This is a genomic window from Pedobacter frigidisoli, from assembly GCF_032678525.1.
GTDB classification, from domain to species: domain Bacteria; phylum Bacteroidota; class Bacteroidia; order Sphingobacteriales; family Sphingobacteriaceae; genus Pedobacter; species Pedobacter frigidisoli_A.
In genome coordinates, this window is the sequence record NZ_JAVTSE010000011.1 from 1 (window position 1) to 57,671 (window position 57,671).

50 protein-coding genes (1 of these 50 running past the window's edge) are annotated in these 57,671 nt (G+C 39.6%); 11 read left to right on the top strand and 39 right to left on the bottom strand.

What is annotated here, in order from left to right:
• Positions 1-90 precede the first annotated feature (90 nt).
• Positions 91-1,389: a protein kinase gene (locus R2Q80_RS21265; RefSeq protein ID WP_316801549.1), complete on the top strand. Its 1,299-nt coding sequence runs from the start codon at positions 91-93 to the stop codon at positions 1,387-1,389.
• Between the two features lie 2 nt (positions 1,390-1,391).
• Here R2Q80_RS21265 and rlmN read toward each other — a convergent pair whose 3' ends face one another.
• The 4 genes from rlmN to R2Q80_RS21285 all read right to left on the bottom strand — a co-directional run bounded on the left by rlmN (position 1,392) and on the right by R2Q80_RS21285 (position 4,926).
• Entirely contained in the window at positions 1,392-2,447 is a 1,056-nt protein-coding gene (gene rlmN, locus R2Q80_RS21270; protein ID WP_316801550.1) for a 23S rRNA (adenine(2503)-C(2))-methyltransferase RlmN, read from the bottom strand.
• Between the two features lie 88 nt (positions 2,448-2,535).
• Positions 2,536-3,513: a 23S rRNA pseudouridine(2604) synthase RluF gene (gene rluF / locus R2Q80_RS21275; protein WP_316801551.1), complete on the bottom strand. Its 978-nt coding sequence runs from the start codon at positions 3,511-3,513 to the stop codon at positions 2,536-2,538.
• Positions 3,514-3,605: 92 nt separating this feature from the next.
• Entirely contained in the window at positions 3,606-4,166 is a 561-nt protein-coding gene (locus R2Q80_RS21280; protein WP_082120630.1) for a DinB family protein, read from the bottom strand.
• A gap of 70 nt (positions 4,167-4,236) precedes the next feature.
• Positions 4,237-4,926, bottom strand: coding sequence for a YafY family protein (locus tag R2Q80_RS21285; RefSeq protein WP_316801552.1), 690 nt, complete (start codon positions 4,924-4,926; stop codon positions 4,237-4,239).
• A 194-nt stretch (positions 4,927-5,120) separates the two neighbouring features.
• Between R2Q80_RS21285 and R2Q80_RS21290 the strand changes: the two genes are divergently transcribed.
• Both R2Q80_RS21290 and R2Q80_RS21295 read left to right on the top strand, forming a co-directional pair.
• Positions 5,121-7,592 (top strand): ATP-binding protein, encoded by a 2,472-nt coding sequence (locus tag R2Q80_RS21290; RefSeq protein ID WP_316801553.1) that lies wholly within the window; start codon positions 5,121-5,123, stop codon positions 7,590-7,592.
• Positions 7,593-7,680: 88 nt separating this feature from the next.
• Positions 7,681-8,211 carry an OmpA family protein gene (locus tag R2Q80_RS21295; protein ID WP_316801554.1) on the top strand — a complete coding sequence of 177 codons (531 nt, stop codon included), beginning with the start codon at positions 7,681-7,683 and terminating at the stop codon, positions 8,209-8,211.
• A 67-nt stretch (positions 8,212-8,278) separates the two neighbouring features.
• Here R2Q80_RS21295 and frr read toward each other — a convergent pair whose 3' ends face one another.
• From frr to pnuC, 8 genes are all read right to left on the bottom strand, one after another.
• Positions 8,279-8,842 (bottom strand): ribosome recycling factor, encoded by a 564-nt coding sequence (frr, locus tag R2Q80_RS21300; RefSeq protein WP_047799015.1) that lies wholly within the window; start codon positions 8,840-8,842, stop codon positions 8,279-8,281.
• A gap of 33 nt (positions 8,843-8,875) precedes the next feature.
• On the bottom strand, positions 8,876-9,580 hold the full coding sequence (pyrH, locus tag R2Q80_RS21305) for a UMP kinase (protein WP_047799014.1): 705 nt from the start codon (positions 9,578-9,580) through the stop codon (positions 8,876-8,878).
• A gap of 60 nt (positions 9,581-9,640) precedes the next feature.
• Positions 9,641-10,735: an N-acetylglucosamine-6-phosphate deacetylase gene (gene nagA / locus R2Q80_RS21310; RefSeq protein WP_316801555.1), complete on the bottom strand. Its 1,095-nt coding sequence runs from the start codon at positions 10,733-10,735 to the stop codon at positions 9,641-9,643.
• Between the two features lie 136 nt (positions 10,736-10,871).
• Positions 10,872-11,717, bottom strand: coding sequence for a translation elongation factor Ts (gene tsf, locus R2Q80_RS21315; RefSeq protein WP_316801556.1), 846 nt, complete (start codon positions 11,715-11,717; stop codon positions 10,872-10,874).
• 130 nt (positions 11,718-11,847) lie between these two features.
• A complete protein-coding gene (gene rpsB / locus R2Q80_RS21320; RefSeq protein ID WP_047799011.1) occupies positions 11,848-12,681 on the bottom strand; it encodes a 30S ribosomal protein S2 in 834 nt (277 codons plus the stop codon).
• Positions 12,682-12,699: 18 nt separating this feature from the next.
• Positions 12,700-13,086, bottom strand: coding sequence for a 30S ribosomal protein S9 (gene rpsI, locus R2Q80_RS21325; protein ID WP_047799010.1), 387 nt, complete (start codon positions 13,084-13,086; stop codon positions 12,700-12,702).
• Between the two features lie 3 nt (positions 13,087-13,089).
• Positions 13,090-13,533, bottom strand: a complete 444-nt coding sequence (gene rplM, locus R2Q80_RS21330; protein WP_047799009.1) for a 50S ribosomal protein L13 — start codon at positions 13,531-13,533, stop codon at positions 13,090-13,092.
• A gap of 128 nt (positions 13,534-13,661) precedes the next feature.
• Positions 13,662-14,348, bottom strand: coding sequence for a nicotinamide riboside transporter PnuC (gene pnuC, locus R2Q80_RS21335; RefSeq protein ID WP_316801557.1), 687 nt, complete (start codon positions 14,346-14,348; stop codon positions 13,662-13,664).
• A 131-nt stretch (positions 14,349-14,479) separates the two neighbouring features.
• Between pnuC and R2Q80_RS21340 the strand changes: the two genes are divergently transcribed.
• Entirely contained in the window at positions 14,480-15,559 is a 1,080-nt protein-coding gene (locus R2Q80_RS21340) for a mechanosensitive ion channel family protein (RefSeq protein ID WP_047799007.1), read from the top strand.
• A 57-nt stretch (positions 15,560-15,616) separates the two neighbouring features.
• Here R2Q80_RS21340 and R2Q80_RS21345 read toward each other — a convergent pair whose 3' ends face one another.
• The 5 genes from R2Q80_RS21345 to R2Q80_RS21365 all read right to left on the bottom strand — a co-directional run bounded on the left by R2Q80_RS21345 (position 15,617) and on the right by R2Q80_RS21365 (position 21,762).
• Positions 15,617-17,908 carry a Tex family protein gene (locus R2Q80_RS21345; protein ID WP_316801558.1) on the bottom strand — a complete coding sequence of 764 codons (2,292 nt, stop codon included), beginning with the start codon at positions 17,906-17,908 and terminating at the stop codon, positions 15,617-15,619.
• Between the two features lie 90 nt (positions 17,909-17,998).
• Complete coding sequence (locus tag R2Q80_RS21350; protein WP_316801559.1) at positions 17,999-18,355, bottom strand: iron chaperone; 357 nt, start codon at positions 18,353-18,355, stop codon at positions 17,999-18,001.
• Between the two features lie 41 nt (positions 18,356-18,396).
• Positions 18,397-18,972 (bottom strand): pentapeptide repeat-containing protein, encoded by a 576-nt coding sequence (locus R2Q80_RS21355; protein WP_316801560.1) that lies wholly within the window; start codon positions 18,970-18,972, stop codon positions 18,397-18,399.
• Positions 18,973-19,082: 110 nt separating this feature from the next.
• Positions 19,083-20,282: a DUF1501 domain-containing protein gene (locus R2Q80_RS21360; protein WP_316801561.1), complete on the bottom strand. Its 1,200-nt coding sequence runs from the start codon at positions 20,280-20,282 to the stop codon at positions 19,083-19,085.
• Between the two features lie 37 nt (positions 20,283-20,319).
• Positions 20,320-21,762 (bottom strand): DUF1800 family protein, encoded by a 1,443-nt coding sequence (locus R2Q80_RS21365; RefSeq protein WP_047799002.1) that lies wholly within the window; start codon positions 21,760-21,762, stop codon positions 20,320-20,322.
• Positions 21,763-21,836: 74 nt separating this feature from the next.
• On the opposite strand from R2Q80_RS21365, the gene aat reads away from it, so the two are divergent.
• Positions 21,837-22,481: a leucyl/phenylalanyl-tRNA--protein transferase gene (gene aat, locus R2Q80_RS21370; protein WP_316801562.1), complete on the top strand. Its 645-nt coding sequence runs from the start codon at positions 21,837-21,839 to the stop codon at positions 22,479-22,481.
• A gap of 51 nt (positions 22,482-22,532) precedes the next feature.
• Here aat and R2Q80_RS21375 read toward each other — a convergent pair whose 3' ends face one another.
• The 13 genes from R2Q80_RS21375 to R2Q80_RS21435 all read right to left on the bottom strand — a co-directional run bounded on the left by R2Q80_RS21375 (position 22,533) and on the right by R2Q80_RS21435 (position 45,650).
• Complete coding sequence (locus tag R2Q80_RS21375; protein ID WP_316801563.1) at positions 22,533-23,315, bottom strand: DUF1080 domain-containing protein; 783 nt, start codon at positions 23,313-23,315, stop codon at positions 22,533-22,535.
• A gap of 65 nt (positions 23,316-23,380) precedes the next feature.
• The gene (locus tag R2Q80_RS21380; protein WP_316801564.1) at positions 23,381-23,698 is read right to left on the bottom strand and encodes a DUF2892 domain-containing protein; all 318 of its coding nucleotides are present in this window, start codon (positions 23,696-23,698) and stop codon (positions 23,381-23,383) included.
• Between the two features lie 97 nt (positions 23,699-23,795).
• Positions 23,796-26,687, bottom strand: a complete 2,892-nt coding sequence (locus R2Q80_RS21385; protein WP_047798999.1) for a DEAD/DEAH box helicase — start codon at positions 26,685-26,687, stop codon at positions 23,796-23,798.
• Between the two features lie 318 nt (positions 26,688-27,005).
• On the bottom strand, positions 27,006-28,406 hold the full coding sequence (locus R2Q80_RS21390; protein WP_316801565.1) for an efflux transporter outer membrane subunit: 1,401 nt from the start codon (positions 28,404-28,406) through the stop codon (positions 27,006-27,008).
• Between the two features lie 10 nt (positions 28,407-28,416).
• The gene (locus R2Q80_RS21395; protein WP_316801566.1) at positions 28,417-31,599 is read right to left on the bottom strand and encodes an efflux RND transporter permease subunit; all 3,183 of its coding nucleotides are present in this window, start codon (positions 31,597-31,599) and stop codon (positions 28,417-28,419) included.
• Positions 31,600-31,647: 48 nt separating this feature from the next.
• Complete coding sequence (locus R2Q80_RS21400; RefSeq protein WP_316801567.1) at positions 31,648-32,808, bottom strand: efflux RND transporter periplasmic adaptor subunit; 1,161 nt, start codon at positions 32,806-32,808, stop codon at positions 31,648-31,650.
• Between the two features lie 463 nt (positions 32,809-33,271).
• Positions 33,272-34,258, bottom strand: coding sequence for a pyruvate dehydrogenase complex E1 component subunit beta (locus R2Q80_RS21405; RefSeq protein ID WP_316801568.1), 987 nt, complete (start codon positions 34,256-34,258; stop codon positions 33,272-33,274).
• A 250-nt stretch (positions 34,259-34,508) separates the two neighbouring features.
• Complete coding sequence (locus R2Q80_RS21410; protein WP_316801569.1) at positions 34,509-35,066, bottom strand: GNAT family N-acetyltransferase; 558 nt, start codon at positions 35,064-35,066, stop codon at positions 34,509-34,511.
• A 23-nt stretch (positions 35,067-35,089) separates the two neighbouring features.
• A complete protein-coding gene (locus R2Q80_RS21415) occupies positions 35,090-37,954 on the bottom strand; it encodes a PD-(D/E)XK nuclease family protein (protein WP_316801570.1) in 2,865 nt (954 codons plus the stop codon).
• Between the two features lie 12 nt (positions 37,955-37,966).
• Positions 37,967-40,801, bottom strand: coding sequence for an outer membrane beta-barrel protein (locus R2Q80_RS21420; RefSeq protein WP_316801571.1), 2,835 nt, complete (start codon positions 40,799-40,801; stop codon positions 37,967-37,969).
• Positions 40,802-40,882: 81 nt separating this feature from the next.
• Positions 40,883-44,122, bottom strand: coding sequence for a UvrD-helicase domain-containing protein (locus tag R2Q80_RS21425; protein WP_316801572.1), 3,240 nt, complete (start codon positions 44,120-44,122; stop codon positions 40,883-40,885).
• Positions 44,123-44,135: 13 nt separating this feature from the next.
• Entirely contained in the window at positions 44,136-44,912 is a 777-nt protein-coding gene (locus R2Q80_RS21430; protein ID WP_316801573.1) for a tRNA threonylcarbamoyladenosine dehydratase, read from the bottom strand.
• An 81-nt stretch (positions 44,913-44,993) separates the two neighbouring features.
• The gene (locus R2Q80_RS21435) at positions 44,994-45,650 is read right to left on the bottom strand and encodes a TatD family hydrolase (RefSeq protein ID WP_316801574.1); all 657 of its coding nucleotides are present in this window, start codon (positions 45,648-45,650) and stop codon (positions 44,994-44,996) included.
• Positions 45,651-45,779: 129 nt separating this feature from the next.
• On the opposite strand from R2Q80_RS21435, the gene R2Q80_RS21440 reads away from it, so the two are divergent.
• Complete coding sequence (locus R2Q80_RS21440) at positions 45,780-46,313, top strand: thioredoxin family protein (RefSeq protein ID WP_316801575.1); 534 nt, start codon at positions 45,780-45,782, stop codon at positions 46,311-46,313.
• Between the two features lie 46 nt (positions 46,314-46,359).
• Here R2Q80_RS21440 and R2Q80_RS21445 read toward each other — a convergent pair whose 3' ends face one another.
• The gene (locus R2Q80_RS21445; protein WP_047798987.1) at positions 46,360-46,563 is read right to left on the bottom strand and encodes a hypothetical protein; all 204 of its coding nucleotides are present in this window, start codon (positions 46,561-46,563) and stop codon (positions 46,360-46,362) included.
• A gap of 75 nt (positions 46,564-46,638) precedes the next feature.
• Positions 46,639-48,315, bottom strand: coding sequence for a glycoside hydrolase family 3 protein (locus R2Q80_RS21450; protein ID WP_316801591.1), 1,677 nt, complete (start codon positions 48,313-48,315; stop codon positions 46,639-46,641).
• A gap of 236 nt (positions 48,316-48,551) precedes the next feature.
• On the opposite strand from R2Q80_RS21450, the gene R2Q80_RS21455 reads away from it, so the two are divergent.
• Entirely contained in the window at positions 48,552-49,028 is a 477-nt protein-coding gene (locus R2Q80_RS21455) for an OsmC family protein (RefSeq protein WP_316801576.1), read from the top strand.
• A 49-nt stretch (positions 49,029-49,077) separates the two neighbouring features.
• Here the strand turns inward: R2Q80_RS21455 and R2Q80_RS21460 are convergent, their stop codons facing one another.
• Positions 49,078-50,961: a M1 family metallopeptidase gene (locus R2Q80_RS21460; protein ID WP_316801577.1), complete on the bottom strand. Its 1,884-nt coding sequence runs from the start codon at positions 50,959-50,961 to the stop codon at positions 49,078-49,080.
• A gap of 230 nt (positions 50,962-51,191) precedes the next feature.
• Between R2Q80_RS21460 and greA the strand changes: the two genes are divergently transcribed.
• Both greA and R2Q80_RS21470 read left to right on the top strand, forming a co-directional pair.
• Entirely contained in the window at positions 51,192-51,665 is a 474-nt protein-coding gene (gene greA, locus R2Q80_RS21465; RefSeq protein WP_047798983.1) for a transcription elongation factor GreA, read from the top strand.
• 36 nt (positions 51,666-51,701) lie between these two features.
• Complete coding sequence (locus R2Q80_RS21470) at positions 51,702-52,100, top strand: HIT family protein (RefSeq protein WP_316801578.1); 399 nt, start codon at positions 51,702-51,704, stop codon at positions 52,098-52,100.
• A gap of 23 nt (positions 52,101-52,123) precedes the next feature.
• On the opposite strand, the gene R2Q80_RS21475 is transcribed toward R2Q80_RS21470, so the two are convergent.
• From R2Q80_RS21475 to R2Q80_RS21500, 6 genes are all read right to left on the bottom strand, one after another.
• Positions 52,124-53,014: a pirin family protein gene (locus tag R2Q80_RS21475; RefSeq protein ID WP_316801579.1), complete on the bottom strand. Its 891-nt coding sequence runs from the start codon at positions 53,012-53,014 to the stop codon at positions 52,124-52,126.
• A 107-nt stretch (positions 53,015-53,121) separates the two neighbouring features.
• Positions 53,122-54,222: an NADH:flavin oxidoreductase gene (locus R2Q80_RS21480; protein ID WP_316801580.1), complete on the bottom strand. Its 1,101-nt coding sequence runs from the start codon at positions 54,220-54,222 to the stop codon at positions 53,122-53,124.
• Between the two features lie 12 nt (positions 54,223-54,234).
• The gene (locus R2Q80_RS21485; protein WP_316801581.1) at positions 54,235-54,537 is read right to left on the bottom strand and encodes a metalloregulator ArsR/SmtB family transcription factor; all 303 of its coding nucleotides are present in this window, start codon (positions 54,535-54,537) and stop codon (positions 54,235-54,237) included.
• A 363-nt stretch (positions 54,538-54,900) separates the two neighbouring features.
• Complete coding sequence (locus R2Q80_RS21490; RefSeq protein WP_316801582.1) at positions 54,901-55,293, bottom strand: hypothetical protein; 393 nt, start codon at positions 55,291-55,293, stop codon at positions 54,901-54,903.
• Positions 55,294-55,348: 55 nt separating this feature from the next.
• On the bottom strand, positions 55,349-55,741 hold the full coding sequence (locus R2Q80_RS21495; RefSeq protein WP_316801583.1) for a helix-turn-helix domain-containing protein: 393 nt from the start codon (positions 55,739-55,741) through the stop codon (positions 55,349-55,351).
• Positions 55,742-55,845: 104 nt separating this feature from the next.
• Positions 55,846-56,058, bottom strand: a complete 213-nt coding sequence (locus tag R2Q80_RS21500; RefSeq protein ID WP_047798977.1) for a hypothetical protein — start codon at positions 56,056-56,058, stop codon at positions 55,846-55,848.
• A 141-nt stretch (positions 56,059-56,199) separates the two neighbouring features.
• Between R2Q80_RS21500 and R2Q80_RS21505 the strand changes: the two genes are divergently transcribed.
• Entirely contained in the window at positions 56,200-57,075 is an 876-nt protein-coding gene (locus R2Q80_RS21505) for an SDR family NAD(P)-dependent oxidoreductase (RefSeq protein ID WP_316801584.1), read from the top strand.
• 79 nt (positions 57,076-57,154) lie between these two features.
• Positions 57,155-57,671, top strand: partial view of an AraC family transcriptional regulator gene (locus R2Q80_RS21510; protein WP_316801585.1) — the 5' portion only. The gene runs 281 nt beyond the window's last position; 517 of the gene's 798 nt are visible here — the first part of the coding sequence; its start codon is at positions 57,155-57,157; its stop codon lies off the right edge, out of view.

Here is a 57,671-nt window from a genome sequence, read left to right on the forward strand (position 1 = left end):
TAGCACTCTGGGGATTTTAATACACATATTCTGTGCTGACTTCCGGATAAATATTTTTTATCTTCGCAGCTTAACTCAAACCATTATATTTTGCAAACGCTAGTACAGTTATCATCAGGGGAACTTCAGGGTGCCACTACTTTAAAATTATCTGAAGGCCTCACTGAATTTCCATTGGAGATTTTTTCGTTGGCAGAAACGCTGGAATATCTGGATCTTTCTGGTAATCAGTTGTGCCGTTTACCTGATGATTTCGGAAGACTCAGCAAGTTGAGGGTTTTCTTTGCTTCGGATAATCTGTTCACAAGTTTACCAGACGTTTTAAGTGATTGCCCAGTGCTCAGTATTGCTGGTTTCAAATCTAATCAGATTGAACACATCGGCCCTGCGGCGATTAATGCAAACTTGAAATGGCTGATTCTTACCAATAACAGGATTACTGATTTGCCATCGTCTATTGGTGATTGCGTGCATCTGCAAAAGCTGATGCTTGCCGGTAATCAGCTTACTGCATTACCTGAGTCGCTGGTAAACTGCCGGAACTTAGCGTTGCTGAGGATTTCAGCTAATCGCCTGGATCATTTACCTCAGTGGTTGATTTCAATGCCAGGGTTAGCCTGGCTGGCATTTTCAGGAAATGAAATACAACAGAACGCAACAGACTTTCCTGATTTAGCAACTATTGATGTTGAACAGATCACCCTGATGAATATGCTGGGAGAGGGTGCCTCGGGTACCATTTACCGCGCTTCTTTACTGGTGGCAGATTTACTGCAGGATGCTGCAGTAAAGATTTTTAAGGGTAATGTAACTAGTGATGGTTACCCACAGGATGAGATGAGGGCATATATCGCTGCTGGTGCTCACCCGGCTATTGTAAAGTTGTTGGGTAAGATTCATTTCAGCCACGAGGACAGAAACGGGGTGGTGATGGAATTGATTCCTCAGGAGTTCTTTAACTTGGGAAGGCCTCCGAGTCTGGACAGCTGTACGAGGGACATTTTTGAAGATGAAGTAACTCTTTCAGCTCAGCAGCTGCTGGAAATTGCAAAGCGAATTGCCGATGTTGGCTTGCATTTGCACAGTAAGGGTATTATTCACGGAGATTTGTATGCGCATAATATCCTGGTTGATCCGTCCGGTAAAACGCTTTTTGGTGATTTTGGCGCCGCCTCCTTTTACAACAGGAGCAATGACGAAACAGCCTTTTCTCTTGAACGAATTGAAGTAAAAGCATATGGCTATTTGCTGGATGATTTACTTTCCATAACCAGAGATGAGTTTGAAGCCTATCAGGCTGTTTGTTTAATCAGAGACAGGTGTTTAGCTATCAATCAAAATGATCGACCAGGCTTTAAGCAAATAGTGAAAGAACTGGGTGTGTTGTGATATTAACTGCTGGCTTCTTCTTTTACCGCTAACTGCCCGCAAGCTGCATCGATGTCTTTTCCACGGCTGCGACGGATATTGGTGGTGATGCCCTGACTCTTCAGGTAGTTTGCAAATGCATCAATTTTATCACCTTCGGCATTCGTGAAATCGGCAAAAGAGATCGGATTGTATTCGATCAGATTGACCTTACAAGGGATATGTTTACAGAACTTTGCCAGATCCATCGCATCAGAAATTTCATCATTAAAATGGTTGAATACAATGTACTCGTAAGTAACCGGGTTCTTGGTTTTTGCAAAATAATATTTTAATGCTTCAGCCAATGATTTTAATGAGTTGGCCTCATTAATCGGCATAATCTCATTTCGCTTTTTATCATCTGCCGCATGAAGTGATAATGCCAGATTGAATTTAACACCATCGTCGCCAAGTTTCTTGATCATCTTAGCAATGCCAGCTGTAGAAACTGTTATGCGCTTATAGCTCATGTTCAGTCCGTCTGGAGCGGTAATCCGGTCGATAGACTTTAAAACATTTGCATAATTTAAAAGTGGCTCGCCCATACCCATATAAACAATATTGGTTAGGGGGTTATTATAGTTCTGTTTTGCCTGCTTATCGATTAAAACGACCTGATCATAAATTTCATCGGCATTTAGGTTACGTTTACGATCCATATATCCCGTTGCACAGAATTTACAGGTTAAGCTACAACCAACCTGCGAACTCACACAGGCGGTCATACGGTCTTCAAGTGGGATTAAAACGCCTTCAACAATGTTTCCATCGGCCAGGCGAAAAGTATTCTTGATGGTATGGTCGTTACTGAACTGGGAGTTGTTGACCTGAACAGCATTGATGGTAAAACCTTCATCCAAAGCTTTGCGCAAGTCTTTTGAAAGGTTGCTCATCTCCTCGAAGTTGGTTGCGGATTTTTCCCATAACCACTGATAGATTTGCTTAGCCCTGAACGCAGGTTGTTGCATTGCAACAAGGTGCTGTTGTAATTGAGGCAAATCCAGTGAGCGGATATCGATTTTCTTAGCTGTTACCATTTGCTGCAAAGGTACTCAAAAAGCTTTTAAGCTGAAAGGCGAAAACAGAAAGCAAAGTGTTGCCGCTCAGAATTTTACATTTTAAAGGCTATCTTCCTCTGCCTCTGCTATTTTGTTTTGGTCCGCTTTTGCCTTTCGAGGGACGTGCATTTCTGTTGGTTGAGCTGTTTTTACCTGCAGATTTTGAAGTTGAATGACTTGTACTTTTTTTAACGCCTGGTTTCTGACCGGTGTTTTGTGTGCTCTTGATTGTTTTTTTCGGTTTAGATTCCCGAAGTTCGGGGATATCGTCCTGCAGCCCCGGTTTTTTAACCGATGGTTTTTTGCTTTTTGAAGATACTTCTGAAGATGATTTCTCCACGCTTTTCATAATGCCGCTCAGTTCATCTTCTGAGAGCTCACGAAATTCGCCCGTAGGGATACCTTTTAAACTGATGTTCATGATCCTGGTACGTTCAAGTTTGGTTACCTCATAACCAAAATGCTCGCACATTCTGCGGATTTGACGGTTAAGTCCCTGGATCAGGATAATGTTAAATACATAGTTACTGACCTGGCGAACTTTACATTTACGGGTATTCACACCCAGGATGGGTACACCGTTACTCATTTCGAAAATAAAGTCTTCGGTAAGCGGCTTGTTTACCGTTACCAGATATTCCTTTTCGTGCTTATTTCCCGCACGAAGTATTTTGTTAACGATATCACCGTTGTTGGTCAGGAAAATAAGTCCCTGGGAATCTTTATCCAGCCGCCCGATCGGGAAAATCCGTTCACTGTAATTGACGTAATCTACGATATTGTCTCTTACGTTTGATTCTGTAGTGCTGGTAATGCCAACAGGTTTGTTGAACGCCAGCAACACGAAGCTTGATTCTTCTTTAGGCTCTATATTGTGCCCGTTAACCATCACTTTGTCGCCAGCATAAACCTGGTCGCCAATTTTGGCCCGTTTACCGTTTATAAAAACATTTCCTTTTTCAATAAACCTATCGGCCTCACGGCGCGAACACAGCCCACTCTCGCTGATGAATTTGTTTAAACGGGTAGCCGCATTGTTGTTCATAATGCAATTTTACGGAAATAAATTCTGTATCACTACAAATACACAAAGAACACCAGGTTTTCGCTGATGTTCTTTATATTAATAAGGCTGATCTAAAATTTCTGTTCGTCGGCACTTGGGCCATAACTGCCCGGAATTGGAATATTGAGTAGCCTTAGGTAAACCCCTAATTGTGCACGGTGGTGAATAGTTTGACTATAGGCAACCCTGATCATCTCATACTTAGTCATATCTCCGAGAATCTGATCTCCATTTCTCAGGATCCATTGTTTATCAAATTCACCTTCATTGGCACTTTCCAGATCTTTCTTGCCACTTGAATAACTTTCTTCCAAAATTTGAATCAGATCGGCATTATTGCTCACTTTTTTCTCTTCATATGGAGCAGTGGCAAAGTCCAGTCCATCGGTATTGATTGCTAAACTGATCCAGGAGGGTAGTTCGGCAATGTGGCTGGCCAGCGATTTAAGTTTCATGCTTTTTTCGTGTGGCGCCCAATCAAATTTGTCCTCTGGTACCAGGGTAAGGAATTTTTTTGTGGTATTGAATTCTGATTCCAGTTCTTTCAATAATGCTTTAATAATATCCATTTTCTTTTGATTTAGTTTTTCGATTGTGTTCATTTCCATTAATAATAGATCGGCTATGCTCATGCTTTTAGCGTTTGTTTCTACAAAGGAAATGGGGGTGAGTGACAACCCTATGGCAGTGTGAAAAAAAGAATTAGTAATTTACAGGTAGCATACTCATATATTCACTTAATGGGATATGTTGTTTTTTAATGAAAGCTTTTTCAATATTTTTCAGGCAGACGATTCTGGTAAGATTAAAATCCCGGTATTGGTTCCTGAAATGGCACCAGGCAATCAGGTGCCAGCTAAAGGCATAGAAAATCAAACCAATAGGTTCTACTTCCCGCAGGCTTGCTTCTTCTTTTGCATTTTTATATTCCAGCCGAAGCATCTGGTTTTCGGAGATAGCATGTTGAATAAGCGAAAGGTATTGGTAATTGAAGGTCAGGCATTCCGGGATCTGCAGTTTAATGTGCTGATTCATCGCCTCCAGCTTTTCTTTTTGAGTGGTTTTTAATACCGCCTTCACTTTAGTGAGTGCTGCAGCATAATGTGAACGGATGGATTGATCTGCAAAACCATTTACAAGGCGTTCTACCAGCAGGAAGGCATTTGCTTCATCCATGTTGAAAGAAACGGGAGGCAGAAAGTATCCCTGAACCAGGAAATATCCTTTGGGCTGTTCAAAGCTAACGGGTATGCCTTGTTCTTGTAAGGATTTGATATCGCGATACACGGTACGCACACTGATTTCGAACCGCTCTGAAATCTTTTCTGCGGTGATGTATTTCCTGGATTGAAGTAAAGTTAATATGCCGAAAAGGCGGTCGATACGGTTCATGTGTTTTGGCTTGATTAAAATTAAAAAAATTACCGGAGATAAGTCGGATGATTATCTATAATTCACGAAGCAATCACTGCAGCTCAGGTCTGTGAGTCTTAATCATATTTCCTTGGTATGTTATTTGTGTGAATGGAGCAGAATTGTCTTATCGTTAAACTTTCGTTTAGCTATTGAGACACAATTTTTAGTTCATGGCAGCCGCAATTCAAAAACGATTTTTCAGGGCCGTAAAAGGAAAAGTAATTATAGGATTTTTATTTGCCTGTTTTGCTTTGTTGATGGCCTGGGGAATCAGCAAATTCGCCTTTACGCGGATGTTGAGTACCGTTGAAGAAATTTCTGCGCCAAATGATCGCTTACGCATTGTGAATGACCTGTCACACAAAATTGCCAGACTCGACCAGTTACAGCGTGATGAAGCTTTCAATAAACAAGGTAATTACAACTTTTTAAGGGAATCCAGAAGGTTGAGATCGAGTTTAGATACACTACGCAAACTTTACAGTGACGACTCGCTGCAACTAAAAAGAATCAAATCAATCAAAAATTTACTTGTACAGCGCGATAAACAGTTTATTGCATATTTGCAGGTTCGGGAGACCCTGGTGAATACAAAATCATTTTCTGATGAGGTAGAGAAACTTAATGAACTTGTTGCATCCCGTGCGAGACAAACCGATAGTGCGGTTCTAACCACAGAGACGACTACTTCTACGACTACAGTTGCACCAGAGGAAGAGGAAAAGTCAAGGGGCTTTTTGAGCAAACTTTTCGGAAAGAAAAAAGCCGACGTGTACAAAATCATCAATGAAGAATTTAAGGTAAAACGCGACACGCTTAATGCGAAGGCGGAAGATAGTATTATGAAAAGTATGACTGGCTCACTGAAAAATATTGAGCTGGAACAGCGTCAGAAAAGTCAGAAGTTTTTAAAGCGTGAAGCTGATCTATCTAATGCGAGTAATGCGCTAACCAATCAAATTCTGCAGATTTTAAGGGAGGTGGAAGGGCAGGCTGTGGCACAGGTAGACCTTAACGGCATACAGGCAAAGGAGGTGGTAAACGATGGGATTACCCAGATTACAGCCATTATCATTACCTTCTTTTTACTTACTGTGATTTTGTTGTATTTGATTTTGACTGATATTACAAAGAGTAACCGGTATAGAAAGGAATTAGAGCAGGCTAAAGATGAGGCTGAATATCATGGAAAAGCTAAACAGCGGTTTTTATCGAACATGAGCCATGAGATCAGGACGCCTTTACAATCTATTCTGGGTTATGCCGAACTGATCGCGCAGCAGGACTATCCAAATAAAAAGGATGTGAACGCCATATACCACTCTTCGATACACTTGCTTCAGATTGTGAATGAAGTGCTGGATTATAACCGCATCATTTCAGGGGAATTCAAGTTTCATAATCAACCCTTTAATATCCGTAAAATTCTCGATGAAGTGATATCTGTTGTGCAGCCTTTGGCTGAGCAGAAATCACTCACGCTAAACGTTCAATTGGATCTGGGCGATATTGAGTTTGTAAACGGCGATGCTTTCAGGCTGAAACAAATTTTGTTTAACCTGTTGGGAAATGCGGTGAAATTCACTTTGAGGGGCGAGATCAGTTTAACGGTATCGATCAAGAAACAGTTAGATCATTTACACTTCCATTTTACGGTGAAGGACACAGGTATTGGTTTTGAACAAAAAGATATGGAGCGGATATTTAATGAATTCGAACAAATTGAATCTCCGGAGCAATATGTATTGAATCAAACGGGAACAGGGTTGGGCTTACCAATTGTTAAATCGTTAATTGAGGCACAGGGAGGTAGAATACACGTAAAAAGTAAACTGGGTTTAGGAACGACATTCAATATTTATTTAACCTACACACAAGCACCAAAGCAAATTGACGACGTATCTGATCCACAAAAATATACGATTGTAAATCAGGGAACAGTTTGGGTGATCGACGATGATAAGCTTATTGTTGATCTTTGCGGGTTGATATTTGATAGACATGGAATTCCTTACAAAAATTTTAATCAGGTAGCTGATATACTCCGTGAAAGTGTTGATCCGGAATTAAAGTTTGTGTTGATTGATATGCGGCTTCCGGAAATGACTGGTTTAGAGCTTTGCCATATATTGAAGAAGAAGCTGCCAGATACTGTTAAATTTTATGCCATCACCGCGCAGGTTTTACCTGAAGAACGTGAAATGGTCTTGAGTGAAGGCTTTGACGGATTGATTATGAAGCCTTTCCGTGCTGTTGATCTGCTTTCGATTTTTGAGAAGAAGCAAATACCGGAGGAACACGTTGAGTTTGATTTATCATCGCTGGAAAAGATGACTTTCGGTGATCAGCAAATGCTGGAAAAGATTCTTAACCGGTTTAAACAGGATTGTAAGGATGACTCCAGGGAATTAAAAGGGTTGATGGTTGAAAACAATCGCGATAAGTGCCGTTTAATTGTACATCGCCTTGCAGGCAGGATAGCACAAATGGGTGCTGCTAAGCTGGCAAATGCCTTTCGATTGCTAGAAATCGAAGTAGCGGAAAAGGGCCTGACTGACCATACCAAGACGGAGATGGTCACTCAAATCGGTCAGCTGGACATCCTCATTATTGCGATTGAGGACATGACATTTGTGGTATAAGTTCTCTGAAAAAAAATCGTTATATACTATAACCATAAAATTGTATGTTTGGTTAAACACACAATTCAAATCTAAAACCCATTTTAAAATGAATTTCACAAAAAAAATCTTCCTTACGTTAATTGCCGGATTGCTCACCATTAGCATGTATTCTTGTAAAACAAAAAAGATGGTTACCAAGCCTGCACCTGCGCCTGTTGCAAAACCAACTCCGCCTGTGGAAACCAAAAAAACAGCACCTGTAGAGAAAGAAGTTGAAGAAGCGGCACCAGTTCAGAAGCCTGATTTTAATTTAGATAATATTCAGTTTGAATTCAATTCATTTGTATTAAAAACTTCCTCATTCTCTATTCTTGATAAAGCGGTAAGTGAGATGAAAAAATCTCCCAATACAAAATTCGTATTAAACGGACATTCTTCAGCAGAGGGTACCCCGGAGCATAATATGTCGTTATCTATCGACAGGGCTAACGCTGTAAAATCTTACTTTGTAAACGCCGGATTAAGTGCAGATAAATTTACCATTGTTGGTCACGGTGAGAAAGAGCCGATTACCAGCAATGATACAGAAGAAGGCAGGATTATGAACAGAAGAACGGAAATCAAGGTTCAGAACTAATTTCGTTATTGTTATAAACAAAAAATGCCAGCTGTTGAGCTGGCATTTTTTATATCAGGCAGTTTAATTAAACCGTCATTACATCTTTCTCTTTCAATTCGGCATGTTTATCCACTTTGATGATATACGCGTCGGTTAGCTTTTGTACCTCTCCTTCGCCGGTTTTGATCTCATCGTCAGATACGCCTTCGCCTTTTAGCTTCTGGATTTTGCTGTTGGCATCTTTACGGATATTACGAACAGTGATCCGTCCGCGTTCAGCTTCTTCTTTTACTTTTTTAACCAGGTCTTTTCTACGCTCTTCAGTTAACGGTGGTACCACTAAGCGGATTACAATACCATCATTTTGAGGATTGATGCCAATGTTAGCCACCTGGATAGCTTTTTCGATTGCAGTTAAAAGTGATTTTTCCCAGGGTTGAATGACAATGGTCCGTGCATCTGGTGTATTGATACTTGCAACTTGCGACAATGCAGTTGCTGCACCATAGTAGTCAACAAAAATTCCATCGAGCATACCAGCAGAAGCCTTTCCAGCTCTAATTTTTGTTAATTCGGCTTCACAATGATCGATCGCTTTGTCCATCGAAGATTGTGCATCCATTAGTTGTAATTGTATGAGCTCATTCATAATGTGTGTATATCTATAGAAATAGTTTTAAGATTATTTAACCACTGTGCCTATTTGTTCACCGTTGGCTATTTTCATGAAGTTACCATGCTTGTTCATATCAAACACAATAATTGGAACCTGGTTTTCTTCACAAAGTGTGAAGGCCGTCATGTCCATTACGTTTAAGCCTTTTGCGTAAACTTCTCTAAACGAAATTTCTTCATATTTGGTTGCTGTAGGATCTTTTTCCGGATCTGCAGTATAAATACCATCAACACGGGTTCCTTTCAATACTGCATCGGCTTTGATTTCGATCGCACGAAGTGCAGCGGCAGAGTCAGTTGTGAAATAAGGATTTCCTGTTCCGGCGCCAAAAATTACTACACGTCCTTTTTCAAGGTGACGTACTGCGCGCCTGCGGATAAATGGTTCACAAATCTGCTCCATTTTTATCGCGGTGAGTAACCTGGTTTTAATCCCAACTTTTTCCAGTGCATCCTGAAGGGCCATCGAATTAATTACAGTGGCTAACATACCCATGTAATCAGCCTGCGCCCTGTCCATTCCGCTTTTTTCAGCACTTAAGCCCCTGAAAATATTTCCACCCCCAATAACAATTGCAATTTCTAATCCTTTGTCGTGCACTGCTTTGATGTCTTCTGCATATTGCTTAACACGTTCATTATCAATTCCGTATTGTTTGTCGCCCATTAGCGATTCTCCGCTAAGCTTTAATAGGATGCGTTTGTATTTCATGACTTCAAAAATATTAACATTTTTTTAATACCTAGCTATGCTTTTAAATAATTGATGTAATTATTTCGTTGAGATGCTTTCACCCTTAAATATTACTTGCTGTAATTCGAGGTTTTGATTCAGCAGTAGAAGATTTGCTTCGCTTCCAACTTCAATGCTTCCTGAATATTCCTCACCACCTATTAGTTTTCCAGGATAAAGACTGCTCATTTTGATTGCCTCAGGTACCTCAATATTGCAGTGATTTACGCAGTTTTGAAGTGCCTTTAACATCGTTAATGATGAGCCTGAAAGCGTACCATCAGGCATTACGAATTTATTGTCTTTCTGGATATGTTGGTATGGTGGTATGTTGCAGGGCGTAACTGCATCTGTGATGAGGAACAGTCGTCCTTTTGATAATTTGTAGGCAATTTTAACTACTTCATAGTCCAGGTGTTCTCCATCAACTATGATACTCGCCATGGCCTTTTGGTGATTAAAAAAGGCGGTTGGAATTCCAGGTTTACGGTGATGAACGGGGCTCATCGCATTGAATAAGTGAGTGGTGGTTTTGATTCCATTATCGTATGCCATGGTGGCTTCAATAAAGCTTGCGTCGCTATGGCCTAAAGAAACAAGGACTTTATGATCCAGTAAATATTGTATGACTTTTTCATCCTGACATTCAGGAGCGATGGTCATCATTTTGATTACCCCATCTCCGCGGTCCAGTAATTCTTTTATCTCATCTAAGCTGGCCATACGTACGAATTCGGGTATGTGTGCACCCAATCGTTTACGATTTAAATAGGGCCCTTCAAGGTGCAAGCCAAGGAAATTCCTGGCCTGTTTTGCAAAGGATTTTGCTGTATTAATGCACTCCTTGAAAACCTCAGGAGAGTTTGTTGCCATACAGGCCAAAAATCCGGTAGTTCCCTTTCTTAACAAATCATCCTCCATAATGGTCAGTGATTCAATGGTTGGCTCAGCTGAGAAAAGCCTTCCTCCTGCACCATATATCTGTAAGTCGATGAACCCTGGAACAACCAGATATTCAGGATTTATAGACTCTGCATTCTCGATTGAGGTAATTTTTCCATCTTCTATAGCTATGCGCTTGGCATAGTTTATAGTATCATCACGGTAATACTTTGCATTTGAAATATTAAGCATAGGTGTTTTGTATAGATCCTAAAGTTAATCAGTTCAGGATAAAATGTGTGGCAATGAATGTCAAAAAGATTCTGTGTAATTTTGGGCAAAAAAAAAGGTCCCAATTTCTTGGAACCTTTTAATATGTTAGGGATGCCTATGCACCTAATTGAACACGTTTGAAAGCCGTTACTGTTAAACCTTTAGCGGTGTTATCTAAAAATTTACGAACATCTACCGAACTGTCTTTCACAAACTCCTGGTTTAATAAAGTACTGTCTTTGTAGAATTTATTCAATTTACCGGCAGCGATTTTTTCTACCATTTCTTCTGGTTTACCTTCCTGACGGATTACATCTTTAGCGATTTCAATTTCGCGCTCGATTGTAGCCGGATCAACACCATCTTTATCAACAGCAACCGGGTTCATTGCCGCAATCTGCATTGCAACATCTTTACCAGCTTCAGTAATATCTGCGCCATTAGCACCTTCGAATACTACTAAAACGCCCATTTTACCGTTCGAGTGAATGTAAGAAACGATTTTTTCGCCAGAGATATTTGCATATTCCTGGATAACGATTTTCTCACCGATTTTACCAGTTAGTTCAGTAATAGTTTCAGCAACCGTACGTCCGTCTTCTAATGCAATATCTGATAATTCTTCTGCAGAAGCAGGATTGTTAGCAACAGCTGCAGCTAAAACAGCTTGAGCAAGATTACGGAAATCTTCTACTTTAGAAACTGGTTCAGTTTCGCAAGCTAAAGCAACTAATTTACCGTTTGTACCGTCAGCTGAAACAGCGATTGATACCAGACCTTCAGAAGTAGCATTACCAGAACGGGCGGCAGATACTTTTTGACCTTTTTTGCGCAATAAATCAACAGCTGCTTCGAAATCGCCATTAGCTTCAACTAAAGCTTTTTTGCAATCCATCATACCAGCACCAGTTTGTTGGCGTAGTTTATTTACATCTGCGGCAGTAATTTGTACTGTAGACATTTTATTTCTTTTTTAAAATTTACAATCTTGTTTATAACAACTACAGGTTACAAGTTACAAGTGCCAAGTTAAACTCATGTTAAGCCAACTTAAAACCTGAAACCAGTAACCTGTAATTTAAAAAATATGACTATTCTTCTGTTTTAGTTTCTTCTGATGAAGATGCTTCCACTTCCGCTTCAGCAGCTTTTTTGCGTCTTGGCTCTTTCGATTCAGGAGCATCAGCAGCAGCTTTAACGGCTACAGCTTCTTTTTCAGCTTCATCATCTTTTTCGCGTTTACGCTCATCTAAACCTTCTTCAATCGCTTTGATAATTACATCAGTAATTAAAGAGATAGATTTTGTAGCATCATCATTCGCAGGAATTGGGAAATCGATGTTAGAAGGATCAGAGTTAGTATCAACCATCGCAAAAGTAGGGATGTTTAATTTCAACGCTTCAGTTACCGCGATGTGCTCTTTCTTAACATCAATTAAGAATAACGCTGCAGGTAAACGGTTTAAATCAGCGATACCACCTAAAAGTGATTCTAATTTAATACGCTCACGTTGGATCATTAAACGCTCTTTTTTAGATAAGATAGCATAAGTACCGTCTTTAGTCATTTTATCGATGTTAGACATCTTTTTGATTGACTTACGTACTGTAGCAAAGTTAGTTAACATACCACCTAACCAACGTTCAGTTACGAAAGGCATGTTTACTTTTTTAGCTTGCTCAGCTACGATTCCTTTTGCTTGTTTTTTTGTTGAAACAAATAAAACTTTACGTCCTGATTTTACGATTTGTTTGATCGCAGCCGCAGCTTCTTCAGTTTTAGTTAAGGTTTTATTTAAATCTATAATGTGAATTCCATTACGCTCCATGAAAATGTAAGGAGCCATTTTTGGATTCCATTTACGGGTAAGGTGACCAAAGTGTACACCTGCATCCAATAAGTCTTGATAAGTTGTTCTTGCCATTGTCTTTGCCTCCTGTGATTAACGTTTACTGAATTGGAATTTCTTACGAGCTTTAGCACGTCCTGGTTTCTTACGCTCAACCATACGCATATCACGCGTTACCAGGCCTTTAGCACGTAATGCAGGTTTTTTATCCGCATCTAGTTCAACAATCGCTTTAGCAATAGCTAAACGAACAGCTTCTGCTTGTCCTTTTACTCCACCGCCTTTAACGTTTACAGTAATATCATATTGACCTGCAAGCTCAGAAACTTCTAAACTCTGGTTTACGATATATTGCAAAGGTAAAGTTGGGAAATATACTTTGTGGTCTTTACCGTTAACGGTAATTGCTCCAGCACCATCTTTTAAGTAGATACGTGCAACAGCTGTTTTTCTTCTTCCTGAAGTGTTAGTAACTGACATTTCTTAAAGTTTAATGGTTTTTGGAGATTGAGCTGCATGAGGGTGGTTTTCACCAGCATACACAAAAAGATTGGTGTATAATTTTTTACCCAATTTAGTTTTCGGTAACATACCACGTACCGCTTTCTCGATTACACGTTGAGGGTGTTTCGCCATTAACTCTTTTGGAGAGATAAAACGTTGACCACCTGGATAACCAGTATAAGAAACATATTGCTTTTCGCTGAATTTGTTTCCTGTCAATTTAACCTTGTCTGCATTGATAACGATAACGTTATCTCCGCAATCTACGTGTGGGGTGTACTCAGGCTTGTTTTTACCACGGATGATCATAGCGATCTTCGATGACAAGCGCCCCAAAATCTCGCCTTGCGCATCAACAACAATCCACTGTTTGTTAACAGTTTTCGCATTGGCCGAGACAGTTTTGTAACTTAACGTATTCACTTGCTTGTATTTAATTTATTAAACAATTTATTATTCCCATTAAATTTGGGACTGCAAAGATAGATTAAATACTTTTATTATCAAATAGTTGAAGTGATTTTTTTTGGCACTGTTTGCCATTTCCGCGGTTACAATTTGCGATCTTGAAAATCTGATACACTTTTATTATAGCTTCTGTACTCCCTTATCCAGTTCCATAAGGCAAATGCTGCGATAATAGTAAAGATAAAGTATTCAACTCCGAAAAATTTAGCCCCTTTTAAAAAATACAAGTAAGTTGCTACGACGTCAATCAATAACCATATTATCCAGCATTCTATTCTTTTCTCAATCATCAGTAATGTCGTAATCACACTCATCACTAAAATAAACGAATCTACAAAAGGATATGCGCTTGGTAAATTAAACAGCAGGGGAAACCAGTTATGCAGCTGACTGGCTAAAGTACCAACCAATAGGGTTCCGGCTACACCAACAGCGAGCCAGATCAGGAATTGTTTCGGCGGCATAAAACTTACCTTCAGCTGTTTTCTCTGATCAGCCTCTTGCGGCTTCGGATTTGCCCATCGCCACCATCCTATAATGTTCGTAATGAAAAAGAAAACCATTAAAAACATATCCGGATAAAGCTGGATTTGATAATAAAAGAAAGCAGATAGGAAAACATTTACTATTCCTGCAGGCCAGCTCCAAATACTTGCTCTGGCCGACAATATCACCGATAGTATCCCAGTAAGTACTGCGAAAAACTCCAGGTAACTCATGGGATAGCCAAGTACTTTGAAAAATATGCTGTGGGAGTTAAAAAAATCCATCTTAGGTAATTGAATGTCTAAATTAGAAAATAATTACCTGAGTCTGCTGGTTCTAAAAACAAAAATAAGCCCCTGGTGTTAGTAAAATATCGCATGGAGTTCACCTCATCATTAACCAACAAATTTCTTAAATGCATTATTTAGATAATATTTTCGGTTATCCTGTCCCGCTGTTTTTAAAGAACATTATTATTGGTGTTGTGGCGATTCTAATTGGGATATTACTAAGGTTTCTCATTCACAAACTCTTTTTGTTGCTATCAAGGTGGTGGGATTTTATCATTATCAAATCGACCATCAAGCACCTGCGCAGACCAGTGGCTTTGTTTATTCCGTTGCTATTGCTAAACTCTTCTCTGGATATCATGGTGATGCCTGCAGGCATCAGGTTACCATTAGATAAAGCCCTGGAAATTGCGCTAACGATAAATTTTGCATTGATTCTGGTTCGGCTGATTAACATTCTGGAGGATTTTTTCTATCTGAAATATGATCTCAACAAAGAGAATAACTTAAAAGAACGAAAAATAAGAACGCAGCTTCAGTTTGTAAGAAAGTTTATCGTTTCACTCATCATCCTCATTACTGCTGCTATTATTCTCCTCAGCTTTGAAAGCATGCGAAAAATCGGAGCAGGGCTACTTACAGGTGTTGGAATTGGTGGTATTATTATTGGATTTGCAGCTCAGAAATCATTGGGAAACCTGTTAGCTGGTTTTCAGATTGCCTTTACACAGCCCATCAGGATTGATGATGTATTAATTGTTGAAGGGGAATGGGGGAAAGTTGAAGAAATTACCTTAACCTATGTTGTAGTCAACATTTGGGACCAACGACGTTTAATATTACCCATAACTTATTTCATTGAAAAGCCGTTTCAGAACTGGACCAGGGTTTCGGCGGATTTATTGGGGACTGTTTTTTTATACCTCGACTATACTATACCAATCGAGCCGCTCCGTCAGGAGATGACCAGGCTACTTGATTTGAATCCGCTTTGGGATAAACGGGTAAATGTTGTTCAGGTTACTGACAGTACAAAAGACGGATCAATTGAGGTTCGCTTTTTAATGAGCGCTTCCAATTCATCACGGGCGTTCGATTTACGCTGTAATATCCGCGAGGCGATGATTGCCTTTATCCAAAGTAACTATCCTGAAAGTTTACCGAAGAAAAGATTAGCGTTCAAGGATAAATTTGATAACATATAATTCACCGCCTCAGGCACCTACATACGTAGCCAAAGATGCCTGAGGTGGTGAATAAATTTATTTAAACATGCCTTTTAACTTTGCAAGCTTTTCCTGCAAGTCACCTTCCGCATCTTTTGGTTCATTACGAGGTTTAAAGCTGTGCTTTGGATTTGCTTTATAATCTGGCTTTGGTTTTTGTTGCTGTTTCGGCTCCCGTGTTTGACCCGCGGCCTTCGGTCTAGCCTCAGTTTTCATCGAAAGAGAAATTCTTTTCCTGGCTGGATCAACTTCCATCACCGTTACTTCTACTTTTTGATGCACTTTTACAATATCGTTAGGATTGGCTACAAATCTATTGGCGAGCTGACTGGTATGAACCAGGCCATCCTGATGTACCCCTATATCAACAAAAGCCCCAAAATTAGTAATATTGGTTACGATACCCGGAAGTTTCATTCCTACCCGAAGATCTGCTATTGCGTTTATGCCATCTGTAAAGCTAAAGGCCTCAAACTGTTCGCGCGGATCCCGACCGGGTTTAGCCAGTTCTTTGAGAATATCGTTTAAGGTAGGCAAGCCGATATGTTCGGTAACATATTGCTGTGGCTTAATCTGTTTTTGCAACTGTGGATCTTTCATTAAGGCAGAAACAGTTGTACCCAGATCTTTGGCCATTTTATCCACTACATTGTAACGCTCAGGGTGTACACCACTGGTATCCAATGCGTTTTCTGCATTGCGGATGCGGAGGAAACCTGCAGCTTGTTCGTAGGCTTTGTCGCCCAGGCGGGGAACCTTTTTCAAACTTTCGCGATTTTTGAAAGCTCCGTTTGTATTCCGGTAGTCTACTATATTTTGAGCTAAAGTTGGCCCTAAGCCTGATACATAAGCCAAAATTTGTTTGGAAGCGGTATTGAGCTCTACCCCAACTGCATTCACAGCACTAATTACCGTATCATCCAAACTGGCCTGCAGCTTATTCTGGTCTACATCATGCTGATACTGCCCAACACCAATGGATTTTGGATCTATTTTTACCAGTTCGGCTAACGGATCCATCAAACGCCGGCCAATTGATACGGCACCACGTACCGTTATATCCTGGGTTGGGAATTCCTCCCTTGCCACCTCGGATGCTGAGTAAATGGAAGCACCGCTCTCATTTACCATGACGATGGTTACATTTGGCAAGTTCAAACTGCGGATAAATGATTCGGTTTCTCTGCCAGCCGTTCCGTTTCCAATAGCAATGGCTTCAATATTATATTTCTGACAAAGTTGTTGAATGACATTTTCTGCATTTTTAACGTTCCCCTGGCCCGTATGCGGGTAAATGGCAGTATTTTCCAGTAACTGACCTTGCTTATCTAAACAAACTACCTTACAGCCTGTCCGGAATCCAGGATCAATTGCCAATACGTTCTTTTGGCCCATTGGCGCCGCAAGCAGAAGTTGTCGCGCATTTTCAGCGAATACCCGAATAGCTTCTTCATCTGCTCTTTGTTTGGTAAGCACGCGAAGTTCTGTTTCCATTGCCGGTTCTAACAGTCTTTTATAACCATCTTCCAAAGCTTGTTGAACCTGTTTCGAGGCCGCATTGTTTCCTTGTATGAATTGGGCTTCCAGAATACTAATTGCATCTTCTGCAGGCGGTAATGCATCTAAACGCAGGATTAGTTCTTTTTCTCCACGCCGCATAGCCAAAACCCGGTGAGAAGCAGCTGTTTTTACGGGCTCATTCCACTCAAAGTAGTCTTTGTATTTAATGCCTTCTTCTTCTTTGCCTTTGATCACCTCAGATTTAAAGGTCGCTTTCTCCTGGAAATAGGTACGCATTTTAGTACGGGCATCCGCATTTTCCGATATCATTTCAGCAATAATATCTCTGGCACCAGCTAGTGCTTCCTCCGGGGAGTTCACCCCCTTTTCACTATCTATAAACTGATTAGCTGTAGTGTCTACATCGAAATTTTGTTGATCAAAGATCTTTAGGGCCAATGGTTCCAGACCTTTTTCTTTTGCCACTGAAGCGCGCGTTTTACGCTTAGGTTTATAAGGAAGATAAATGTCTTCTAAAAGCGAGATGGTCTCGGCTTCATTAATCTGTTGTTCAAGTTCTGGTGTTAGCTTGCCCAGTTCGGTCATAGACTTCAAAATGGCCTCTCTGCGTTTGTCCAGGTCACGTAACTGCAAAACCCTGTCCCGGATGGCGGCAACTTCAACCTCGTCCAGACTTCCGGTTAATTCCTTACGGTACCGGGAGATAAAAGGCACCGTCGCGCCCTCGTCCAATAGGTTTACCGTTGCTGTAACTTGTTTCTCTGCAACCTTTAATTCTGCTGCGATTATTTTATGATGAGCTAACATATTCAAAAATTAATGCGGCAAAGCTAATCAGGATTTACTGTATTTCAGGATTTTTAAAATGAAGTTTTCCACTGAAATTTGTGAGTAAATTTATGAAGTCTGATCCCTTTCTGCTTTGAATTTTGATATTCTACTAATCAAATCTAATGGGATAGGCTTATCAATTGGGAACTGAACTGCGCCTTTGCTCCATTTATAATCTCCAAATTCATTTTTAAATGCTTCAATTCCAGAACCGGTAGGATAGAAGCCGATATGATTTTTATAGGCAGCAAAATATACCAGTACTTTATTTTGCTTAAAGGCCGGCATTTTATAACTGATCACTTCCCGGGCTTCGGGAACAGCCTGACGAATGGCCCGGCGAACCCGCTGCAGCATTTCCTGTGTTTTTGCAGGGAAGAGCGCAATATATTCGTCGATTGTTGTTGGTTCTGTTTTTTCCATAACATTAACATTGTTAAATGAAAATACAAAAAATGTTAATGCTATTCGCTGATCTGAAGATCGTATTTATGCAAAAGTCCCGCTAAACCTGATTTTGAAAACTTTGCTTTTTTGAGGCGATTGTTATCAGGATCGATGGAGTAATTATATGCGCTTCGGAAGTCTGCCTTTTCTAAAATTGTTTTATCGAAGGTTGATTGAAGTAAATCGCAATTCCGAAAATCGGAACTTGATAAATCGCATTCAGAAAAATCTACTTCGTGAAGTTGGGCGTTTTTAAAAGTGGTTTTTTTAAGTTTAAGCTTATAGAAGGAGCAATGATCTAATTTGCAGTTATCAAAGCTGAAAGCCAGACCGAAATCATTACAGTTTTCGAAGCGTAAACCAAGCATTTTGCAGTCTTTGAACGATACATCGCTGAAAACAGTTTTTATTAGGCTGGCTAAGCTAAGGTTACAGGAAGTGAAGCTGCAATCTAGAAATTTGACTCCACTTAGATCGGAATTTGAAAAATTACAGCTTATAAAGCTGCACCCTTCGTATTCTGCTTTTGGAACAGGTCTTAAGGTAAAATCTTGTTTATCGAATGTTTGATCAGCAATGTAGTTTACGGACATATATCGGCTTTTGTGCCTGCTAAGATAGAGATTCTTCTAAATCTTAAACGCCGATAGAAAAACTGCTTTTATTTTTATTGTAAAAATAATAATTACAAGATGAATCTCAATTAGATAAAATCAAGTGTATTAAATTTTTTATTCAAAATATCTGCGTTGTTCACATCAAGCCATTTGTCTAATATGGTTCCGTAAACTTGTCTGAAATCAAGTTGATATTTCAAATCTCCTGTATCTAAATCACTTAAATTTGGGGCATCATTGAATATGCCTTGTTTTTTCAGTTTGCCGCCAAAGATGAACATGTTATTTGCGGTTCCATGATCGGTCCCATTACTTGCATTTTGCTCAACGCGGCGCCCAAATTCAGAAAAGGTAATCACCAGGGTGTCATCCAACTTATTATTTGTTTTCAAGTCCTTTAAGAATGCGGCCATGCCTTCACTGTACTGTTTGAGTAGGTTTCCTTGCTGGTTAATCTGGTTAACGTGGGTGTCGAAACCACTTAGAGAAACATAATAAACACGTGTTTTTAGTCCTGACGAAATAAACTTGGATACTGTTTTTAACTGATTGGCAAAACCTGAAGCAGGATAGATAGATTTGGACTGATAAATTTTTGAGGTATTTTGAATGTAGCTGGCCGAGGATTGTGTTTCAATCATGGTTTTATATAAATAGCCGAGATTATCTTCATCCAAATGTTCTTTTTCGCTTTGCAGCATGGCTTTAAAAAAAGGATCATTGGTGTTGCGAAATAAAGAAGCAGGGTCTTTGAGTGCTATTCCTTTTTTACTTTGTCCTTTTAATGCCAGTGAAAGCGAATCATCAACTTCAATGGCAGTATAAGGAAATTTGCAGGTCTGGCAGTTGCTGTCTAAATATCTGCCGATCCATCCGGTTGATAAGAACTGGTTACTATCACTTCCTGTTTGCCAGATATCCATGGAGCGAAAATGGGAGCGGTCGGGGTTGGGGTAGCCCACATCATTGATAATGGTCATCCAGCCCTGATCATAAATTTCCTGCAGGGCTTTCATATTTGGATTTAGCCCTTGCATGTCATTTAGCTTTAGAACTTCCGCTGGTTTAATGGCAATGCTTCTCCTTTTCTGATAATAGATGTCGTTTCCATGCGGAATAACCGTGTTAAGGCCGTCATTACCACCGGAGAGTTGAACGACAACTAAATTTTTATAAAGGCTAAGTTCGTCTAAAGCCATCGCCTCTAAAGGCTTCATGAAAGCAGGTACAAACAATGAACCTGCCGCTACAAATCCTGTATTTCTTAAAAAGTTTCTTCTGTCCATCTCTTTGTTCTTTAGTGAATGATGAGTACCTGAATAATTAGCAAAGTTGATATTCTGGCATGCTCGTAATTTCGACGGCTGTACTTCTCAGTCCTTTGTTATCGCTTACCATGTTAGTTATCTTATCATTTAACCTGGGTTGCAGCAAAAATTCCGTTAGCGCAAGCGGGGTTAAACCACGGGGTAGCGTACTTAAAAACTTAGGCCAGTTGGCGTTTGCATTTACATAAGACTTTGGTTTGGCCGAAGCATTTGCATTATTGGTGCCTGCGCGACTCAGTGCGATTACGGCCTCATCTTCAGGGTCGGCTTTACCACTGAAATCTATTTCCCCATCATTCAATACTAATGAAGGGATGCGCATCCTCAGCATTAATGATGAACTGTCGATCCAGCTTTGTCCACCTGGCCATCCCGCTACATTCGGTGGATTAAATAAATATTGGCCAAGACTGCTTTGGAGCTGAATCAATACAGTGGGTTTATTGTAGGTAACAAAGAATTCGCGGCTCAAGCCTACCAGAAACTCTGCCGGTGATTTAATTTTAGTACCCACGTTTTCAGAATTATAGAACCAGTCAGCACTGAACATCTTTTTCATGAGTTCGCTGATATCATATTTGGAATTGTAGAAATGTGAGGCTAATTCTTTTACATGCGTTTCATCAGGGGTGTCGTTCACAAAAAATTTATAAGCTTTTCTTGCAATGAACTCAGCCGTTTCGGGCTTTTCCAGAATGATGTCTATGATATTCTCGCCTTCGAAATTACCTACCTTTCCAAAAAAAGTTTTAGTCCCTTCATCATGCTGATTTTTTCTGAAGATGAATGTTCCGTCTTTATCATAGCTCCATCCGGTAAAAGCGCGTGCCGATTCTTTAATGTCCTGCTCGCTATACTTTCCTCTGCCTAACGTAAAAAGTTCCATTAGCTCCCGGGCAAAGTTTTCATTAGGCTTGCCTTTTTTGTTTTGTTGATTATTCAGGTAATTGAGCATGGCTGGAGACTTGGAAACCTCTACCAGCAGAGTTTTAAAACTGCCTAAACCATGTTTACGCTGGATGTTATTAAGCTGTTGTGCATACATTGGATTGTTACTGCGACAGGCAAAATGTCCGTGCCAAAACAGGGTCATCTTTTCCCGCAGGGGATGCTCAGTATTAATCATTTTGCTAATGAAGGCAATGTTTAAATCCTTGCTGATCTCATTCTGCATGCGGATAATTTCCTGACGCATTTTTTTTTCCTCATCGTTGAGGTCTTTTTTTGCATAAAGTCCTGCCTGTACCAGCAGCTGACGTTTTTCTTCAGATTCATCAACAAGTTTTAATGAATCATCTTCTTTTGGCTCTTCCAAAAGCCCATCAATTACTTTATGGATATTTTTTTTGCTGAGTTTCTGTAAATTAGAATAAGATATGCCAAAACCAGCTCTGTTATAAAGGTGCTTAACTTTGATGAAATTATCTTTAGTGCTCATAATCTACGATTTAAACTGTAAGACTCTTATTAAACGTAAGGGTTTAAAGTTTGTTTTCTTTCTTATTTTCGCATATGTTTTTCCAACTCGATGAAAATGAACCCGGTTTTCCCGAACCTTCACTTGCCGAAGAGGATGGTTTATTGGCGATAGGGGGTGATTTAAGTCTGGAGCGTTTACTAAATGCCTACAGCAATGGGATTTTTCCCTGGTTTAGCGAAGGAGATCCCATCCTCTGGTACTCTCCACATCAAAGGTGTGTGATATATCCTGATAAGATCAGGATCAGTAAAAGCATGAGAAAAACCTTAAGTGCGCAGCTTTTCAGATTTACACTAAACCAGGCTTTTGAGGATGTAATTTTAAACTGTGCTACGTCGCCCCGTAAAGATCAGGACGGAACCTGGATTACCTCAGAGATGCAACAGGCCTACATTGATCTACACCGTAACGGCTATGCGCACAGCGTGGAAGTTTGGCAGGATGATGAGCTGGTTGGCGGCTTATACGGGGTAAAGATTAATCAGGTTTTTTGTGGCGAAAGTATGTTTAGTAAGGTGAGTAATGCTTCCAAATCGGCGCTTATTTATTTGTCCCAGCTCAATATCGAATTGATCGATTGTCAATTGCCAAATGATCACCTGATGAGCATGGGTGCAGAAATGATTAGCCGTGATGTGTATGAACAGATTTTACATGCGCAAGAACGTGAATTTTAGCCACATAAAAAAAGCCTTACAATTGTAAGGCTTTTTTTATTCTAGTTTAGGCTAGAGTTCTCTTACCCAGATGTTTCTAAAACTGATGGCTGGACTTGGATCACCATGGTCTTGCAATTTGATGGATGCAGCCCCATGGCTTTTATACTCAGGCGCGCCAATATATCTGGTTTGTCCTTTTAACACATAGTTATTTTGCAAAAGTACCCCATTTAAAAACAAGGTTACGGTAGCAGGTTTTTTAACCGTACCGTCTTCATTAAAACGTGGTGCATTCCAGATAATATCATAATACTGCCACTCGCCTGGTTTTTTATTCGCGTTAGCTAAAGGAACTGCCTGTTTATAAACACTTCCCGTTTGGCCATTTACATAAGTTTTATTGTTAAAATTATCCATAATCTGGATTTCATATCCATCATCACCTGGACCTGTTGATGCTAAAAATACACCGCTGTTTCCCCTTGCTTGTCCTTCACCAGATATATTTGCCGGAATTTTCCATTCTAAATGCAGCTGATAGTCGGTGAATTTTTTATTGGTTTCGATATTACCTGTTCCTTTCTTAACTGTGAAGAAACCATCATCAATTGTCCATGCTGCCGGTTTTGACGGATCTTTAACAGAATGCCATGCATCAAGATTTCTACCGTCGAAAAGGACAATAGCATCCGAAGGAGCATCTTGAGGAAGCTTACCTGGTGAAATAACTTTTGGTACCGGTTCCCAAACCTCTGTGGTTTTTGGATCGTTGGCCGGGTCAGTTTTTTTATCTTGTGCCATTGATTGTACGGCAAAAAATGTTGGGATCAGTAATAGTGCGTATTTGCTCATAATGGTGTGTTAACTTTCTAAAGTTAACCAGTTTTATAAGAAATGGAAATTTCGTATTTAAAATTTTACCCCAGCTTATCTACAACAACGGTTTCTGTTACCAGAACTTCATCCACAACATCTTCCAGGCTTCTTTGCTCGGCCAAATCTTTTAGCGGACAATAACCTGTTATACCACGATATAGTAATCCGGCCCCGATTGCAGCACTGGTTAAACCAATTACCGGGTGAGAAAAAATACTGGTAATGCCTTTTAATAATAAATACCCACCTGCGGCACCAGAAAGCCATCGCTCAGAACTGGAAACATTTTCAAATAATTCAGGATATTTCCAGGCTTCTTTAACATTGTTTAATGTTGTATTCAATTCTTCGTTCATCATGATTGTTGTATTTATGTTATGAGTTAATAACAAGAGAAATGAAAATGAGTTTTTCTTTTCTTGATTGCAATCATGATCTTGGCGAATTTCTGAAACCTTAATTCAAGATGTCCCTGATATCTTCTTTACTTAAAGATTTGAAGAAGCTTTCTTCAGTTGTGATGAGCGAGCTGGCGAGCGACTTCTTCCTGTTCTGTAAGGCGAGGATTTTTTCTTCGACAGTATCTTTGGCAATAAACTTATAGATAAAGACTTTTTTATCCTGCCCGATGCGGTGAGTCCTGTCAATTGCCTGCTGTTCAACTGCCGGGTTCCACCATGGATCAAGAATGAACACATAGTCAGCCTGTGTTAAATTCAATCCCACACCGCCTGCTTTTATAGAAATTAAAAATACCTTAAGCTCCGTATTTTGCTGGAATTCTGCCACTATTTCTCCACGGTTACGCGTCGCTCCATCCAGGTAAGCGAATGGGATGTTTTCTCTTTGAAAGTGTTTTTTAAATATGTCTAGGTGTTTTACAAACTGGGAGAAAACTAAAACCTTATGTCCGCCCTTCAGCACGTTATCAAGCGTATGAATCACATTCTCAAATTTTCCTGAATCAGACACATAACCATCATCAATCATCACAGGATGGTTAGCCAGTTGTCTTAAAGCCGTGAGGCCCTGAAGTAATTGAACCTGTTTCTGCGCAAATGTACCGTCGTCCATACTTTGCAATAAATCATTACGATAGGCGGACTTGGTTTTTTCGTAATAACTGGCCTGATCCTCGCTCATATTGCAGTAAATTATCTGTTCAGTTTTAGGCGGCAGTTCGGCGGCCACTTGTTCCTTCGTGCGTCGAAGTACAAAGGGTTTAATGATTGACTGCAGTTTTCGGGCCTTGTCTTCGTCTTTCTTTTTTTCTATGGCTTGTACGTACTCTTCGTAGAAGAAAGCTTGTGTGCCCAGCAAGCCAGGGTTGAGGAACGTTAGCTGTGACCATAGATCTCCTACGGAGTTTTCGACAGGTGTACCACTCAAAATCAATCGATGCCTTGACTTTAAACTTCTGACAGATTTAAAAGATTTCGAGGATGGATTTTTAATGTTTTGACTTTCATCAAGTATGATGTAGTTGAAGTAGAAGTTCTTCAATTCATCAGCATCTACTCGGGTTACCCCGTATGTGGTAATAACGATATCGTATTTAGCAAAGTTTGCGATGTCTTTATTGCGGTTTGAACCCGTGTGGGCCAGTATTTTCAATTTTGGGGTAAACTTTTTTGCTTCAGTAAGCCAGTTATAGATGAGAGATGTTGGCATAATGATCAGCGAAGTGCTTTGGGCATTTATTGCCTGTTCATCTTCTTTGACCTTTTGCAGCATGGCCAGCGTCTGAATAGTTTTACCTAATCCCATGTCATCGGCAAGGCAGCCTCCAAAATTGTATTCTCGCAGGAAACTAAACCAATTGTAGCCTGCTTTCTGATAATCGCGCAGACTGCCCTTAAAATGTGCAGGCATCTGCATATCTGCGATATCTTCAAAATCAGAAAGACGCTGAAGTTTACGCTCAAGGGTTACATTTGCCAAACTATCTTCTGCCAGATCATTGATCAAACCGATATGATGTTTTTTAAGCTTCATACTGGCTCCTGAATCTGCAAGGCTGAATAGACTACCATATTGTGTAAACCATTTATCCGGGATAATGGCAACTTCTCCATCAGGTAATAAAAACTCCCTCCGTTTATGTAAAATATGCTGCTTTAAAGATAAAAATGGTATTTGATATTTTCCAAACCACACTACTGCATTGATGTCAAACCAGTCGTTTGCTTCCTTAACTTCCAGGTCTATTTTGCTTATTCCAAAAACAAACCGTTTCTGTCCGGTGGCCTGCTCAATTTCAAACCCTGAAGCTTCCAGCGTTTCTATATGTTCATTTACCCAGTTGATGGCCGCATAACTTGGATTTTCATCCTGGTGAGCTACCTCGAGATTGTGCAAAAGGGTACTGGTTTTTTTTAATCCGAGTGATAAGAGTAGATTGAACTGTTTTTTTTCCCACTCTGCTGATCTTTTGATTCTGTGAAAAATATAATTGTCTGCGGTTTTTTCTAAACGTACAGTAACCTTATGTACATTTTCAACTGAAAAAGTATATTCGCCATATTTGAAATAAAGCTGAATTTGTGACAATCCTCCATCTACATAAAAAACTTTCAGAATGGGTTTTGCTTCAAATTGCTCCGTTCTAATCTCAAATCCCTCAGCATATACATGGTGTTTCTCGATCAGGGGTGCTACAAATTTTTCAAAATAAGTAGCTTCTGTAGACTTTGGAATTGCAATGTAGCGTTTGGCCAAAAAGGGTTGAAGTTTTTTACCTTCAATTTCCTGATCGAAAAAATATAAAATATCGTCAAGCAACAACCAGGCTGGCTTATTGCTCACAATCTGTGCTTCCCTGAACATAAATTCGATCCGAAGATTTTTATATTTTATGGTAGGGAAATACCTTGTCTCCGTTTCATTGCGACGGAAGTGAAATAAGATTGATGCGGGTTCTGAAGCCAGTTCTATTTTGCGCTCTACAGGCCAGCCATCCTTATCCATGATGTACAGTGCATCTTTAGTTTTTAGAATCTCAAGCGCTTCAGCCAGTTTTTTTTCGATCTTAGGTCTAACGCTTTCATAAAACTTATCATCAAAAATTTTAGCAAAAAACTCGGTAGGTCTGATTAATTTTTTGTAATATTTTTTAATCAATGAGTCCTGTTCGATATCATCTAGTATCCTGATTAGCTTAAAATCAATTTCGGTTAAACATCCGGAAAACTCTGCCGCAGTATGGGTGAAAATTCGCTGATAGGTAAAAGAAAAATCACCCTGTGGATTTAGTTGAACAATATGGGGTTCAATTAAATAGCCCAGGTACTCATGTTTGCACAAAGAGTATACAATTTTACATGGTTTAGAACTATCGACGCGTAACATTGGGGTGGATAAAAATTTTTAGAAGCTAAGTCGCTTAAAAAACTTTAAACTTACAATATTTTAGTAATACATCAAAAAAGCCGGGCCTATTTGGAACTAAAAATCTCATCCCGGTCCGCAACTACAACATTGCATTGCTGATGACTAACGTTATTCATTCCGTGATGCATCATAAATCTCTTTAATTCTGACTTTTCCACGGACACCCACCCATCCAGGCAGATGTAGCTATTTTAAGCGTTTTGTAAGTGAAACCTGCTTAAACAAGAAAGCCATCCGAATGTATGGGATGGCTTTATATACTTGAGGATCTTGTGCTTATTTCCAGCCACCACCTAAGGCGCGGTATAGTTCAACAACTGCCTGTAGTTTTTGTAATTTGTCGTTTATGCCACTCAACTGTGCAGTTAGTAAACTCTGCTCTGATGTTAAAACGTCGGTATAGTTTGTAGCAGAGCTGTAACGCAATAACTCTTTAGTAAAGTCTACCGCTTTAGTTAATGAGGCAATTTGTTTTGCTCTTGTTTCTTCTTTTTCTGCTGCGGTTTGATAAGCATACAATGCATTTGAAACTTCCTGTCCGCCTGTTAAAAGGGTTTGCTGAAAGGTATAGAAAGCGATTTGCTGATTTGCCTGAGCAGTGGTTAAACGTGCCTTATTTGCTCCTTTTGCAAAGATAGGTTGTGTTAATCCGCCGACTAAACTATAGAATATGGAGTTATCAAAAAAGTTGCTCAATTGTAAACTAGTTAAACCTCCCGATGCAGTTAAAGTTAAAGCCGGATAGAAATAGGCCTTTGCAACATTTGTATTTTCGAAGGCTGATCTAAACCCAAATTCTGCTGCAATAACGTCTGGACGATTCTTTAAAAGCTGTGCTGAAATACCCGTCTGCAAATTGGCATATGGCACCTGGGCATCTATATTGGTGCGACTAATACTTTCCGGAGCTTTTGCAAGTACAATACTCAATGCGTTTTCTGCCTCCTTGATACTTCTTTTTAAGTCAGGAATAGTCACTTGAGCAGCATATAAATTCGCTTCACTTTGAACTACGGATGCACCGTTAACTACCGCTCCTTCTTTTAAAGCTTTCATTGTTTCCACATCCTGGGTTCTGATTTTTACAGTTTGCTCAGTGATGGCAAGTTGTTTATCTAATGCCAGCAAATTATAATAACTATTAGCGATTGTTGCAATGAGCTGGGTTTGTACTGCACGTTTTGCCGCATCACTTTGTAATAATGTTGCATACGCTGAACGTTTGGCACTGCTTAGTTTTCCCCAGATATCAGCTTCCCATGCAGTGCTTAATGCAGCCTTGTAAGTTTGGGTCTCCAGGTTGATATTAATTCCGGAAGGGAAGTTTAAAGCTGCAGCTGCCTGTTTAGCATCTGTAACTGAAACATCAGCTTGTAAGCTTGGCAATAATGAGGCACGGCTTTGTCTTAAAGTAGCTTCCGAAATCTTGATACGCTCAATAGCTTGTTTTAAGTCCAGGTTTTGATTTATCCCCAGCTGAATTAACGACTGTAATGTGGTGTCAGAAAACAAATTTTTCCATGGCATATCAGCCATAGTGATAGTATCTGTGGTATTATTATCCCGGTATAAACCTTCACTGGCAACTTGTGGGCTGGTGTACTTTTTAGTTACACACGCACTCAAAGTGAGAATGGTAAAACCGATTAAGATGGAATGCTTATATCTGAATTTCATTGTTGTTAAATTAGTGTTTACTCTTAGCTGTTGCCAACTCGTATTCTTCTGGTGTCTGTTCTTTTTCAATTCCGTCCTCGAAAGGCGACTTATTGCTGATTCTTTCCTGGAGGCTCTGGAAGATGATAAACAATGCCGGGATAACAAATACTCCAAACAGTGTACCCACTAACATACCACCTACAGCACCTGTACCAATTGACTTATTTCCGGAAGCACCTACTCCTGATGATAACATTAAAGGCAATAAACCTAAAATAAAGGCAAATGAAGTCATCAGGATCGGACGTAAACGTGCCGTTGCTCCATCAATAGCTGCATTGATAATGCTCATTCCTTTTCGTCTTCTGTCTACTGCATACTCGACAATCAAAATTGCATTTTTAGCCAATAAACCTACAAGCATAATCAGGGTAATTTGAGTATAAATGTTGTTGTCAATGCCAAAAATCTTATCAAAAACAAATACACCTGCAAGTCCAACCGGAAGAGATATAAGCACTGCAAGCGGCAGGATATAACTTTCGTACTGAGCTGCCAGTAAGAAGTATACGAAAATGATACACAGTAAGAAGATAAAGACAGTCTGACTACCTCCGCTGATTTCCTCCCTTGATAAACCAGAGAATTCATAACCATAGCCAGCAGGTAAACTTTCAGCAGCCACTTCCTGAACTGCTTTTAAAGCATCCCCCGAGCTGTATCCCGCATTGGGGTTACCCGTAACTGAAATAGAGGTAAATAGGTTAAAGCGGGAGATAGCCTGTGGACCGTAAACCTTAGTTAGTGTAATGAACTCAGAGACCGGTGCCATTTGTCCAGATCCATTTTTAACAAAAATGCGCGTTAAGGTTTGTTCATTAGCACGGTACTGTGCATCGGCCTGGTACATTACGCGGAACTGCTTTCCATATTTATTGAAGTTGGAAGCATACACCCCTCCATAGTAACCTTGCATTACCCCAAGAACATCAGCAACAGTTAAACCAGCCTGTTTTACTTTGGCCACATTCACATCAATTTGATATTGAGGGAAATTGGGATTGAACGAGGTTGATGCGTATTGGATTTCCGGTCTTTTGCTCAGTGCTGCCAGGAAACCATTGCCTATGTCATTAAACTTTTTAATGTCACCGCCGGTTTTATCCTGTAACTGAAATTCAAAACCACCACTTGTACCAAAACCCTGAATGGTTGGAGGAGCGAAGAAGATGATTTTAGCACCTTTGATGTTCGCCGTTTTGGCAAAAAGCTCTCCAATAATGATTTTTACATCACGTCCCTTACGCTCATCCCATGGACTTAATCTTGAAATTACCATACCATAAGAACTTCCGGAACCACTGATCATACTTCTACCAACAACCCTTAAAGTATTTTTAATCTCCGGAATTCCGTGGGCGATACTGTCGATTTTTGCAATGATAATGTTTGTCTCTTCCTGAGATGTACCTGCTGGTAAAGAAATATCAGACATGATTGTTCCTAAATCCTCATTAGGTACAAAACCCTTAGGCGTGGTATTCATTGTCCATATCAGAACGACGGTAAAAAATACAATTGCCACCCCTACAATCCATTTTGCATGTGACAAGAAACTTACGGACTTTTTATACTTGTTTGTTACTGCATCGAAAGAAGTATTGAAGGCCGCATAAAAACGGTCTAAAAAGTTTTTCTTTTTATCATGGTCATCACCATGTGGTTTTAAGAAAAGCGCACAGAGTGCAGGACTTAGAGTTAATGCATTGATCGCTGAAAGAATAATAGAGATGGCAAGTGTTAGTCCAAACTGCTTGTAGAACACCCCGGATGAACCTGAAATGAAACTCACCGGAATAAATACCGCAGCCATAACGAGTGTGATTGAAATAATGGCACCACTGATATCATCCATGGCATCAATAGTTGCCTTTTTCGCATCGGTATAACCTTCATCCAGTTTTGCGTGTACTGCCTCTACCACAACGATCGCATCATCTACTACAATACCAATGGCCAGCACTAGGGCAAAAAGGGTTAATAAGTTGATGGTAAAGCCAAATAAGCTTAGGAAGAAAAAGGTACCTATAATTGCCACCGGAACTGAAATGGCAGGGATTAGTGTTGACCTGAAATCTTGCAAAAAGATAAATACAACCAGGAATACCAGTATGAATGCTTCGATGAGGGTGTGAATTACCTTTTCGATTGAGGCATCCAGGAAGTCGTTAACGTTAACCAGGGTAGAGTAATGAACTCCTTTTGGAAAGGATTTTTGCGCTTCATCAAGTGTGTTGATCGAGTTCTCGATTACTTCTTTCGCATTGGAACCAGCGGTTTGGTTAATGGCGATACCAAGGGCCTGTTTTCCATTAAATTTAACAGAACTGGCATAGCTTTGCGCACCAAGTTCAATTCTGGCAATATCTTTTAAACGAAGAATTTGTCCGTTTGCATCAGCCTTTATGATGATGTTTCCGAACTGTGCTTCGTCTTTTAGTCTACCTGTGTATTTCAAAGTATACTGAAACGCCTGGTCACCCTGTTCACCAAACTGTCCGGGAGCAGCTTCTACGTTCTGGTCGGCCAGGGCGGTATTCACGTCACTCGGAACCAATCCGTATGTTGCCATAACATCAGGCTTTAACCATATACGCATGGTATAATCCAAAGTACCAAATGCACTCGCATCTCCCACACCATTAATACGTTTGATTTGTGGGATGATATTGATGTTTGCATAGTTCTGTAAAAACTTTTGATCATATGAAGGATCATCACTATAAAGACCGAAGATCAATACATTACTCGCTTGTCTTTTTGCAGTAATTACCCCCGACTTAGTTACCTCGGCTGGCAATAAACTTGTTGCTCTGGCTACCCTGTTCTGTACGTTCACCGCAGCCAGATCCGGATTGGTACCCAGCTTAAAGTTAATGGTGATGGTGGCAGTACCATCATTACTCGCTGTTGATGTCATGTAGGTCATGTCTTCAACACCATTGATCTGTTCTTCCAGTGGAACAACTACACTATTCATTACCACATCGGCATTCGCTCCCTGGTAAGAAGTAGAAACCTGCACGGTTGGAGGTGCGATTTCCGGATATTGTGAAACCGGCAGTGTGGCTAAACCTAAAACACCGAGGATAACGATGATGATGGATATAACTGTAGATAGAACCGGTCTTTCTATGAATTTTTTAAACATATTAATATTGATTACACTTTATGAGTGTGACTGCACTGACTATATTGTTTATTTTTTGATATCAGCATATACTGAATCAGCACTTTGTTCTTCTGGTTTAATTTTGGCACCGTCTTTAAGCGACTGGAATCCTTCAAGTACGATCTTATCGCCTGCTTTCAATCCTTTAGTTACTACATAGAACTTATCCTTGGCCAAATCCATGATTTGAATCTCAGTACTAACGATTTTGGATGAATCACCTAAAACGTAGACAAATTTCTTGCCCTGAAGGTCTATTGTAGATTTTTGAGGAACCAAAATGGCATTTTCCACATGTTGAGGAATGCGAACAGATGCGCTACCCCCCGATTTCAAAAGCGCAATGGGATTTGGAAATGTTGCCCTTAAACTTGCAGAACCTGTGTTGGTGTTAATCTGGCTGTTGATGGATTCTATTTTACCATTTTGTGCGTATACTGTTCCGTCAGCGAGAACTAAACTCACTGCCGGGATGTTCGACATTTGTTGAGCCAGGGTATTACCTTTATAAGTTTTAGAAAAATCCAATAACTGTTTCTCATTGAGTGAGAAATAGGCATAAACTTTAGAGGTATTTGAAACAGTAGTTAGCGGTTCGGTACTTGTGCTGCTAACCAAACTTCCGTTTCTATATGGAATGCTCCCCACTATTCCGTCAACCGGGCTGGTAATAGAGGTGTAGCCTAAATTTACCTGCGCATTTGCAAGCGTTGCTTTAGCTTGCGCCAGGGCTGCTTTTTTACTTTGCAAAGTTAATTGAGCGGCATCCAAGTCGTATTTGCTGATAATGTCTTTCTCTACAAGGGGTTTGGTTTTGTTTACCTGAAGCTGTGCGGCAAACACATCTGCCTCTGCACTGCTGATTGCCGCTTTGGCCGTTCTTACTTCCTGTTCGTATTGTGGTGCCATGATGGTGAATAGCAATTGCCCTTTCTTTACAACTGCACCTTCATCTACTAATATTTTTTGAATAAAACCGTCAACTTTTGGACGGATATCGATATTCTGAATCCCTTCAATAGTTGCAGGATAATCAGAGTTAAGCTCTGTTGTTTGACTTTTTACGGTAAAAACCGGATAAGCCTGTGGGCCGGCTGGTGCAGCTGCGTTTTTCGCATCTTTGTTTCCGCATGATGCCAAAAGCATACCAATGCTCATACTAAAAAAGAGAGTTGTTACTTTTCTCATGGAGTATTCTTGTGTGTGTTAAATTTAATTTCCGGATTGAAAACGTAGTCAAAATTTGACTCTTGACTGTAACGATTTCTGTCCAAAAATAAAGCCTAAAAAAAATAAGATCGTCCAAATTCTGTCATTTAATCAATCGATTGATTTATTTTGGCAGTTTATGTTGAATGCGATTGCCTTAATTCATTGTTTTATAGGGTATTGATTAGGTTTTTACCCCCAAAAGGAGTGTGTAATTATCTTGAGACAGATGTTAAGGAGTGTTAACGGGGGCTGTATTGTATGTTATTTGTTGCAAGCTATGTTGTTTTTTTGCTCCATATTAAGCAGTCATAGTGTAGAATATACACTTAGCTTTTTATTTGCTGGATTAGTTAAATTTCGATAGCCAATAAAAAATCCCCTGGTGTTTCCAGGGGATTCATTTATTTTGATATCTTCAAAAAGATTGACAACGTAGTAATTATTTGTTTACGTACATTACTTCTTTTACTGCTTTTACCACTTTTTCAGCATTTGGTAAGCTTGCTGCTATTAAGGTAGGAGAGTATGGAAGTGGAACATCTGCACAGGTAATACGAACAACCGGAGCATCTAAATAATCAAAAGCTTTTTTCTGAACCATAAAAGCAATTTCACCTGAAAGCGAAGCCAAAGGCCATGCTTCTTCAACAACAACCAAACGGTTCGTTTTCTTTACTGATTCGATAATTGTATCATAATCAATCGGACGAACGGTGCGTAAATCAATTACCTCTACATTGATGCCTTCTTTAGTCAATTCCTCAACAGCTGGATTCACAACGCGGGTCAGCATTTTTCCGAAAGTTACGATCGTAACATCAGTACCTTGCTTGGTGACGTTTGCTTTACCAAATTCGATATAATATTCTTCTGCAGGAACATCACCTTTATCGCCATACATCACTTCCGACTCCATAAAGATAACCGGATCCGGATCGATAATAGCTTGTTTCAATAATCCTTTTGCATCATATGGAGTAGATGGAACGACAACTTTCAAACCTGGGGTATTTGCAAACCAGTTTTCGAAGTTTTGAGAGTGCTGTGCACCTAGTTGACCTGCGTTACCTGTAGGGCCTCGGAAAACCATTGGACAGGAGAACTGACCACCACTCATTGATAAAATTTTAGCCGCACCATTGATAATCTGGTCGATAGCTACCAATGAGAAGTTGAATGTCATAAATTCCACAATTGGAATAAGGCCTGCTGTTGCAGCACCTGTTGCAATACCTGCGAAACCTAATTCGGCAATCGGGGTATCGATAATGCGTTTCGCACCAAATTCTGCAAGCATGCCTTGACTAACTTTGTACGCTCCGTTATATTCTGCTACTTCTTCACCTAATAAAAAAACGCGGTCATCTTTACGCATTTCTTCGCTCATGGCTTCGCGTAGTGCTTCTCTAAATTGGATTTCTCTCATTGTAAATTTTAATAACGGTGGCAAATATAATTATTAATCGCATTGAAACCAAAGGCAATAATACCTCTATTTTGTAATAATTATGGTTGATAAACAGGATTTTTGAACCTTGATCAATAAGTTTTTAGCCTGATTTTCAGAAATACTGAAATAATATTCTGTTACCTCTGTAATAAGCTGTTTTTTCTATCAACATTCACCAGTTTTACGAAACATCATCACCAAAATGCATTTGTCAGTTGCACTCATCTTAATGATGTGGATTAATTAAACCATAAATCTCACTGTCTAAAAATTGCCCCCTGAAATAATAATCCTGACGAAAAACTGCCTCACGTTTGAAGCCATGTTTAAGTAACATTTGTCTTGAGGCATCATTTTCTACATTGATGTTCGCCTTTATCGTGTGCAGGTTCATTTCTTCGAATCCGAAATTTATTGCCCACTTAAGGGCTTCAGAGATAATCCCCTTACGCCAATAATCGGGATGAAGCATATATCCAACTTCAGCGCGGTGATTGGCCAGGTCTGTTCTCCAGTAGCCAACAGAACCGATCATTTCATCCGGCTTTTCTTTTAAAGCAATCACCCATGCCAGGTTGTCGCCATTTTCAAATCCTTCATTAAATGCCGTAATGAATGTCTTTACCTCCATGATGTCTTTCGGTCTTTCCCGGTCGATGTATTTCATGACCATTTCATTGGTACGCATCTCAAATAACAACCGTGCATCTGAAATGGCATGTTCCCGAAGTGTTAACCTGTCGGTTTCTAAAACAGGGAATTGCGTAAAATTCAGCTTTAACATCTTTTAAAAATTAGTTATCATATCTATTTCCCAAACAAGGTTTTGTATATCGAGTATTTATAATTATCAGGAATTTGACTCACTTTAAAATAAGCTGCGCCAAATAGTTCAGAAAGTTTCTCCCTTAATTTTGCTAAAAAAAGCGGTTTAATTTCTTCAAGGAAATCGCCTTTTAATATTTGCCTGTTGGATTTAAACCAAACGCCGCCATAGATAGGGTCATTCATCGTTTTCACGATATACAGATTAGGTTCAACGTGGGTTTTACCCGATGATTGTTCATACGCGTAGGTATAAAGCAATGTTTGGATCAATGCTTTATTTATGTGCTTACCATCGGAATTGAACAATTCATCTACATCTTTGAAAGCGAGTTTATCACCTCCGGTTTTATAGTCGACAATTTTTGTAACTCCGTCTTTAACGTCAACGCGGTCAATATAACCGAATATTTTTACGCTTTCTTCCCGGCCATTTAGCGGAAAGGAAATTTCAGCTTCAACCTTTTGCTCCAGACTAATAATGTTGAACGGCGTTTGGGAGATATCCTGATTCAAGATAATATTCACGTATGCCTCAACAATTGCAAGGATAACCTTTTGCATGCCTTTATATTCCATCACCAGGTCGGGGTGATTAAACATGACTGAATTGAAAGCCCTCTGAATCATTTGAGGAAGTTTTTTCCGTTGTTCCTTTATTTTTTCGGCAGTAATTTCCGCAAACCTTAAATCATCATAAAAATATTCCATCACCTTATGCAAGATGGAGCCAATCTCGTTCGCTTCTACAACTGCGCTTATTTCTTTCGGCTCTTTAATACCAGCGATATAATTAAAAAAGAAATCTATAGGATTGGATATATATTGGGTCAATGCAGATGGAGAAAGAATTTTCTTTTTATTGAGGTACTTCTGCAAGGTTTCCTGAATAAATGCATTTCCCTGTTTCTCTATGGCTACCTCTTTGAACTCTTCTGTCTTAACATCTAAATTTAACTCGTGATAGGCGAAACTGAAACCACTCTCATATTCCAATTGCTTTAAAATCCTGCTGGCCTCACCTGAAGTGGACTCATCGGTTAAGCTGTTGTAAACAAAGTTGATATTTTTTGCCCTTTGCAGTAAACGGTAAACCATATAAGATGAAATAGCATCCAGGTTTTCCAATACGGGTAATCCATAAACCCTGCGGATAGAATCAGGAATAAAACTATTTCCGATGGATGATTTAGGGATTATTCCTTCGTTAAATCCCAGAATCACCACTTTATCAAAATTCAGATTTCGGGTTTCCAGCAGCCCCATTACCTGAATGCCATTTAAAGGATCGCCTGACAGAGGGACTGCAATAGCCTGCAGGGACTTCTGAACCAGGTAAATTACGAAGGGAATTTCCTCTTTGCTGATGTGGTGACTAAAGGTATCGTGCAAGCGGTTCAGCTCCTGTATTGTTTTCACAAATAGTTCCGCATCGATTTTTTTTAGCATTTTTGCGTTTGATAACCGGGTGAGCACGAAGTCCAGCACATCCAATAAATGCGTAATAACAAATTGGGGTTCTTCAATCTTTTTATAAAATACCTCGAAAAGACCGTTTTGCCGCAATAAGCGTTTATGATCGATTTCAACCTGATTCTCATCCAGTAATGCGGTCAGGATTTTATCCCGCATTTTTTGTGTTAAACCTGTAAGGGGATGGGTTAGAAAAGCTTCAACATTTTTGTATGAAACTTTATTGTTGTGTATAATTTCCAGCTGAGTGGTTAGCCAAAGATCCACCAGGCCATAAATGCTGGAGGTAGAAAGGGCAAAACCCATTGTGATATTCAGATCGATAGCAGCATCACCGAAGCTACTCGGAATGGTTTGCAGGGTTGGAATAAGCAGGCTTTCATCAGCAAGTACAACAACAGTTTTTCCTATGCTTTCTCCATTCGTATAATCTTCTTCTAAAATATTGTTTAATATTTTAGCTTGCGCAGACTGGCCCTGAACCTTATAAACATTCACATGATGCTGAGCAGTTTTCATCAGGCTTTCCTGGTTAGTGAATACATTTCTGATTCCGAGCTGATTTAAATTTTTCCTCAAGAATAAACCTGCTTCCTGAGATGGGTCGTCCAAGTAATAGGCGTCTGTATCGAAATAAAATATTGCCCTTTCAGATTCTTGCAACTGCATGAATATTTTCGCCTCAGCGCTGCTTAATGCATTAAAACCAACAAATATGATCTTCCCCTTCTCAAAATTGGCAATGAATTCCTGATGAGCTGTAATGTCATCAGCCAAATGGCGATAAACCGAACCGTTGGTCAGGTAGCCCATTTCTTTTAATCTGCTATGGAATTTGTGGTACAGTTTGGGCATTCTCCGCCACATCTTAATAAACAGTTCCTGCTGCTTTTTATGCTTTCCTTCGGAATAAGATGTCCAGAACTGCGATAGGAACTGGTACTGCTCTGCGCTTAGATAGTCGAAGTCCTGACTAATGACAGAAATATCCTCCAGGTCACGATATAGCTTTTGGGCGTCAACCAGGTCGGTATCAATCTGGTTAAAGTCACTTAAAATGATTTTCGCCAAGGGGAAGAATTTATGACTTGATATCGTCTCGATTTTTTCTTCAACCAAAAGTTGGTTATAAATTCGATGCAAGGTAAAGAACTGAAGATAAAAATCAGCGATCCGGTAATTTGTTGAAGCAGCGAAAAATTCCTGAATAGTAAAAAAAGAAGGGCTAAAAAAAGGCTTGCCAATAATGTCAGCAAAATGCTTTTGCAAATAGGCTGCAGGCCTTTTGTTGTTAAATACTATCGCACAGTTTTCCAGCTCATTACCAAATCTGCCAACTAAATCCTGAGCAACTTCTTGTAAAAATGTAGTCATCAAAAATATTTATTAGTCCTTTCGTAATCTAAAAGATTTTCCTCCAAATCTCGAAATATTATAATTTAATCCAAAGGTCACGACCCTGGTGACCTGATTACTACGGCTTTCTATTACAGAATTGCCTAACACCTGCTGCGAAATGTTATTACCTTGATTCAACAAGTCGTTTACGTTAATACTGCAGCTTAATACTTTACTTTTGAAAAATGCTTTTTCTGCACCCAGATTGATGATGAAAGGGTTTGTATTGTTAAAACTATAACCTCTTGTAATCTGCTTATTTGCGCTAAAGTTAAGATAATACGATGTAAATAATGTTGCCGTGCCTGATGCTCCAAAGTTAAAGTTGTGAATTTGTGTATTCACCTGCAAGGATGTTGTGCTGCTGTTATTGTTATTTTTGCTGGTATTATATCTGCCATTGAGACTAATTCTTAGAATTTTTAGCTTCAACGAACTTGATAAACCAGCCTGATAACCTTCTGTTTTGATGAACGATTGACCTGTATTGAGTAAAAGGTTATAACTGGTCGGACCGGCACTAAAAGCATTCAGATTGTTATCGTTATTGGTGTCCATATTGTAGCCCATACTTATTGTAGTGGTCAGTTTTTTAGTGTTCATAGTTCCGGAAAGATTTTGAGAAATATTGTACCCCTTATTGAAACTCCTTATACTGTTCACAATAGCGGTTTTACGGGAATTTCCGGCATTCCCACCAATGGATATGGTATATTTTCTTGATTTAAAAGGGATATTAATATTGTAGTTTATGCTCACATTGTAGTTTCCATTCACATTTTCAAAACGTGTTTCCTGCTTGTAAGCACCAAGTGTATCAGGAATCAAAATGATGTTATTGACGATTTCATTTTGCGTAGCACTAAAGGCAAGTCCACTCTGGACCGAGATTTCGCTTTTTTTACCAAAATAATTAAAGTTTGAAGAAACAGAATGGCTGAAAGATGATTTTAGGTCAGGGTTACCGATCACAATGTTCTGTAAATTCTGCGTGTTTCTCACTGGTTGCATTTGCGAAATACCTGGGTTATTATTTTGGCCGTTGTAATTTACCGACAATGATTTTGTGCTGGTAAACGTTTTTGAATAGCTAAAAGTAGGTGAGATATTAATGTAGTTATTACTATAAGTACTACCCTCTTCCGGATACTCGTTACGGATCAGATTTGGCCGTGCATTCAATCCTATACTCAGTCTACCCTTTTTACCCGTTTGATAATATCGCAAGTCCAGAGATTGATTTAGTGTTGAGTTTTTTGTCAATACACTTAATGAATCAACCCTTGTTGAGCTGAAGGTGGATGGATTAAGTACGAAAGTCTGCAAATCGCTATTGGTTACACCGATAGATCCACGATAGCTAAAATTAAGGCTTCTGCTCATTAAGGTGTCTTTTTTCAAACTGATGCCATAGGTTAGCCCAAAACTAAATTGCCTGTTGCCACCTTTATTATATACAGTCCGGTTTAACAAAGAATCTTTCTCTAAATTTCCGCCAGCATTGTAATACAGTGTATTGGTTACTACATTTTGTTCAGATTGGTTAGATGAGCTTGAAAAGGAAAAGTTTCCTGAAAAAGTGTTTTTCGTAAGCTTCTTAGAAAACTCAAGATTGGTCCGAAATGAAGGGCTGCGGTTGTTGCCCCGGGTATTGTTGATGAAATCCTGCCTGGTGAAACCGGTTTGTAAATTTGATGAATTATTCTGCGATTGGGAATTATTGGTCTCAAAGCTGGCTGAACTTAATAAAAAAACCTTCTTGGAAATCTGATTGTAATTAAGGGAAAAATTGTGCCCGTTATTGCCGGAAGAGGAACGGTTTTCAATCTGGCTATTTAATTTTCCCAAAGAACTAACGGTTTCGACAGCCTGAGTATTTGTTGCATTATTGGTCCCGCCACGGTAACTATAATTTACCCCGAAATTGCCTTTATCTTTCAGTTTATCGCTATGGCTAAAACCAATATTCCGGTTTTCGGAAATGCCGGCACCATTATCCGCTACATTATAGCCAATGTTACCGTTGCTCTGTTTAGTGGCATTCCATAGATTAACGTTTCCATTTCCGCCTATTTGCTTATTGGTACCACCGGTAAAAGCAAAACCGCCGAACTGTCCGTTATCCATACCTGGCTTGGTAACAATATTTAGCATCTTTTGCGATTCGCCAACTTTTATTCCTGTAAAATTTGCCTGGTCACCAAAATCATCAATTACCTGTATTTTGGAAACAATTCCGGCCGGGAGTTTTGAAATGAAATCCTTGACATTATTTGTGAAAAAATCACGTCCGTTGACACGAAGTTTCGTCAGGCCTTTACCCATTGCAATGACGTTATCATTTTCATCAATTTCAACCCCGGGCAACTGCTTGAGTAAATCGCTAACTCGGTCGTCTTCCTGAATGTGAAACGCATTCGCATCATATTCAACGGTATCCTGTTTGTATTTTATAGCCACTGGCTTAGCTTTGATCACTACATCTTCCAGGCTAATTTCTCCACCTTTCAATATAATTGTGCCCACATCAATTTCAGACATGTCGGGTTTAATCGTATATTTTGCCGCATAGTTTTTATACCCAATACCCCCTACGTTCAAGAGAATACTTTTTGCACTTATTTTAAAAAAGGAAAAACTTCCCCTATCATCAGTGGTGGTGTAGGATGAGTCTTTACCAAAGGTAATTTTGACGGTAATACCACTTATTGCTTTTTTTGTAGAGTCAGTAACACTTCCTTTGATATCACAGGACGTTTGTGCTAAGCTTGGAGTATAAGCTAATAGCAACAGGAGAGAGATTAAGAGCAGAAAATTTTTCAATGAGGATTTATTATTAATGCATTTAGCTTAAGATGGTTCGGTTAGTAATTTTCCACAACTATAACGCATTATTTTGCTAAACTAGATAACAGGCTTTAATTCTTTGTTAATTGCATAAAATAAATAGCCCTTTACGTTGCTGTAGCCCATTTCAGAAAGCAAGGCTTTGTACTTTAAGACCTGTTCAATATGTCTGTCGCTTTTTTCGAGTGTAAATTTATAATCCAGAATGATAACCTCATTGGCATTGATTAGCACCCTATCCGGACGATGAAGTTTTCCTTGTGCATCGACAATGTTTTTTTCGGTAATGCTGGAAGTTGCCTTATTTAAAATTTCCTGAAGTTCAGCATGATTTAAAACTTCGAGCGATGATGTGGTTAGTTTTGGAACCTCTTCTTCTTTGATAATACCCTGTAATACCAGATTTGAAGCATAATCTGCAACCTCTTTCTCGCTGCTGGCATTTGCCAGAATATCGTGTAGTAAGGAACCTTTTCTTCCTGATTTTTCAATATTGATCAGGTGTTTTAAATTCTTCTCAGCTGAGGGCAAATAGAGTTCCGACAAACGAGAAGTGGTGGGGTAATTTCTCAGCTCAACAAAATTGGCTTCTTCTGTTTTATTTTCAATTGTTACATAGTCTGCAATTTCGTAAACGCCATGTTCATCAAACTGTCCTTCGAAAGTGAAGTTAATCACATCACCCATGTTCGAAAGGTTCAATTCCTTATTTCCTTTAGGTTCAGCTTTGGCCATAGTGGCAATGTAAAGGAAATCTTTGGAACGGGTTGTGGCAACATAGAGCATATTCAGTGCATCCATGTTATTATAAAGCAATTCTTCATAATATGCCCTGGCAATTGAAGAGTCGGCCAGATCCTTGTTGTATTTTAGTGGAATGCCCCGAAGTTCTTTATAAGCAGTGTTTTCTGATGAGACCCAAAACGTTGAGTTGGTTTTTCCTTTCACTTCCCAGTTGCAAAAGGGAACAAATACAGCACGAAAAGCTAAACCTTTTGATTTGTGGATGGTGATGATTTGAATCGCATCGGCACCTTCGGGAGATGGAAGTGATTTTTTTATACCATCTTCATCCCACCAGCTGAGAAAAGCGATAATGCCCTTTTCACCAAGTTTTCCTGCGTTGGCCGTTAAATCGCGGAATGCTAAAAGATAAGGCAGGTGTTGGCTTAGCCGCTTTAAATCGTAAGCCTCAATTAGGATCTCAACGAGTTCGGGCAGCGGAAGTTGGAGCCAGGATTGCCAGTGTTCGCAAAGTGATGGAGGCAATACATTTGATAAGGAAGATAGTGAGGTATGAGTGAGATTTAAATAGTGATTCGCATTCGCCTCTTTATTTTGTAAAGAATGGTAGAGGGCAATACAGTTTGCTTTATAAAGAGCGGTTTGTGCATCCAGTCCGATCAAAACTTTCAGCGTGTTGATAATCAGTTTAACAGTAGAATTATTTGAAATTAACAGGGCATCGCCAGAAAGAACAGGCAAGTTGAACTCCATTAGCTTTTGCACCGTTAATAGCGCCTCACTATTAGAACGCACTAAAATGGCAATGTCCTTCAATGCGTAATGCTTCTGATCTTTTAAATAAAAGATTTCTGCTATTACATCATCCAGGGCAAGATCTCGATAAACCGTCTCACTGAACCGTGTATCTTCCGGAGCCTGTTCTTTGCCGAACTTTTTGATCTTAATTGTTCCACCCTTCAAGGTGTTGGCCGCAAAATTTTGCGTCGATCCAGCATAAATATCTGTGATAATCGAATTATAGTGCTCTGTATTCCACCAGGCAGAAATACTTTCAGGTTTGCCAGCTAAATTCTGATTCAATTCATTTTGTAGTGTTAACGGAATACTTTTATATAAAACGTTATTAAAAGTGATGATATTTTCGGTGCTGCGGTAATTTTCTTCCAGACTTTCCTCTAACACATTATGCATACCAACATCGGTTTTAGCATGTTTGTGCAGGATATTCCAGTCACCATTTCGCCAGCGATAAATGGATTGTTTGGTATCTCCCACAATCAGGTGATCTGTTAAATCCATACTTGGGGTGGCAATGGCATTGGTTAGTAGCGATTTAAAGCTTCCCCACTGGCTGGTGGAGGTATCCTGAAACTCATCGAAAAGAAAATTACGATACCTGTTACCCACTTTCTCCCATATAAATGAGGGGTTCTCGCCTGCATCATCAGTAATCCCGGAGATCAGTTTTTGGGCATCGCTAATGAGCAAATTATCATTTTCTGCCCGATATTCTTTTAACAACACAGCGATTTCCTGCATCAGCCTTAAGTAGTAAAGGTTTTTGTTGAACGCAACTGCCAGTTGATAATCCGGTAAGTAAGAAAGGAAATGATCTTTTATTTTATGCAATATGGGGTTAATTGTTTCATAAACTTCTGGTATAGAGGCGTTTTTTTGAAACCATTCCTCAGGCTCATCAATTAAACTAAAGAGAGCTTCTATCCTCGAAAAATCTCCTCTGGCTACTAATATTAACTTTGTAAGCGGATTTCTGGATTTGCCTTTCAGGTGTTCATTTTCTACCCCAAGTACATTTAATGCCTCGTGTGCATCAGTTGCCAGCTGAACGAATTCACCCTCAAATCTCTTGATTTCTTCTTTGGTAACACTGATATACTTTTTAAAGAGTTCATCAATGTTTTCTGCGCCAAGCTCCTCTACTGCAGATTCAAAAATCTGGAACCGCTCTGAAAATATTTCCCCTATTAAGTTATAAAGTTCACTTTTATAATTCCAGCTTTTGTTGTCGCTAATACGTTCGAGTGCCAGGTCAATGATCCATTGTAAAAGCTGCTTGTTGTCGGTTAAGGCCTCGTCCAGTTTGTTTACCAGGTCATCTTTAACCTTATCGTAATTCATTTCTAAATTATAATCGGCGTTTAAACCCAGTTCAAAAGCGAAGCCCCGAATAACCTTTTGCACAAAGCCATCAATGGTGCTGACTGAAAAACGGCTATAATCATGGAGGATTTTGCGATAAATTTTATCGGCTTTGAGCTTTAAACCTTCTGCATTTATCTCAGGGTACGCTGCCAGAACCAGCTTTCTGTAATCCTCAATTTTTTTTGAGGGATTTCCCTGTGCCAGGCCTACAAGGACTTCTAAAATCCTTGATTTCATTTCTTCGGTGGCCTTATTGGTAAAGGTTACTGCCAGAATCTCGCGGTATTTATTTTCCCCGCTAAACAGCAATGTAAGGTAATGTGCAGTCAAACTGAACGTTTTACCAGAACCTGCAGAGGCCTGAAGAATTTTGAGGGGTTTTGGCATAAATTCCTGATGTTTATTTTTTCTTAACTTTTTTCTTTATTCTGGCTGGCCGTTTTTCCATTGGATAGGGAATATTCAATAAATCCCTTATGACTACGGACGCACAAGCGCCACCAAATGCTGCTGGCAGGTAAGAAATTGTGCCATATGCAGACCGTTTAAAATTACTTCCATCAGTTAATATCAGGGAATCCCGTTTTACTTCTTCGGTAGAAAAAACCGCCTTTACCTTATCCAGGTTTGGGAGTTTGTTGAGTCGTTTACGCACATAACTGGCGAAAACGCATTGATAAGTATCTGGAAGAAAAGTGATCCTTAATTTAGTAGGATCGACTTTACCTCCTGCACCCATTGAACTAACAATTGGGATGTTTTTCTCCAGTGCAGTAGAGAGCAGCGTCATTTTTGGCATTACGCTATCAATACAGTCCATCACATAGTCGTATTTAACTTCCAGAATTTCCCTGCACTTATCAGGGGTAAGGAATGAATTAATTACATGTAATTTCAAATCCGGATTGATGGCTAGCAAGCGTTCCTGCATAATTGATGCCTTACCAACACCATGGTTTGTTGCCAACGCCGGCAATTGCCTGTTTCTATTACTTGGATCAACTACATCTCCATCTACAATGGTCATTTCACCAACGCCCGAACGGCAAATAAATTCTGCGGCGAAGGAGCCAACTCCTCCTAAGCCAATTACTAAAACATGTTTCGATTGAAGCAAGTCAATTCCTTCATTGCCAACGAGAAGAGCGGAACGGGAGAGCCAGGTTGTGTCAGACATATCATTGTATTTATTTGTCAATAAATCACGAATGGTACAACATTAACGTTTCCTTTCGTGAGCTAGTTTTCCTGGTTGTTCCTAAAGTAAGTTTAGTTCTTTCCAGTTTGTAAAAATAATGGCTTTTAATTCATCAACCGAACATTTTTTTAAATTCGCTGCAGCCTGATAAATCTGCTCAATTGAAGTCTCCGCAGAATCGGTTTCTAAAAGGAATTGTGTGCTGTTCTTTACCAGTTCTGCAGCACCCGAACCGGACTTTAATATGTCACTTCCAAAGGAGAGTAAAAAACCTTTATTCTGCATCTGCCTACCTAGTTGCTGGTTTTTATTAAAGCCGTGAATAATTAGGGGTATTTTCATTTGCAGTTCTTCTTTAAGTACCATCAGTTCTGAGAAGGCTTTTACACAATGCAGGATGATCGGCTTTTGAATCTTCTCTGCGAGAAGCATTTGTTCTTTTAAAATAGAGATCTGATTATGCAATGGTTCACCCTTTAGCTTATCCAGTCCACATTCGCCGATGAGTTTAACATTGTCCTGTTTGGCTAATACCTCCATGTACCTCATTTGAAGCGGCAGTTGATTCAGTTTGGCGTACCACGGGTGTAAGCCGATTGAAATCGGCTTTGTTTTAGGCATGGCCAAAAATATATCGCTTGTCAAAGATAAACTTTGGATGCTCGTTACCCCGTTTTTCTTACCGCTTTGATGCGTATGTACATCTAGAAAATCCATTAATAGGTAAAGATAGGTTTTTTCAAAAAAATGCCGGGGTACCGTAATGTATCTCTTCTGTAAAGAATTCAGTATTAATCTATAAAAGTACTAGTCTTTATTACATTTGCAGTAACTATATCCTTTCACATGAAAAAACTACTTATTATTTTAGCTGCTTTATTCATTTCCACTTCGGCATTTAGCCAGGATAAAAAAGAGCCTGTTCAGATTTATAATCCTAAAGCCAACGCTTTGGCTGACATAAAAGCCGCAACCGAAAAGGCAGCAAAGGAAAAGAAACATGTACTAGTACAGGTGGGAGGAAACTGGTGTTCTTGGTGTATCGCTTTTCACAATTTAGTTGATACTACCGCCTCTTTAAAGCAAACCATTAATGATAACTATGAATTTTTATTGGTGAATTGGGATAAGGATCATCACAATGATGAAGCGATGAAAGTTCTCGGCTTTCCTAACCGTTTCGGCTATCCTGTATTTGTGGTACTGGATGGAACAGGCAAAGTGCTACATATAGAGAATTCATCTTATCTGGAAACAGATGAAATTGGTGCAAACGGAAAAAAGAAAGTGGGTCACGATGTGAAAAAGATTAACTCATTTCTTAAAGGCTGGACCTTTGCCGCAGTAGACCCCGATTCTTACAAACCAAAGTCTAAATAAGTAAAAAGCCGCAGGGCTTAGATTTAGGTCTATCCCCGCGGCTTTTTTAATCCTCCAAATCTGCTGGCTCATCATCAAGATTGAGCTCGTAGGATGGTCTGGAAGCTTCATCAGCTTGTTCCAGCATGTCTTTATCATGTTCGATACTAGTATCATCTCCTTCTAATTCATTGATGTTTTCAGTATCATCCTCTCTGCGTAAAGCATCGTTAGGGTCGTTTGAATAGTTATCTTCTTCTGGGTCTATCATGGCATTGAGTTTTTATGAATAGATAATGTTTTTGGGCCCCGAATTGTTTTAAAAATAATTGGTTGTTTTGATTGATTATAACCCGTCACCGAATTTAAAGTTTGGCAAAATGCTTACGGGTAATTTTCCAGCTGGAATTAAACGGTTATTGATAACTGCTGCAGCCGAGATTTGCATATAATCTTCTTTTTGATAACCAACAACCAGGCATTTACTGTTTTCCAATCCAGGTAGCGTAGCCAGGTTATAAGGGTTGGCAAATAATGCAAATACCGTGTTCTTGCCGGATAATTCTTTAATGAAATTTTTAACCCCTGTGTTTAGGGGGATGTTATTTGCAGGCCTTGCCCGGCTATCGTGAATGCCTACAATTACCTGATCGAAGGCTGCAACTTCACGGGCAATATTCGAAATTTGAGCTGCTGTAGCATCTTTGTCTAAAACATAATAAACAGAATTATAAAATCCCTTAGATACTTCCTTTTGGAACCGTGTAACTCCGGTAACGCCTATACTGATGATAGCAGTTCTTCTAATGGGAATCATATTTTTAATATAATCTTTCCCTTTCAACAAGGTAACTGAAGCATTTGCCAGTTCCTGCACCAATGCATTACTCGCGGTGCGGTTTACTTCAGGGATAATATTTTTTACAAGAACGGTATCTCTTTGAGTTAAGCCCGCCCAGTATTTTGCCGTTAGGATTTTCCGTACACTGATATCTACATCTTTCATGCTGATTCGCCCCTGTCTGATAGCACGTCGAATCAGCTTTACGGCCCGCTCGCTGTTCTCAGAAAGTTCAAGTATATCATTGCCTGCAACAATGCCCATCACATCAGCCTCACCGTCTTTAAAAAACTTTACTACGCCTTTCATATCCATCGCGTCTGAAATTACCAGTCCTTTAAAGCCAAGTCTTTCTTTCAGAATGCCTGTAACAATAGGTTTGGAAAGGGTAGAGGGTAAGTTAGGGGTGTTATCTAAGGATGGGATATTCATATGGGCAATCATGATACCCGATGCACCTTGCTTGATCACTTCTTTGAAAGGATACATTTCAAGGCTGTCTAAACGTGCGGCAGTAAAGGTAAGTTGAGGCAAATCGTAATGCGAATCTACGTCTGTATCTCCATGGCCTGGAAAATGCTTCAATGTAGTGAGCAAGCCACCATCCTGCATGCCTTTCATGTAGGTAGCGGTTTTGGTCGCCACGTTAAATTTGTTTTCACCGAATGAACGGTAATTGATTACAGGGTTTTTGGGATTATTATTAATGTCTGCATCAGGGGCAAGGTTCATTTGCATTCCCATTCTTTTGAAGTCTTTGGCAACTTCAAGCCCCATTTTATAAATGAGATCTTTGTTTTGGATTGCACCCAGTGTCATTTGATAAGGATAGGATATCGTGCTATCCAGGCGCATGCCCAAACCCCATTCTCCGTCGTTAGCTACAATCAAAGGAACATGGCTAACCTTTTGGTACGCATTTGTAGCACGGGCTTGCCTTACTGGTCCCCCCTGGAAAAAAATTACACCACCCAGTTGCTCTTTTTTGATGACCATACCCACAGAATCGATATATTTCTGACCTAAATTCGTATGTGCACGAACGAAAAACATCTGGGCAATGCGCTCTCTTCTATTCAGTTTGTTAAAAACAGAATCGACCCACTTAGGCTGGTTGGCCAGCATTTCCAGGTAAGACTTTTTCTGGGCATTTGCCGATAGCGCAGCAAGGCCTAAGGACATCATTAGGAATATATTTTTTTTCACTTTGTTTTGTTGTAATGCGATTCAGCTAAAATAATAAGTAATCACCGTAATAATCAAAAACCAATCCAAGTAATTAATTTAATACAATTAGTTGTTGCAATTGAAATGAAAAAACCACGATAAAGGCCCGTCCTTTAGTATCATAAATTAGAAATGTTGCTATTATTTTGAAGTAAATGTTTAAATTGGTAAAACAATCTAACCAATTTATTATGCCGAAAGATCATCAATATTCAACCACCATTACCTGGACAGGCAATAAAGGCTCGGGAACAATGGATTATAGATCCTACGATCGGGACTATGTGATTTCTGTAAAAGGTAAAGCTGATATTTCGGGCTCTTCCGACTCCGCTTTTTTGGGTGATAAGTCAAAGTATAACCCCGAAGATTTATTACTCTCATCCATATCAAGTTGTCACATGCTCTGGTATCTGCATCTTTGTTCAAAAAACGAAATTGTGGTCATCGACTACAAGGATGAGGCAGTAGGTGTAATGGAGGAATTATCGGACGGAAGTGGTAAATTCAGAGAAGTGACCTTGCATCCACAAGTGTTAATTGCTGATCAGGCACATCTCGAATTGGCACACTCGCTTCACCACGAAGCAAATAAGATGTGCTTTATTGCTAATTCTCTTAACTTTCCGGTTAAACATAATCCGGAAATTAAAGCGGAGAACAGTTGATCGAATTGGCAGTTTACAGGTTTTATTAACCAGTAAACTGCCAACTGAATTATTTAAACTCGTAGACGTTATCTTTTGGAGTAGCATCCATATAAATGCCACCATCCAGTGCAATGCTTTTCATCGCTTTTCCGTTATTTTTGACTACTAATGAAATTGCACTTTGATTGTTTTTCCATACCGAAGGTGTATAGTGGATTCTGTCTACCTTACCGTCCTGATAGGTAATTAACAGATCGAAAGGAATGGCGAAACCTCCAACATTTCTAACTACCATTGGTGAATTTACCGCCTTCTTTTTGGTATATTCCAGTTTGAGATCAATATAGTTATTGGTGAAGAACCAGTTTCTAAAAAACCAGTTTAGGTTTTGGCCTGAACCGGTGTTCATGGAATTGAAATAGTCCCATGGAACCGGATGCTTACCATTCCAGGTGTTCATATAATGGTGAAGTGATTTTTTAAAGAGCTCATCGCCCAACATGTCTTTTAAGGCCAGATAAGATAATGAAGCTTTGCCATAGGAGTTATTTCCATAGCCAGCGCCAGATACCTGATCCGACATCGAAATAATGGGCTGATCTTCTTCCGTCGACTTATCATTAATATAGTTGTTCACTCTGAATTTTTTATAAAAGTCATCCGCTGCTTGTTTCCCGTGTTCAGCGATGCCAATTAAGTATTCAAATGTAGTAGCCCAACCTTCATCCATATAAGCATAACGGGTTTCATTGATGCCCATATAAAATGGAAAATAGGTGTGCGCAACCTCGTGGTCTTGCACCAACTGTGCAAAAACAGGGTCGCCAAATTGGGAGTCATTAACCATCATTGGGTATTCCATGTCTGCGAAGCCTTGGAAAGCAATTGTTTTCGCATATGGATAAGGAATGCCTGGCCAGTTGTTGGAGAACCACGACAATGCATTGATATTATACTTCACCGAATTTAAGAAGTCCTTGCCTGTGGTTGGATTGTAAGCTGCTTGTGCACTTGCCCGGCGTCCGGTTTTTGCATCAACAATTACGCTTCCTCCGTCCCAGGCATAGTGATTGCTTAGTGCAAAGGTAACATCAGTAATATGATCTACCTTAAATTTCCATGTGTTCCAGTCTTTTTGTGCAGTAACTTTACCATCCTTTAATTCCTGTTCACTGGCAATATGGATCACCTCATCAGTGTTGTAGGATTTTTTTAAGCGGGCAGAAATTTCCGGCTGCAAAACATCATCAGGATTTAGGAAATCACCGGTGGCGTAAACCACATAGTTTTTTGGCGCTTTTATGGAAAATACGTAATCATTAAAATCATTATAAAACTCAGCCCTGTCAGTATGAGGGATACGGTCCCACCCATTATAGTCATCGTATACTGAAATACGTGGATAACTGTAAGCCACAAAGAATGAGTTTGGATCAATCTGTCCTTCTCTACCACTTTCTTTGGATAATGGATAGTCCCATCCGATTTTCACTGTAATTTTTGACTTAGGATTAAGCGGCTTTTTTAATTTGACGCTTCCCACTGTTCCCCAGTCTTTGCTATCTATTTTATAGCGCTCGCCATCTACAGAAAACGAGGTGATGTTTAAGCCCGAGCTTAAAAAATCTTCACTAACCGCTCCGCTTCTTGGAGCAGTTGGCTTGTGCAAATTATTTACAAAGCGTATGACCAGTGTTTTTAAGGTATCATTACTGTTATTACTATATAGAATTTCCTCATCTCCGCTCACCACCTTGGTTTCCGCATCGACTTTTATATCCATGTTGTAACGGCCATGGTTTTGCCAATAATTAGGGCCGGGGTTTCCGTTTGCAGAACGGGTACCTTTTAAATAAGCCGCTTTGATGTTTCTAGGCATGTAAAGTTCCTGGGCAGAAACCGTGTAACCTGCCAAACTGATTAGAAGGGCGAGTGAAAATAATTTTTTCATTTTTTCGAATAATTTCAGCTAAAATAAACTTAATGATTGAATTTTGAATGACTGTATTATTGAATGTTACGTTGGAGAGTAATATCATGAAAACTTATAAATCTTGATCTTTTATTTGCTTTTGTAATTTCCGCATTTTATCTTCGTTATAATTGAAGCAAGACTATGTAGAAACCAACTATGTAGTCTTGTTTGTTTTTTATAGCGTTTGAATAAAAATTAATAGAGCAATGACAGAGGTAACGTACTATACACAAGAGGGGTTAGATAAACTAAAAGAAGAGGTTCATTATCTAACTACAACGGGCCGTCAGCTAATATCGAAAGCAATTGCTGAGGCGAGAGATAAAGGTGATTTATCAGAAAATGCAGAATACGATGCGGCTAAAGAAGCGCAGGGTTTGCATGAGGCCAAAATCTCAAAATTAAAAAATACTTTAGCTAATGCACGCTTAATAGATGAATCTAAATTAGACTTATCCAAGGTGTTAGCATTGTCTATTGTTAAGATAAAAAATGTAAAAAACGGGGCTACCATGACTTATCAATTAGTAGCCGAAAGTGAAGCTGATTTAAAAACCGGAAAGATTTCGGTTAAATCACCTATTGCGCAGGGGTTACTTGGGAAGTCGGTTGGTGAATTTGCAGAAATTGAAGTGCCTGCTGGCAAAATGCAGTTCGAAGTGCTTGAGATATCTAGATAATTACTAAGTTCCACTTTTAAAAACCTACCAGCCTTTATGAGTATATTTTCAAAAATTGTTTCCGGCGAAATCAGCGCACATGTTGTAGCTGAAACTGTGGAGTATTTAGCATTCTTAGATATCCAACCGCTCACAGCCGGCCATGTGCTGGTTATTCCAAAAGTGGAAGTTGATTATATTTTTGATGCGGAAGAAGACTTATACGTAGGGTTGTGGATGTTTGCTAAAATTGTAGCAAAAGGGGTTAAAACTGCTTTTCCGTGTAAGAAAGTTGGGGTGGCAGTAATTGGATTGGAAGTTCCACATGCCCACATTCATTTAATTCCTATGAACAATGTGAGTGATATGGATTTCAGCAAAGAGAAACTTAATCCAACTCCGGAGGAACTTACAGCAGCTGCCGAAAAAATCAGGCAGGCCTTGTTAGAAGAATAATGATAATGCGGGTAATGCCCGCATTATTTTTTTAAATATGGGTTTTGATTGGGCAACGGTACAAAATCTGTTTCACCTGGCACAGGTCTGAACTTTTGCTCTAACCAGTCCTGTTTAGCCCTTTCGATGGTTTCTTTGTCAGAAGCTACAAAATTCCAATATATAAATCTCTCTTCAGGAAATGGATGTCCACCAAATATATAGATGGTGGTGTTCTCCAGTATTGTAAACTCGCAGAGTTTAGCATCATTGGCCACAAGAATCAAGCGTGGCTGGAAAAGGTGTCCATCGCTTTCAATGCCTCCCTCCAGTATATATAAAGCGCTTTCACCAAACAGATCACTTCCGATATTTAACTTTCGTCGGCCTGTGCTTTTTATCTCAATAAAGTAAAGCGGGCAATATACAGGAACAGGTGATTGTCGGCCAAATGCTTCACCGGCAATTAATTTAATATCTACCCCATCTTGATGCCAGCTGGGAATATCTTCTTGCTCAACATGAAAAAACTCAGGATCCATTTGTTCAAGTGCTTTTGGCAGGGCTACCCAAATTTGTAAACCATGAAGCATTTTGTCCGTTTGTCTTAAATAAGGCGGTGTACGTTCTGAGTGAACAATACCACTGCCAGAAGTCATCCAGTTCACCTGCCCGGGTTTGATAATAATATCTGTTCCCAAACTGTCGCGGTGCTCAATTTCCCCTTCAAATAAAAAGGTTAATGTAGATAAGCCAATGTGTGGATGTGGAGGTACATCCAGGTTTTCATGGTCACTCATCGCAGCTGGGCCCATGTGATCGATGAAAGCAAATGGGCCAACCATTCGTTTTTCCCTAAATGGCAGCAGCCTGCCAACCATGAAGTTACCAATGTTTGCCGGCCTTTCTTCAATAATGAGTGAGATGTTTGACATACGATATGGATTTGAAATGGTGAATTTAAGAAAATTTTATAATGGTGATTAATAAAAAGAGCACCCCATTTATGAGGTGCTTTTTAAAATTATAATGGGAAATAGTATTAAACCAGTTCAGCCAATGCTTCCTTGCTGAATCCTTTCAATTCTGAAAAATTGTCATTTTTAATTTTTTCTACCCAGTTCGGATCAGATAATAACGGACGGCCAACAGCAACTAAATCAAAGTCACCACGATCCATTCTGCGTACCAATTCATCTAGCGAGCTTGGCTCAGAACTCTGACCTGCAAAGGCACCAAAGAAATCGCCATTCAAACCTACAGATCCTACGGAAATGGTTGCCTTCCCGGTAATCTTTTTAGCCCAACCTGCGAAATTCAGGTCTGAGCCTTCGAACTCCGGCTCCCAGAATCTACGTTGTGAACAATGGAAAATGTCGATTCCTGCATCGGCTAACGGCGTTAACCATTGTTCCATTTCGGTTTCATTTTTGGCCAGTTTGAAATCATATGCTGCAGGTTTAAACTGCGACAAGCGAATGATAACTGCGAAATCTTCTCCAACACGTTTACGAACTTCTTTGATTACCTCAACTCCAAAGCGGGTGCGTTCGGCTAAGGTTTTACCCCCATAAATATCTGTACGGTTATTGGTTGCATCCCAGAAAAACTGATCTATTAAATACTGGTGAGCACCATGGATTTCAACGGTATCGAACCCAAGTGCTTTAGCATCAAATGCTGCCTGACCGAAAGCAGCAATGGTGTCAGCAATAGCGGCATCTGTCATTGGAACTCCGTTTTCGAAGCCAGGGCTGTTTAAGCTTGAGGGACCTTCGAATGGAGAACTGGGTAACCATCCTGAAGCATGGTTGGCAGATATTCCCTGATGCCAGATTTGAGGACCCATCGTGCCACCCGCTGCATGAACATCATTGATTACCTTTTGCCATCCTGCCAGGGCTTGTTCACCATAAAAATGAGGAATGTTTGGATCGGCAGAAGAAGAAGGACGATTGATTACTGTACCTTCTGATAAGATCAGTCCTACTTCACCAGCCGCACGCTTCGCATAGTACTCTGCAACCACATCGGTTGGGATCCCATTTGGAGAGAAAGACCTGGTCATGGGCGCCATGACAATTCTGTTTTTTGTGTTTAATGATTTTAAGCTGAAAGGCTTAAATAAACTATCTGTATTCATATTTGTTGCTATTTATAATTCTGTGTTAATCATTTCACTTAATTTTTCAAGACCTTCCATATTCCGTTTGTAATAAGTCCACTGTCCAACCCTGGTGGCGGAAACTAAATCAGCACGTTGCAGGATGGATAGATATTCGGAAATGGTACTTTGTGAGAGTCCTGCTTTCATCTGGATTTGACCTACGCAAACACCCACATTTTCGAAGTCTGCATTAGGCTGATCCGGAAAGTTTTCTGCAGGGGCCTTGAGCCAGTTCAAGATCTGTAAACGGGTTTTGTTTGATAAAGCCTTAAAAATTTCTACTTGATCCATACTGCAAATGTATATCGACTTTTCCCGATATGCCAATTATCAGTAGAAAGATTACAAAAAAATGGTGAATGGCCCTAAGCTGTGAGGTTTCAAAAAGGAAGGCATATGGAAGCAGGGTACGACCTAAAAAAAGAAACGGGGATAAATCATACCGACCTATCCCCGTCATCTAAATTAACGCTCTCATATGTATAAACACCTAAAAGGATAATTTATTATATTATGGCTAAATTTTTTTATTTTTTTTCTGCAGTCTTCTTCGCTGCGGTTTTCTGCTTTTTTTCAACTGCGGGAGCTTCTTCAGCAACTTCAGCTTTTTTCTTCACCGGGGCCTTTGTTTTTTTTACTTCAACACCTGTTTCCTCAATAACCTCCACTTTTGGTTGTTGTTTTAGCCTTTTTGGGTTCTACAACCTGTTCTTCACCATCAACTTTCTTTTTAGTTGTTGTTTTAGCTTTTTTAGGTTCAGCAACTGGAGTTTTTTCTACAACTTCAACTTCTTCAATCTTAGGTGAATCTGCCTGTTGCAAATAATTTGCTAAAACCTGTTTTAAGTAAATTTCAGGTTTAGGCATGTTGATTACTGTACCGGGTTCTTTATCCTGTGACTGCTTAATGTAGGCCGATTTAATTTTGCCCCAGTCCTTTGAATAAAGTCTGATAAACATTTCCACAAATTGCTCGTCTGTATATTTTTTAGGCAATCTACCCAGCACTGCCTGAATTTTCTCTTCTTTTTTATGTAATACCGCCATCGCTTTTATTTTGTGCAAAGATAGCCTAAAATAATCATTATCAGATTTTAGCTTTTCAGGCTATTACATCTTCCAGCGTTACCTCCGTTTTCCTATTCGCAACAAGTCTTTCGCGATGTTGCATACCCCAGTTTCTCAGCTCATCAATCACCTTATCCAAAGAGCCGCTATATTCAGTTAATTCATAAGTAACGGTAACTGGCGTAGTTGGAAACACTTTGCGGATGACAAATTCGTTTAGCTCCAGATCTTTCAGCTCTTTTGATAAAATCTTCGGAGTAATCTCTCCCAAAGATTTTTGAATTTCATTGAACCGTTTGGGGCCATCCTGTAAACTCAGAATTAAAGGTAATTTCCATTTTCCGTTTAAAACATACAGCGCATCCTTAACCGCGTTCAGGCTTGCGCTGCAACTTTCTTTTGTATGCTTTTCTTTTCCAAATGCCATGCGGCAAAGTTAATAGCTTTCTGAGCGAATATTGCTATCGTTCAGTAAACTAATACCCAATTGATAGCACGTTGATTCTGTCTGATTTGAGTAATTTACCGAGGTCACTTCCAGCCTTTTTTCATTTTTTTATAAGCCTTTTTACTAATTTTCGATTTCTTTTTCGACCTCGATTTTCCTTTCTTCTTACGGGCATTGATGTTATTAACCAGTGAATTTTTGACCCCTAACTTATTCTTCTTAAGTCCTTTTTTCTTTTTTTTGTCTTTTTTCTTGCCGCCTTTTTTCTTTACAGCTTTCTTTTTCGTTTTTGCCATAACATTTAGTTTGTAGTTAACAACATTGTTATTTCAAAAAGGTTCACTTTAAATGAGCTTTCAAGCAAAGTACTTTGAGCTTTCAAACAAACTTTTAGCTTTCATATTGCTATACCTTTGATTCAATTAAAAAAGATAATTATGAAAAAAGTTTGGTTTATAACAGGAGCCTCCCGCGGACTGGGAAGGAATTTAACAGAAGAAGTATTGGCAATGGGCGATCAGGTAGTCGCTACAGCAAGAAACACCAACATGTTGGATGATTTGGTTGAAAAGTTCGGGGAGTTGATTTATCCACTAACCTTAAATGTGACCGATTATAATCAGGTAGCGATTACCGTAGAAGCTGCTATTGCCCACTTCGGTAAGATTGATGTTCTGGTGAATAATGCGGGCTTTGGAATTGTGGGGGCTGCCGAAGCATTTAGTGCCGATCAGGTACGGAGTCAGCTGGAAACCAATTTATACGCGCCAATAGAAATTACCAGAGCTGTGTTGCCTTACATGAGGAAACAGAAGTCAGGGCGCATTTTTCAAATTAGTTCGGTAGGAGGCAGAGTGGGTAATGCAGGGATTTCCATTTATCAGGCAGCAAAATTTGGATTAAGTGGTTTCACAGAATCACTGGCGAAAGAAGTCAAATCACTGGGGATTCTGGTTACCAGCGTGGAGCCAGGTGGATTTCGTACAGATTGGGCGGGGGATTCCATGACTTATGCCCCAAAAATTGATGGATATGATCTGGTAGATCAAAGAAGTGAATTTTTTCAGAGCGGCGATTTCATCCCCACTGGTGACCCCGTGAAAGCAGCAAAAGTGTTAGTGAATCTTGCTGTGCATCCTGAACCACCAATGCACCTCATTCTGGGAAGTGAAGCTATCGGTATGCTTAAGCATGCAGATACAACCAGGACACAGGAAATGGAAAAGTGGATGGGGGTGAGTTTATCTACCGACCATGATTCTGCTACAGATTTCTTAGATACTAGTCTGGGTAAGAGTTTCACAAATAGATAATTATCATGAGGTCATCTTCTCCCGGATGATCTCATCATAACAATTTCAAATAACCCGCTTATTTCATAATTTTGATAGCATGCCAAGCGAACTTAAACGTCCTAATATTTTATACAGCTGCTACTCGCACAAAAGCAGTGAAGGTGAACAGTTTATTGCCGACCATGTTTTTGGATATTTGATTTCCGGTACATCAGAAAACCAAATTGGCGAGGAAAAGTATATTTTTAATTCTGGTGACTTTAGATTCTTCAGAAGAAATCAACTGACGAAGTACACTAAATTTCCACCCAAAGATGGTGTGTATAAATCTATTACAATTGTTCTGGATCAGGAAACCTTACGAAGCATTAGTGAAGAATATAGTCTTGTTGCACAGCAACAGGTTAAGGCTCCTAAAGCAATATTGTTTGAACCTAATAGACTGTTTCAGAACTATTTTGATTCGATATCACCTTACCTTGAAAACAATAATGAGTTTAACAGTATGCTCACGAACTTAAAAGTTAGGGAAGCGGCGATGATTTTATTGCAAATTAATCCTGGGTTGAGCAATATACTCTTTGATTTTTCTGAGCCGGGTAAAATCGATCTTG

Coding starts and splice junctions, on each gene's coding strand:
- rlmN (WP_316801550.1), bottom strand. CDS start 2,447: ATGGTAACAGCTAAGAAAATCGATATCCGCTCACTGGATTTGCCTCAA.
- rluF (WP_316801551.1), bottom strand. CDS start 3,513: ATGAACAACAATGCGGCTACCCGTTTAAACAAATTCATCAGCGAGAGT.
- R2Q80_RS21280 (WP_082120630.1), bottom strand. CDS start 4,166: ATGAGCATAGCCGATCTATTATTAATGGAAATGAACACAATCGAAAAA.
- R2Q80_RS21285 (WP_316801552.1), bottom strand. CDS start 4,926: ATGAACCGTATCGACCGCCTTTTCGGCATATTAACTTTACTTCAATCC.
- R2Q80_RS21290 (WP_316801553.1), top strand. CDS start 5,121: ATGGCAGCCGCAATTCAAAAACGATTTTTCAGGGCCGTAAAAGGAAAA.
- R2Q80_RS21295 (WP_316801554.1), top strand. CDS start 7,681: ATGAATTTCACAAAAAAAATCTTCCTTACGTTAATTGCCGGATTGCTC.
- frr (WP_047799015.1), bottom strand. CDS start 8,842: ATGAATGAGCTCATACAATTACAACTAATGGATGCACAATCTTCGATG.
- pyrH (WP_047799014.1), bottom strand. CDS start 9,580: ATGAAATACAAACGCATCCTATTAAAGCTTAGCGGAGAATCGCTAATG.
- nagA (WP_316801555.1), bottom strand. CDS start 10,735: ATGCTTAATATTTCAAATGCAAAGTATTACCGTGATGATACTATAAAC.
- tsf (WP_316801556.1), bottom strand. CDS start 11,717: ATGTCTACAGTACAAATTACTGCCGCAGATGTAAATAAACTACGCCAA.
- rpsB (WP_047799011.1), bottom strand. CDS start 12,681: ATGGCAAGAACAACTTATCAAGACTTATTGGATGCAGGTGTACACTTT.
- rpsI (WP_047799010.1), bottom strand. CDS start 13,086: ATGTCAGTTACTAACACTTCAGGAAGAAGAAAAACAGCTGTTGCACGT.
- pnuC (WP_316801557.1), bottom strand. CDS start 14,348: ATGGATTTTTTTAACTCCCACAGCATATTTTTCAAAGTACTTGGCTAT.
- R2Q80_RS21340 (WP_047799007.1), top strand. CDS start 14,480: ATGCATTATTTAGATAATATTTTCGGTTATCCTGTCCCGCTGTTTTTA.
- R2Q80_RS21345 (WP_316801558.1), bottom strand. CDS start 17,908: ATGTTAGCTCATCATAAAATAATCGCAGCAGAATTAAAGGTTGCAGAG.
- R2Q80_RS21350 (WP_316801559.1), bottom strand. CDS start 18,355: ATGGAAAAAACAGAACCAACAACAATCGACGAATATATTGCGCTCTTC.
- R2Q80_RS21355 (WP_316801560.1), bottom strand. CDS start 18,972: ATGTCCGTAAACTACATTGCTGATCAAACATTCGATAAACAAGATTTT.
- R2Q80_RS21360 (WP_316801561.1), bottom strand. CDS start 20,282: ATGGACAGAAGAAACTTTTTAAGAAATACAGGATTTGTAGCGGCAGGT.
- R2Q80_RS21365 (WP_047799002.1), bottom strand. CDS start 21,762: ATGAGCACTAAAGATAATTTCATCAAAGTTAAGCACCTTTATAACAGA.
- aat (WP_316801562.1), top strand. CDS start 21,837: ATGTTTTTCCAACTCGATGAAAATGAACCCGGTTTTCCCGAACCTTCA.
- R2Q80_RS21375 (WP_316801563.1), bottom strand. CDS start 23,315: ATGAGCAAATACGCACTATTACTGATCCCAACATTTTTTGCCGTACAA.
- R2Q80_RS21380 (WP_316801564.1), bottom strand. CDS start 23,698: ATGATGAACGAAGAATTGAATACAACATTAAACAATGTTAAAGAAGCC.
- R2Q80_RS21385 (WP_047798999.1), bottom strand. CDS start 26,687: ATGTTACGCGTCGATAGTTCTAAACCATGTAAAATTGTATACTCTTTG.
- R2Q80_RS21390 (WP_316801565.1), bottom strand. CDS start 28,406: ATGAAATTCAGATATAAGCATTCCATCTTAATCGGTTTTACCATTCTC.
- R2Q80_RS21395 (WP_316801566.1), bottom strand. CDS start 31,599: ATGTTTAAAAAATTCATAGAAAGACCGGTTCTATCTACAGTTATATCC.
- R2Q80_RS21400 (WP_316801567.1), bottom strand. CDS start 32,808: ATGAGAAAAGTAACAACTCTCTTTTTTAGTATGAGCATTGGTATGCTT.
- R2Q80_RS21405 (WP_316801568.1), bottom strand. CDS start 34,258: ATGAGAGAAATCCAATTTAGAGAAGCACTACGCGAAGCCATGAGCGAA.
- R2Q80_RS21410 (WP_316801569.1), bottom strand. CDS start 35,066: ATGTTAAAGCTGAATTTTACGCAATTCCCTGTTTTAGAAACCGACAGG.
- R2Q80_RS21415 (WP_316801570.1), bottom strand. CDS start 37,954: ATGACTACATTTTTACAAGAAGTTGCTCAGGATTTAGTTGGCAGATTT.
- R2Q80_RS21425 (WP_316801572.1), bottom strand. CDS start 44,122: ATGCCAAAACCCCTCAAAATTCTTCAGGCCTCTGCAGGTTCTGGTAAA.
- R2Q80_RS21430 (WP_316801573.1), bottom strand. CDS start 44,912: ATGTCTGACACAACCTGGCTCTCCCGTTCCGCTCTTCTCGTTGGCAAT.
- R2Q80_RS21435 (WP_316801574.1), bottom strand. CDS start 45,650: ATGGATTTTCTAGATGTACATACGCATCAAAGCGGTAAGAAAAACGGG.
- R2Q80_RS21440 (WP_316801575.1), top strand. CDS start 45,780: ATGAAAAAACTACTTATTATTTTAGCTGCTTTATTCATTTCCACTTCG.
- R2Q80_RS21445 (WP_047798987.1), bottom strand. CDS start 46,563: ATGATAGACCCAGAAGAAGATAACTATTCAAACGACCCTAACGATGCT.
- R2Q80_RS21450 (WP_316801591.1), bottom strand. CDS start 48,315: ATGTCCTTAGGCCTTGCTGCGCTATCGGCAAATGCCCAGAAAAAGTCT.
- R2Q80_RS21455 (WP_316801576.1), top strand. CDS start 48,552: ATGCCGAAAGATCATCAATATTCAACCACCATTACCTGGACAGGCAAT.
- R2Q80_RS21460 (WP_316801577.1), bottom strand. CDS start 50,961: ATGAAAAAATTATTTTCACTCGCCCTTCTAATCAGTTTGGCAGGTTAC.
- greA (WP_047798983.1), top strand. CDS start 51,192: ATGACAGAGGTAACGTACTATACACAAGAGGGGTTAGATAAACTAAAA.
- R2Q80_RS21470 (WP_316801578.1), top strand. CDS start 51,702: ATGAGTATATTTTCAAAAATTGTTTCCGGCGAAATCAGCGCACATGTT.
- R2Q80_RS21475 (WP_316801579.1), bottom strand. CDS start 53,014: ATGTCAAACATCTCACTCATTATTGAAGAAAGGCCGGCAAACATTGGT.
- R2Q80_RS21480 (WP_316801580.1), bottom strand. CDS start 54,222: ATGAATACAGATAGTTTATTTAAGCCTTTCAGCTTAAAATCATTAAAC.
- R2Q80_RS21485 (WP_316801581.1), bottom strand. CDS start 54,537: ATGGATCAAGTAGAAATTTTTAAGGCTTTATCAAACAAAACCCGTTTA.
- R2Q80_RS21490 (WP_316801582.1), bottom strand. CDS start 55,293: ATGGCGGTATTACATAAAAAAGAAGAGAAAATTCAGGCAGTGCTGGGT.
- R2Q80_RS21495 (WP_316801583.1), bottom strand. CDS start 55,741: ATGGCATTTGGAAAAGAAAAGCATACAAAAGAAAGTTGCAGCGCAAGC.
- R2Q80_RS21500 (WP_047798977.1), bottom strand. CDS start 56,058: ATGGCAAAAACGAAAAAGAAAGCTGTAAAGAAAAAAGGCGGCAAGAAA.
- R2Q80_RS21505 (WP_316801584.1), top strand. CDS start 56,200: ATGAAAAAAGTTTGGTTTATAACAGGAGCCTCCCGCGGACTGGGAAGG.